A 46,461-nucleotide genomic window follows, 5' to 3' on the forward strand; every position below is an offset into this window, starting at 1 on the left:
GGCCATGCGCCACAGGGACTGCCCGTCGTTCAGGGTTGGTTTACGGAAGCTTGCTTCGATCCTCGGTCTGGTCTGGGTTTCTGCTAGTTCTTCAACCATCCCCTCAAACGTAACGAGATCAGAGCCGTTATCAACCTGACTTTTCTCGACTTGACAAGAATTGCAACGTTTTCACCGCGCATGCCGCCCCGGCCCCCTTCCGCCGCATCCCTTGTGCCAGTTGCCCTTCGGCGGAACAACGACGGCGGTGCCCGGGCGCGTTCTCATCGTTACCATTTCGTGACATTTGCCATGTGACGGCCGGCCAAAACTGTGGCACCAGCCGCCCAGAAGCGCGCAGAAGGCCGTTATCCGCGCCTCGGCACGAGACCGCGGCCGGGCTAGCTCCACGCCGTGCGGGAAGCCCCGGAGGCCCTCGGCGCACCGACTGGAGGCCCCCGACCCGGTCATTCGAGCAGGCTGCGGGCATTGAGGCGCCGGGGAAGAAGCCCCGTCGTGCCGTTGTCCATGTTTTGGAGCGCCTGTAGGTATAAGCGCAGGTCAGGCGCTTGTGGATAGCCAAGACATGGACAGATTGGCCTGAACGTGGACAGGTTTGCGTGACCGTGGGCCGCTGAGTCAGCCTGGAGCCCGTAAGCCGGGACGCCATGAAAAAAGCGGCTCCGACCGGCAACCAACCAGTCGAAGCCGCTTTCGCGGTGGGCCCTGCGGGGATCGAACCCGCGACCCGCGGATTAAAAGTCCGATGCTCTACCAACTGAGCTAAAGGCCCGCCAGCCGGTCCGCTCTGCTCCAGGTAGAACCCAGGCGAGGTCGGATTTGGCCGGTTCCCAGTTTATCGCACCCACCACCGCGCACCCGAATCCACCGCGCGTGTCCGCCTTGCTGGCTCCCCCGGAACGTCCCGAGGTCGGGCGGCGACACCTCTCTGTACCGGCGTTGGAGGCGGGAGTAAGGTCGAGGCATGAGCCCGAACAACGGAAACAATGTCCCCCGGCCGCATAAGCCGAAGCCTTTTGCCCCGTTGGATTTTGAGGACTTCGCCGGCGGCGCCGACCCGGCACGTGTCTCCGAGGCCGCCCACCTCGCGGCCCAGGCCTTGGTGCACCGCGGGCGCGGCTCCGATGATCCCGAAGTGACCGAGAGGCTGGTCAAGCTGGCAGATCAACAGGGGCTCGAGGCCATTGCCGAAATGTGGTCCGAAAGTCCTGCCCGCTCCCTGCCCGGCGCGCTCTGGCGGCTCTACGCCCTGCGCGCCGCGGCCCAAGCCCACCCGGACAAGCTGGCAGCCTATTTCAAGGCCGGGACGGCATCGGCAGAAGTGTCCAAGGTCATCGCCGGCGTGGCTGAACCGCCCGGCGCCGACGAGGTCCGCACCATGGCCGACACTATCCTCTCCGGTGCCTTCGATGGTGATTTCGACGTGGCCCTTGACCGGTCGGCGGCCTTTTGCCGGATCGTCGCGCTGGGCCAGACCCATCACGCCGACTCTGCCGAGTCCGCCAACGAGAACCATGCCACCAAGCTGACGCTCAATTCGCACCGGCTCGTGAAGACCGCAGAGGATCTGGAAGCGGCCGCGGTCGCCTGGCGGCGCGGCGAGCTCGACTAGCTGCCGTCGCTGGCACCTCACGGCCTGACCGCCGTCGCTGGCGGCGCGGCGGCTCAACTGGTGCCGGTGCGGCATCTCGGGCCCTACCGCCGACGGCCCGACCGCCGTCGCCCTGGCGCCCGCAGCGTTGCCGCGGGACCAGCAGGATCGTCCGGAGAGGCCCCGCCCGGAACGACGCGCGCGTGTACCACAGATATCTTCTGCTGACACGTTTTTCCACGGTTTCTCGGGGCTGTTGACATCCGCTGTGAGGCGTAGAAAACTGAAGGTGGTGTCGAACTGTGGCAGCCCCGGGCTCCAACTCTTAGCCGCCTCGAGCGGCCTTCCGCCGAGAGGCGCTCCCAGTTCGGCACCATTAATTTTTGTTCGCGAAGAGGCGCTAATCTAGGCACGGCGGATGCTTCCCTTCCGCCGTACGGACCAGTGAGAAAACCGCCGGTGACATGAAGCTAAGCCTCTTCCCCCAGGACACCAAGAGCCTCGAACTGCTCGCCCAGACAGCAGCCGAGCTGATGGCGGGAGTCAAGACCCTCTCGGAGATTCTCGGGGCGCCTGCGGACGACTACGACAAGCTCTCCGAAGAACTGCACGACCGCGACGCCAACGTCTCCCGGCTGCGCTTCGCGCTGCTGACCACGCTGCGTACCAGCTTCGTCAATCCGCTCCCCCGCGAGGACATGTTCCAGCTTTCGCTGCATTTGGTGCACACCTTTGAACACCTCGACGGCGCCGCGGAACTGATCGCGCTCAACCGGGTCAAGCGCCTGTCTGCCCGGGCCTCTGAGCAGCTGGAGGTCATCGGGCGGATGTCGGAGATGACCCGGGACGCCATGCCGCGGCTGAACTCTCTGGAGGACCTCGACGAGTACTGCATCGAGATGGTCCGGCTGGCCAAACGGGCCGAACGCACCCACCGGGTGTGGGTCTCGGAGCTTTTGTCGGAACACAAGGGCGCCACGCTCGCCCGGCACCGCGACGTGGCCGACCAGCTGATAGCCGCCACCAAGACACTGCGCCAGGCTTCCCACCACGTAGGCCAGATCCTGGTCAAGGAATCGTAGGTGGAGCTGTTCCTCTTGGTGCTGGTGGTCGCTTTCGCCGGCTGTTTTGCCTTCATCAACGGCTTCCATGATGTCTCCAACGCCGTGGCCACCTCGGTGCGCACCCGCGCGCTCACCCCGGGTGTCGCCGTCGTGCTCGCGTCCGTCTGCAACCTGGCCGGTGCGCTGATCTCCAGCACCCTGGCCCTGGTGATCAGTACCGGATGGATCGGCCTCCCCGAAGGCCGCTCCGGGCTGGGCATCCTGTTGGCCGGGCTGCTGAGCGCCTGCGCCTGGGGAGTGTTCACGTGGTGGCAGCGGATGCCGTCGTCGTCCACGCATGCGCTGCTCGGCGGCCTGATCGGGGCGGGGGCGGCGTCCACCCTGTTGGGCGGCGAGAACATCAGCGCCACGGAAAACCCGATCTGGGGCCAGCTGATCCTGCCGCTGTTGCTCTCACCCTTGGTGGCGTTCGTGCTCTCCTACCTGGCGATCGTCCCGCTGACGTGGCTGGCCCGGTACCGGACACCGCGCGAGGTCGGCCGGACCACCAGGCTGGCCCAGGCGGTCTTTGCCGGTACCTTCTCGCTGGGCCACGGCCTGCAGGACGGGCAGCGCACCATGGCCGTGGTGCTGCTGGGACTGGCCGCGGCCGGCTATGCCTCCGGCGACCGGATGCCGCTGTGGGTGCAGCTGTTCGCGGCGGTTCTGCTGGCCGTGGGCGCGCTCTTCGGCGGCTGGCGGATCTCGCACACGCTCGGGTCGCGGCTGGTGCGGATTGATCCCCTGCACGGCGCCACCGCGCAAGGCGTCAGCTCCGCCATGCTGTTCGTCGGGGCCATCGGGCTGCACATGCCGCTCTCCAGCACGCACACCATGACGGCGGCCATCCTGGGCGCCGGGTCCACGCAGCGGATGCACGCGGTGCGCTGGCGGGTGGCCAGCCGCGTGCTGGCCACCTGGGTGCTGACCCTGCTGGCAACCTCGCTCGTCGGGGCCATCTTGCTGCTGGCCCTGGATCCGATGCTCTAGCCCGGGCCGGCGGCCTTCTTAAACACCGACGGCGATGCCTCCCGCCCGCAGGGGGTGGCACCGCCGTCGTCCTGGCTGCGGGACGGGTTACCCGAAGCGGCCGGAGACGTAGTCTTCCGTGGCCTTCTGCGTGGGGTTGCTGAAGATGGTCGGGGTATCGCCGTATTCGATCAGCTTGCCCGGCTTGCCGGTGCCGGCGATGTTGAAGAACGCCGTCTTGTCCGACACGCGCGCCGCCTGCTGCATGTTGTGGGTCACGATGACCACGGTGTACTCCGTCTTGAGTTCCTCGATCAGGTCCTCGATGGCCAGCGTGGAGATGGGGTCCAGCGCCGAGCAGGGCTCGTCCATCAGGATCACCTGCGGGGACACCGCGATGGCGCGGGCGATGCACAGGCGCTGCTGCTGGCCGCCGGAGAGGCCGGAGCCGGGCTTGTTCAGCCGGTCCTTGACCTCGTTCCACAGGTTGGCACCGGTCAGCGACTTCTCCACCAGCGCGTCCGCGTCCGACTTGGAAATGCGCTTGTCGTTCAGCTTGACCCCGGCCAGCACGTTGTCGCGGATGGACATGGTGGGGAACGGGTTGGGGCGCTGGAAGACCATGCCGATCTGGCTGCGCACGGTCACCGGGTCCACGCCCTGGCCGTAGAGGTTGTCCCCGTCGAGCAGGACTTCGCCCTCCACCCGGGCGCCGGGCAGCACTTCGTGCATCCGGTTGAGCGTGCGCAGGAAGGTGGACTTGCCGCAGCCGGAGGGGCCGATGAAAGCTGTCACGGACTTGGCGTCGATGTTGATGTTGACGCCTTCCACCGCCCGGAAGTTGCCGTAGTAGACGTTCAGGTCCTTGACGTCAATGCGTTTGGACATGGGGGTTCCTTCTCTTTGGTTCTGGCTCAGCGGCCGGTCTTGGGGGCGAAGATGCGGGCGATCAGCCGGGCAATCAGGTTCAGCAGCATCACGAAGACGATCAGGATCAGCGCAGCGGCCCAGGCACGCTGCACGCTGGGGTCCACGTTGGTGGGCGAGGTCGGGTTCATCAGCTGCCGGTAAATAAACGTGGGCAGGGTGGTCATCCAGCCGCCGAACACGTTCCAGTTGATGCTGTTCACGAAGCCCGCGGTGACCAAAAGCGGGGCTGTCTCGCCGATGATGCGGGCGATGGCCAAGGTGACGCCGGAGGCGATGCCGGAAATCGCCGTCGGCACCACTACCTTCAGGATGGTGCGCCATTTGCGCACGCCCAGCGCGTAGGACGCTTCGCGGAGCTCATTCGGGACGATCTTGAGCATTTCCTCGGTGGAGCGGACCACCACCGGGATCATCAGCACGGAGAGGGCGACGGCGGCCACGAAGCCGGTGCGGGTGCTCGGGCCGAAAATCAGCCCGAACAGCGCGGCAGCGAACAGGCCCGCCACGATCGACGGGATGCCGGTCATGACGTCCACGAAGAAGGTGATTCCGCGCGAGAGCGGGCCGCCCTTGCTGTATTCGACCAGATAGACCGCTGTGAGCAGGCCGATCGGCACCGAAATGATGGTGGCCCAGAGGGTGATCAGCAGGGTGCCGACGATGCCGTGGTAGGCGCCGCCGAGCACGTCGGTGCCGTTGGCGGTCGTCTCGTTGTCGATCATGCCGGTCATGCCGTTCATCGACGTGAAGACCAGGTTGTAGTTCAGCCCGGCGACGCCGTTCTGCAGCACGGTCCAGATCACCGAGATCAGCGGCACGACCGCGATGATGAATGCCGCGAAGACCAGGTTGGTCGCAAACCGGTCCTTGGCTTTGCGCGCCCCCTCCACCGAGAGCGTCACCACGTAGCCGGCAATCACGAAGATCACCGCTGAGAACAAGGCCCAGGAGACCACGCCGAAACCGATCAGCGACGAGAGTGCGGCGCCCAGGATGAGCGAGCCGCCGGCAACGGCCCAGATGGCCCAGCCGGGCATCTGGTTCTTGGTGAGCGTATTGCGCTTGGCCGGGGCGGGGGTTTCAGTGAGCAGTTTGGACATCAGTTGGCTCCCGAGAATTCCTTGTGCCGGCTGATGATCCAGCGGGCGATCATGTTCACGGCCAGGGTAATGACGAACAGCACCAGGCCGGCGGCGATCAGTTCGGACAACCGGAGCCCGTACGCCTCTGGGAAGTTCAGGGCAATCTCGGCGGCGATCGTCTGGTTGCCCGACTTGATCAGGCTGGCGATGAGCCCGCCGCCGGAGAGCACCATGGCCACCGCCATCGTCTCACCGAGCGCGCGTCCCAGGCCCAGCATCACCGCGCTGACAATTCCGGGCCGGGCGAACGGGAAGACAGCCATCTTGATCATTTCCCACCGGGTGGCCCCCATGGCCAGGGCCGCTTCCTCATGGAGCTTGGGGGCCTGCAGGAAGATCTCGCGGCTGAGCGATGTGATGATCGGCAAAATCATCACGGACAGCACGATTCCGGCCGTCAGCATGGTCTTGCCGGTCTGGCTGGCGGGGCCTTCGAAGATCGGGATCCAGCCGGCGTTTTCCGCCAGCCAGGTGTAGGGACCGACCAGCGCGGGTGCCAGCACCGTCATGCCCCAGGCTCCGTAAACCACCGAGGGGATGGCGGCCAGGAGGTCCACCACATAGCCGAGGCCCTGGGAGAGCCGCCGCGGTGCGTAGTGGGAGATGAAGAGCGCGACGCCCACGCCCACCGGGGTCGCCAGCAGCAGGGCAATCGCCGCGGCGATCAGCGTACCGATGACGATGGGCCAGATGTAGCCCCAGAAGCCGTTTCCGCCGGAAATTTCGGCGGGGTCTGCCCCGAACGTCGGCAGGGCCTGCCACAGCAGGAACGCCGCCACGCAGAACAGCACGAAGAGGATCAGGCACCCCGCGGCAAGCGCGAGGCCGGAAAAGACCTTGTCGCCGGCGCGGCCCGGGCCGGTCTCGGTCAATGTTTGGGACACTTCATAACCCTTCGGGTTCTGTACTTCGTCTAGCTGTTCTGCCAGTCTTGCGGCTTCGTTCCGTCGGGGCAATCTCACCCCGGCCGGAACACGGCTGCGCCCCGCGCGTCAAACTGCGACGGCGCGGGGCCAACCGGACTTCGTGAGGGCTACGACTTCACCGAGATGGAGTCGATAGCCGTCTTGGCCTGCTCGCGCAGGGTCTCGGAGATCGGCGCGTTGCCGGCCGAGTCCTGCGCGGCCTGCTGTCCTTCTTCGCTGATCACGTAGTTGCCGAAGGCCTTCACCAGGTCCACGGTGTTCTGATCAGCATATGTCGAGCAGTAGATGTGGTAGGAAACCAGCACGATCGGGTAGGCGCCGGATTCGGTGGTGTCGCGCTCGAGGTCCAAAGACATGTCCACGTCGCCGCGGCCCTCAACCGGGGTGGCAGCCTCCACGGCCTTGGAAGCGGCCTCCGGGCTCAGTTCGACGTATTCCTCGCCGACCTTGACCTTCACGGTGCCCAGACCACCGACGGCCGAAGCGTCGGCGTAGGTGATGGCCCCGTTGGTCGCGGTGGTGGCGGAAACCACACCGGAGGTACCCTGTGCGTTCTCGGCCTGGAGCTTGGCCGGCCACTCGCCGGAGACTTCATCGGTCCAGACGTCGCCGGCTGCGGCAGCCAGGTACTCCACGAAGTTCTCGGTGGTGCCGGACTCGTCGGAGCGGTGGACCACGGTGATGGGGGTGTCGGGCAGCTCCACGCCCTCGTTCTGCGAAGCGATGGCTTCGTCGTTCCACTTGGCGATTTCACCGCGGAAGACCTTGGCGATGGTCTCGGCGTCCATGTTGATGTTGTCCACGCCTTCAAGGTTGAAGGCAACGGCGATCGGGGAGACGTAGCCGGGGATGTGCATGGCGCCGTCGGGGCCGCAGACCTCCTTGGCCTGCTCCCATTCTTCCTCGTCCATGTAGGCGTCCGAGCCGGCGAACTGTACGCCGCCGGCCAGGAAGGCGTCGCGGCCGGCACCCGAGCCGTCCGGCGAGTACTGCACGCTGGCCTCGGGGTTCTGCGCGCCGAAGCCGGCAATCCAGGCCTGCATGGCGGAATCCTGCGAGGAAGCGCCCGCGCCGGAGAGCGTGCCCGAGACGGTTGCTGCCGTCTCGGTGCTGCCGGCAGCGGCCTGGCTGCCGGTGGCGTTGTCGGAGCCACAGGCGGTCAGCGCCAGCGTTGCAACGGAGAGGACGGCGGCCGCGCGGCCAATGCGATGTGCCTTCACGTGTATGGTCCCTTTCAGGGTGAGAACGGATCAGGACGACCGGACGTATTTCCGCCCTGGCGTCGTGCTCCTTCGAGGCTATGGGCGCCACGTAAAGAATGTGCACGGTGAAAGTGAACGCAAGGTGAACAAGACCGGACAATTCGCTAACCGGCCGCGTGAGGGTCTTGCCTTTGTGAGCGCACTCATACTATGGACCGCCGCCGTGCCGGGGGGCCGGACTGGCCCCGCCTAGACTGGGAGTATGAGCGCAGGCACCCGGTTGGCACAGGCCCGGTCGTTCCTGCGCAAACGCGGGCGGGCCGGCTTCAGCCGCAGCAAGTCTTCGGTCATGCCAGCGGTGCGGATCACCTTCTGCGCGGTAGCCGCTTATGCGGTGGCCGAGCAGGTCCTGGGCCACGAAGGCCCGCTGTTCGCCGCCACCTCGGCCATCATTGCGCTCGGCTTCTCCAACGGACCCCGGGTGCGCAAAGTGCTCGAAGTCGCCATCGGCTGCACGCTGGGCATAGCGGTGGGCGATCTGCTGCTGCACTTCCTCGGGCCGGGCATCTGGCAGGCGGCCCTGGTGCTGCTGGTTTCCATCCTCTTGGCCAGGTTCCTGGACAGCGGCACCATCTTCACCACCCAGATGGCGCTGCAGTCCGTGCTGGTGGTGCTGCTGCCCGCCCCGGACGGGGGGCCGTTCACCCGCAGCCTCGACGCCGTCATCGGCGGCTCCTTCGCGATGATCGTGACCATGTTGATTCCCGGCGATCCGCGCTCCGAACCGCGTTCCAAGCTGCAGACGCTGCTGGATGAGCTCGCCTCCGTACTGCGCGAGTGTTCCGTTGCCCTCGCCCACAGCGACTCCACCAAGGCCTGGCACGCCCTGGTCCGGGCGCGGGCCAGCCAAAACCTGATCGACGACGTCCGCGGCAGCTTCAGCTCGGCCCGCGAAGTCGCCCGGATCTCACCGGCCCACCGGCGCCACCGGGACGAAGTGGGGGACCTGCAGGATGCTGCGGAAATGGCGGATTTGGCCATGCGCAACAGCCGGGTCTTCTCTCGGCGCCTGACGTCCGTGATCAACCATGCAGCCATGTCCGATGAGGCCATCGCATGCTTTTCCGAGGTGCTTCAGGAGACCGCCGACGCCGTCGAGATTCTCGCTGCCGGGCTTTCCGACCGGGACCCGGGCGCCCGCGAACGCCGGCTCTCCGGAGCCCGAAACGATTTGGCCGAGATTGCCACGCGGCTGCACCCGAAGACCCTCGGCGTTGTCACCATGGAGGGCGAGGGCCTGATCCTGGTCTTCCGGCCGCTCATGGTTGACCTGCTCAAGGCCGCCGGGCTCAGCCGGGACGACGCCACGTCCTACCTTCCCAGACTCTGATTGTCCGCCGCCCCGGTTACTGTGGGTCCATGAGCACCAAGACCCGGTCCAAAGCCCCTGCCTACCGCTGCGCCGAGTGCGGCTGGAGCACGGCTAAGTGGGTGGGCCGGTGCGGCGAGTGCCAGGCGTGGGGAACGGTTGAAGAGGCCACCCAGGTGGTGGCGCGCACCACGGCCGCGGCCGCCGTCTCCCGGCCCGCGGAACGAATCGCCGACGTCGATGCCACCACCGCGGCGTTCCGGGCCACCGGTGTGGGCGAACTCGACCGGGTGCTCGGCGGCGGGCTGGTCCCGGGCGCGGTCATCCTGCTGGCCGGCGAGCCGGGCATCGGCAAGTCCACCCTGCTGCTGGATGTTGCCGCGCGGGTGGCCCGGCTGGACCGCGACGTGTTGTACGTCACCGGCGAAGAGTCGGCGGCCCAGGTGAAGTTGCGGGCCGAGCGGATTTCCGCGGTGGCGGACAACCTTTACCTGACCGCCGAGACAGACCTCGGCATAGCGCTGGGGCATGTGGAGCAGCTGGAGCCGGCGCTGCTGATCGTCGACTCGGTCCAGACGCTCAGCAGCAGCGCGGTGGAGGGCGCCGCCGGCGGGGTGACGCAGGTGCGTGAGGTCGCGGCCTCGCTGATCAACGCCGCCAAGCGCAAGGGCATGACCACCATCCTGGTGGGGCACGTGACCAAGGACGGCTCGATCGCCGGGCCGCGCCTGCTGGAGCATCTCGTGGACGTGGTTTGCCAGTTCGACGGCGACCGACATTCGCGCCTGCGGCTGGTGCGAGCGGTCAAGAACCGCTACGGTCCGACCGACGAGGTGGGTTGCTTCGACCTGACCGAGGGCGGCATCGAAGGACTGACCGACCCGAGCGGCCTGTTCGTGTCCCGGACCAAGGACCCGGTCTCCGGCACCTGCATCACCGTGACGCTGGAGGGCCGGCGGCCGCTGGTGGCCGAGGTGCAGGCGTTGCTGGCCGAGACCTCCAACGCGCAGCCGCGACGTGCCACGAGCGGGCTGGATTCTTCGCGTGTGGCGATGATGATGGCCGTGCTGCAGCGCCGCGCCTCGATGTCGCTGCACAAGGACGACAGCTACGTGGCGACGGTGGGCGGGGTCCGGCTCAGCGAACCCGCCACGGATCTGGCCACCGTGCTGGCCATCGCCTCGGCCAAAACCAATCAGCCGCTCCCGGCGCAGTTAATCGCCTTCGGTGAAGTGGGCCTGGCCGGCGAAGTGCGGCCGGTGCCGGGAATCGGGCGGCGAATCCAAGAGGCCGAACGGCTCGGGTTCACGCACGCGATCGTGCCGGCTTCTCCCGACGGCGCAGGCCAGGTGCCGGCTGGCTTCACCGTCAAGGAAGTACATACCGTCTCCGAAGCGCTGTCCACGCTGTTCCGCTAAGCGCCCGGAGGGGAATAGCCCTGGTCCGGCCTTATCATGGAGCCTGGGGCCGTCCGGACGACGGCCTCGTCCCCATGCCCGCCGGCCCTAAGGAAACTCCCCCATGGTCAAGAGCCCCGAGGACGCCCTTAAGGCGACCCTGGCCCGTGTAGCTCCGGGAACCCAGCTGCGCGACGGGTTGGAACGGATTCTCCGCGGGCGCACCGGCGCCCTCATCGTGCTCGGATACGACCAGCAGGTGGAAAACATCAGCAGCGGCGGCTTCGATATCGGGATTGATTTCTCCCCCACCCGGCTGCGCGAACTGGCGAAGATGGACGGTGCCATCGTCTGCGACAAGGACGCCGCGAACATCGTCAAGGCTGCCGTGCAGCTGGTCCCGGACCCGTCGATTCCCACACAGGAGTCCGGCACCCGCCACCGCACCGCCGAACGGGTCGCCATCCAGACCGGGCTGCCGGTCATTTCGGTCAGCCAGTCGATGCAGATCATCGCGTTGTATGTGGAAGGCATCCGACACGTGCTGGAGGGCTCCGAACCGGTGCTCGCCCGCGCCAACCAGGCGCTGGCGACGCTGGAGCGCTACCGCGCCCGGCTGGACCAGGTCACCAGCTCCTTGTCCGCGCTGGAAATCGAAGCCATGGTCACCGTGCGGGACGTAGCGGTGACCCTGCAGCGGCAGGAAATGGTCCGCCGCATCTCCGACGAAATCTCCCAGTACGTACTGGAACTCGGCGTGGACGGGCGCCTGCTCTCGCTCCAGCTGGACGAACTGACCTCCGGGCTCGGTCCGGACAGCGAGATGATCCTGCGCGACTACGCGGACATCAAGGGTGGCATCGACGTCGACGCCGCCCTCCAGACGCTGCGCGGTTTCACCTCGAACGATTTGATCGACTTGGGCCGCGTCGCCAGCGTGATCGGCATCCAGGTGGGGCAGGATTCCCTCGACGCCGTGGTTCAGCCGCGCGGTTACCGGCTGCTGGCCGCAGTCAAATCGGTGCCGCGGGCGGTAGCGGACCGGTTGGTCGATCACTTCGGCGGCCTCCAGTCGCTGATGGCGGCCAACATCGATGACCTGATGGCCGTGGACGGCATCGGCGAACAGCGGGCCCGCGTGATCCGTGAAGGCCTCTCCCGCATCGCCGAGACCAGCCTCCTGGACCGGTTCCTCTGATTTTCCCGGCGCGCGCTAGCGCAGTTCGAACACGGTCTTGTCGCTGGATTTCTTGTCCAGCTTCGTGACCAGGACGTAGGTGCCCGGCTGCGGGTTGGCTTCCACCGGGGTGCACCCCGGGGCCGTCCGGTTCCGTTCCCAGACGAAACGCGCCTGTTCGGCCTTGCCCGGCTCAAGCGTCATCATCAGCGGCTCGGGGTCCACCTGGCAGTCTTTCGAGGAGAAGATCCGGTCCTCTCCGCTGGTGACCAGGAATTCCATGGCGTCAGTGCCGACGTTGACTTCGCACGGCACCTTGCCCTCGTTGGCCACCTCCAGGATCAGGGTGGGGTTCTCCCCGCTCCCGTAGGCCGCGGCGTCCGTTTCGGCCCGAACGACGACGTCGGAGTCCTCGCAGCCTGCCGTGCCCGGGGATGCGGGGCTGGCGGGTGCGGGGCTGGCGGCCGCCGGTCCCGGTGCCTCTGCCGCTGCTTCCGGCTCTCCCCGGCCCAGCAGGCCGGCGACCCACATCCCGGCCGCCAGCAGGGCCGCCAGCACGATCACGGCCAGGGCCAGCACCACCAAACGGCGGCGGCGGTAAACGGCGGGGCTGGGCCGCCGGACGGGAGCCCGCCCGCGGGTGCCGGATGTGCCGTTGCCTGCCATGCCTTAAGGCTAAAGACAGCACCGGCCCGCGCCGTCACCACCACGCCGGGCAGTACAGTATTGGTTGGTCACATCGTAGGAGTTCCATGCCCCGCCCCGCCGCCGCACCGGCATCTTCCACCGCACCGGCTGACGCCGAACTGCTGCATTCGCGTATCCGGACCTGGTTCGCGTCCAGCGCGCGGGACCTGCCCTGGCGCCGCCCGGACTGCAGCCCTTGGGGCATCCTCGTCAGCGAATTCATGCTGCAGCAGACCCCCGTGGTCCGGGTGCTGCCCGTCTGGGAGCAGTGGATGCGCCGCTGGCCGCGCCCGGCCGACCTCGCCGCCGATCCGGCCGGGGAAGCGGTCCGGGCCTGGGGCAGGCTGGGGTATCCACGCCGTGCGCTGCGCCTGCATGCCGCAGCTGCTGCCATCGTGGACCGGCACGGCGGCCGCGTGCCGGATGACCATGCCAGCCTGCTGCAGCTCCCCGGCGTCGGAACCTACACCGCAGCCGCCGTCGCTTCCTTCGCCTTCGGGCTGCCGGAAACGGTAGTGGACACCAATATCCGCCGCGTGCATGCCCGGCTGGTTACCGGATCCGCGCTGCCGGCGCCGTCGCTGAATGCCGCCGAAATGCGCACGGCGCAGGAGCTGATGCCGGTCCACGGCGTCAAGGAGTGGAATGCCGGCGTCATGGAACTCGGCGCGCTTATCTGTACGGCGAGATCGCCGCGGTGCGATGCCTGCCCGGTGGTGGATCGCTGCGCCTGGGTCAAGGCCGGCCGGCCCGAGGCCCACTACGTGCCCAAAGGGCAGGCCTGGGCGGGCACCGACCGGCAGGTGCGCGGCGCCATGATGGCCGTGTTGCGCGAGGCCGAGGACTCGGTTCCGCGCGAGGTCCTGCTCGGCAGCGTCGAACTGGCCGATCTGCCTGCGGCCTACCGGACGCCGCTCGCGGCACTGCGCGCGCTGCCTGCCGGCGACGAACAGTTGGGCCGCGCCCTGGACGGGCTGATCGCGGACGGCTTGGCCGTCACCGCGGGCAGCGGCATCGCCCTGCCCGGATAGGAAACCGGTTCCGGCCGGTCCCGCGGGCGCCGTCGCAACTGCGCGGCTGCTGCTTGTTCCCGCCTACTCGTCCCCGCCGTCGCTGTGCTGCTCCTGCTGGTCGACGACGTCGCCAGCCTTGTCCTTGAGGCCGTCCAGCTTGTCTCCCTGCAGTTTGGCGGAGCCGTCCTGCTGCTCTGCGTTGTCGCCGCCGAGGATTTCTTCCACACCCATGGTCATCCTAACCGTCGCGCCGGCGCGGGGGCCGGCTGTTTTCTCGCCAACGCCTCCAACCCTAGGCGGCAGGAGCGGAACGTGTCGACGGACTGCTGATCAAAGTTTGCGGATCATCCGGGTGTTGCCCAAGGTATTGGGCTTGACCCGGGCCAGGTCGAGGAACTCTGCCACGCCTTCGTCCGTGGAACGCAGCAATTCGGAATACACCTCCGGGTCCACCACCGACTGGTCGGCCATCACCTCGAAACCGTGCCGGGTGAAGAAGTCCACCTCGAAGGTGAGGCAGAACACGCGGCTGACGCCCAGGTCCTTGGCAGCGGCTATCAGCTCGTCGAGCAGGGCCCGGCCCACTCCCCTGCCGCGCCAGTGCACTGCAGTGGCCAGCGTGCGCACCTCGGCGATGTCCTCCCACATGACGTGCACGGCGCCGCAGCCCACGATTTCACCAGCCGGCGTCTCCGCGACCCGGAACTCCTGGATGCCTTCGAAGTACGCCACCGCCTCCTTCTCCAGCAGCACCCGTTTGTCGGCCAACGGCTTGACCAGCCGGCGAATCTGGACGACATCGGAGGTGCGGGCGGGGCGGATACTGAAGGCGTCGGTCACCCAGTCAGTCTAAAGCCCCAGCTCGGCCGGCAGTTCGCTCTCCTGGTCCAGCACGTGCCGGGCGAGGAAGTTGCAGACCACCGAATACCAGATCCGGGCATGCTGCGGTGAGAGCACCCAGTGGTTCTCGTCCGGGAAGTACAGGAACCGGTGCGGGGTCTTCCCGTCCGCTCCGGCGGCCAGCTGCGAGCGCGACAACAGTTCGTACCAGAGCCGCAGCCCCTCGCCGATCGGCACCCGGTAGTCCTTGTCGCCGTGCACCACCAGCATGGGTGTGTTGATGTTCTGCACGTGCAGGTGCGGGGAGTTTTCCAGCGCCATCTCCGGCGTCATCTCCCGCTCCCAGTAGGGGGAAACATCCGTCGTCGGCCCGAACTGGTCCAGCGCCCAGAGGCTGGCGTGGGTCACGATGGCCCGGAAACGGTCGGTGTGCCCGGCGATCCAGTTGGCCATGTAGCCGCCGAAGGAACCGCCCATGGCGGCCGTCCGCGTCCCGTCGATGTCCTCCCGCTGCACGGCGGCGTCGGTGATGGCCATCAGGTCCTCATAGGGTGCCCGGCCCCACTGCCCCCAGCCCCGCCGGATGAAGTCGTCCCCGTAGCCGGTGGACAGGGCCGGGTCCGGCAGCAGGACCGCGTAACCCTGCGCCACCAGCAGCCAGGGGCACCAGCGCCAGCTCCACGCATTCCACGAGCCGAGCGGGCCGCCGTGCACCCACAGCACCAGCGGGGCCGGCTTCTGCGCGGATGCGTCACCGGGCAGGGCCAGCCAGGCACGCACCGGGATGTGCGCGCCCCCGGCGCCCACCGTCGTCGTGATCTCTTCCAGCCTCCCGCCCAGCTCCGGGCGGGGCGCGGGCGAGGGCAGGACAGTGGCCTCGCCGGAGGACACGTCGATGCGCACCGGCTCGGGCGGAAACAGGTAGGAGCTGCGCAGGGCGTAGGCGAACTGCCCGTCCGGGCTGACCACGACGTCGGTGTAGGCCGCGTCGTCGTGCGTCACCTGGCGCACGGCACCCGTCGCGACCTCGATGCTGAACACCGGGGTGCGGCCGCCGTCATCGGCGGTGACCAACAGCGCCGACCCGTCGGGCAGCCAGGCTGCGGGGCTGGGCCAGCGGTCCCAGTCGGCAGCCAGCGGACGCAACTCACCGCCGGCCAGCGGGAGCAGTCCCAGCGTGACGGACGGAATGGTCCCGGGCCCGGAGACGGACTCGCAGGCCACCACCACGGTGCGGTTGTCGGGGCTGACCGGGCCCGGCGCGTAGTCGGTGTCCGGGCTCTCCAGCAGGATCCGCTGCCCGCCGGTGGCTGTGTCGACGGCGGCGAGCACGCTCCGGGCGTCGCCCCGCGCCAGCGGCCGGCGGACATTGACCACCAGGGTGGCGCCGTCCGGGCTCAGCTCGGCGGCGGTTTCCAGCAAGGCGGTTCCCGCCCAGCCGGTGATGTTGCGCAGCCGGCCTTTCGGCTCGTCGTCCACGGTGAAGGTTCGGGCTGCCTCCTCCGCGTTGCCCTCGAGCACGAAGTGCCGTTTTTGCCCCGGCCCCAGATCGTGGTCCCAGAAGCGCACCGGGTACCCGGAATGCAGGATCGCCGAGACTTTCTTGTCTTTCCGGGCGGCGCGGCGGTTCGCGTCGTCCTCTTCGTCGGCGGCCCCGCCCAGGACCTGGGCGTCGACCACCACGGTGTCAGCGTCCCGCGCGCAGCGCACCGCTGCGACTCCGCCGGGGCGGGACAGAACCATGCGGCCTTCGCCTCCGGCGGCCGGCAAGCGCCACAGGGCCGGGACCGGTTCCTCAGCCGAGTCCTCGGGATCGGGCCGGGCGGACGTGAAGTAGAGGTCGCCGTTGCGCGCAAAAGCCGCCCCGGACTCGCCCTTGGAGCTGCGGGTAATCCGGCGCGCCGGGCGCTCACCGCGCGGATCGACCTCCCAGAGGGCGGAAACGTATTCGGTGGAGGCAGGGTTCAGCACGCTGACGCAGGTGACCAGCCGGTTGCCGTCCGGGCTGAGAGCCAGGGACCCCAGCCGCGGCATCGCGATAAAGCGGTCCAGGTCGTGGAACGGGGTGGCGGCGGCCTGCTGGGTGGGCAGCTCCGGCCGCATTTCGGAAGTGACTGCTTCAGAACGCATGGATTCAGTAAACACTACTTGTGTTCCCGATCACAGGAGACGGGCGCAATTCGCGGCTTTGCTACGCGAGGCGGCCGTGTGCGGTTAAACGGGAGAACCCCGGCCGAAGCCGGGGTTCTCCCTGCGCAGTGCAGTGCAAGCTACTGGGACAGTGCCGGGGTGTCCGGGACTCCCTCGATTGCCTTGGGTGCTCCGGTGCTGCTGAAGACGAACGTCGCCGCGTCGTCTTCGCCCTCGACATCCACGTGGATGGTCTCGCCCGGGTGGAACTCGCCGAAGAGGATCTTCTCGGAGAGCTGGTCCTCGATCTCCCGCTGGATGGTCCGGCGCAGCGGCCGGGCACCCATCGTGGGATCGTAGCCGCGGGTGGCCAGCAGCACCTTGGCCGCGTCGGTCAGGTCGATCTTGAGGTTCTTTTCGGCGAGCCGCTTCCGCAGGCGCTCGACAAACAGATCCACGATCTGGACGATCTCCTCCTCGCTCAGCTGCGGGAAGACCACGGTGTCGTCAACGCGGTTGAGGAACTCGGGCCGGAAGTGCTGCTTGAGCTCATCCTGGACCCGGGCCCGCATCCGCTCGTACCCGGTCTTGGTATCCGTGCCGGACTGGAAACCGGTCATGACGCCCTTGGAGATGTCGCGCGTGCCAAGGTTGGTGGTCATGATGATCACCGTGTTCTTGAAGTCCACGACGCGACCCTGGCTGTCCGTCAGGCGGCCGTCCTCGAGGATCTGCAGCAGCGAGTTGAACAGGTCGGCGTGTGCCTTCTCCACCTCGTCGAAGAGCACCACGGAGAACGGGCGGCGGCGGACCTTTTCGGTCAGCTGCCCGCCTTCCTCGTAGCCCACGTAACCCGGAGGGGCACCGAACAGGCGCGAGACCGTGTGCTTCTCCGAGTACTCGGACATATCCAGGGTGATCAGCGCGTCTTCCTCGCCGAAGAGGAATTCCGCCAGGGCCTTGGCGAGCTCGGTCTTGCCGACGCCGGTGGGGCCGGCGAAGATGAACGAGCCGGAGGGACGGTTGGGGTCCTTCAGGCCGGCACGGGTACGGCGGATCGCCTGCGAGATGGCCTTGATCGCCTCGTCCTGGCCGATCACGCGCTTGTGCAGCTCGGCCTCCATGTGTATAAGGCGGCTGGACTCTTCCTCGGTCAGCTTGAACACGGGAATGCCGGTGGAGTTGGCCAGCACTTCTGCCACCAGGTCTTCGTCCACCTCGGCAATCTCGTCCAGGTCGCCGGACTTCCAGGCGCGTTCCTTCTCGGCCCGCTCGTCCTGCAGCCTGCCTTCCTGGTCCCGCAGCGTGGCAGCACCTTCGAAGTCCTGGGCATCGATGGCCGATTCCTTTTGCTTCTTCAGCTCGGCAATGCGCTCGTCGATGTCCTTGAGCTCCGGCGGTGCGGTCATCCGGCGGATGCGCAGCCGTGCCCCGGCCTCGTCGATCAGGTCGATTGCCTTGTCCGGGAGGAAGCGGTCGGAGATGTACCGGTGGGCCAGGTGCGCGGCGGCATCCAGGGCACCGTCGGTGATGGACACACGGTGGTGCGCCTCGTAGCGGTCCCGCAGTCCCTTGAGGATCAGCACGGCGTGCTCCACGGACGGCTCTTCCACCTGGATCGGCTGGAACCGTCGCTCCAGCGCGGCGTCCTTCTCGATGTGCTTGCGGTACTCGTCCAGGGTGGTGGCACCGATGGTCTGAAGTTCGCCACGTGCCAGCATCGGCTTCAGGATGGAGGCTGCGTCGATCGCGCCCTCGGCGGCACCCGCACCCACCAGGGTGTGGATCTCGTCGATGAACAGGATGATGTCGCCACGGGTCCGGATTTCCTTCAGGACCTTCTTCAGCCGCTCCTCGAAGTCACCGCGGTAGCGTGAACCGGCCACCAGGGATCCCAGGTCCAGCGTGTAGAGCTGCTTGTCCTTGATGGTCTCCGGCACGTCGCCACGGACAATTGCCTGGGCCAGGCCCTCCACGACGGCGGTCTTGCCGACGCCGGGCTCGCCGATCAACACCGGGTTGTTCTTGGTGCGGCGGGAGAGGACCTGCATGACGCGTTCCATCTCGTGCTCGCGCCCGATCACCGGGTCGAGCTTGGATTCACGCGCAGCCTGTGTGAGGTTCCGGCCGAACTGGTCCAGCACCACCGATCCGGCAGGAGTGCCCTCCTGCTGCTGGCCGGCGGTGACCGGCTCCTTGCCCTGGTAGCCGGAGAGCAGCTGGATGACCTGCTGGCGCACGCGGTTGAGGTCGGCGCCGAGCTTGACGAGCACCTGGGTGGCCACGCCTTCGCCTTCGCGGATCAGGCCCAGCAGGATGTGCTCGGTACCGATGTAGTTGTGGCCAAGCTGGAGTGCCTCGCGCAGCGACAGCTCCAACACCTTCTTGGCGCGCGGCGTGAACGGAATGTGGCCGCTCGGAGCCTGCTGGCCCTGGCCGATGATCTCCTGGACCTGCTCACGAACGCCATTCAGCGAGACGCCGAGGAACTCCAGTGCTTTGGCGGCAACGCCCTCACCCTCGTGGATCAATCCGAGGAGGATGTGTTCGGTGCCGATGTAGTTGTGGTTGAGCATGCGGGCTTCTTCTTGAGCCAGCACGACAACGCGACGGGCACGGTCGGTAAATCTCTCAAACATCTCGCACACTCCTAGCTACTGCGTACTTTGATGCTACGTGCCCGGATGGCCGTTGTGCGGCCTGTTCGCCCTAGGGGTAATGCCCCCCACAGGACGGCAAACGGGGCGGACAGTTGCCTGTCCGCCCCGCCGATCGATCTGCCCGTGTGGAACGGGCCGCCCGTTATCCCCCGTGGGCGGCCTTGTAGGCCTCGATGATTTCAGATTGCACACGTCCGCGATCGCTAACGTTGTAACCGTTCTCCCGTGCCCACGCGCGGATCGCCGAGGCGTCCTGGTTGCGTGCGCCGCCGGACGGCTTGGAGGCTTTGGAGCCCCGGGCAGGAATCTTCCGGCCGGCAGAAATGTACGGCTTGAGCGCGTCGCGAAGCGCCTCGGCATGCGATGAAGAAAGATCAATTTCGTAGCTGCTGGAATCAAGGCTGAACCGGACCGTTTCCTCGGCCGAGCCACCATCCAGATCATCAACCAGAATGATTTTTACTTCTTGCGCCACAGAAGGCTCCTTTGGGTGGGTGTATCAATTTGTCCGGTATAATCCGAACCATACTTATTATGTCCTACACTCCATTTGAAGGCAATACAGCCTGATTCGGTCGGCCCGCAATCCGGCATGATACATATCGGATTAGACCATGGTGGAAATCACTGCACCTGGCGCGGGAATGTGATTAAAGGAAAAACCCCGGACAATTGATGATTGTCCGGGGCCTGCCCTTATTCTTCGCCGCCTTCGGACGCGCGCCTTTCGGCTTCACGCTCGGCCTCCGCCAACGCTTCGCGTTCTTTCCGGTCGGCGTTGAATATGGCTTTCATCACGAAATAGAACAAAAGCCCGACACCGAGCGACGGTGCAAGTACCCACAGATATTCCATGCTCAGCCCAGCTCCGGCTTCAGCAGCGGGAACAGAATCGTTTCGCGGATTCCCACCTGGGTGAAAAGCATCACCAATCGGTCAATGCCGAGTCCGATTCCGCCCATCGGCGGCGCGCCGTATTCGAGGGCACGCAGGAAGTCTTCGTCCAACTGCATCGCTTCCTCGTCTCCCGCCGCTGCCATTCGCGACTGCTCGGTCAGGCGTTCGCGCTGAATCACCGGATCAATCAGCTCCGAGAATGCGGTACCCCGTTCCATTCCGCCGATAATCAGGTCCCACGCCTCGATCAACTCAGGATTGTCCCGGTGGTTGCGTGCGAGCGGCTGCGCGGCCGGCGGGTAATCGTAAACGAAGGTCGGCTGCAGCAGCGTCGGCTCGACGATTTCGCCGAACAGCTCGACGACGGTCTTCTGGGTATCCCACTTCGGGTCGATCTTCACGCCATGCTGTTCGGCTATTTCGCGCAGCACCTCGCCGCCGGTCTGCGGGGTGATTTCCCGTCCCACCGCTTCGGACAAGCCGGGATAGACACCCAGCCAGCGCCATTCCCCGTTCAGGTCGATGGTGCCCTGCGGGGTTTCAATCACCCGGGTGCCTATGGTGTCGGCCACATTCAGGATCATTTCCTTCATGCGCTCGCCCATGACGAACTGGTCGGCATACGCCTCGTAGCTTTCCAGCGTGGTGAATTCGGGGCTGTGAGTGGAGTCGACGCCTTCATTGCGGAATATCCGGCCGATCTCGAAGACCCGGTCAATGCCGCCGACCACCGCGCGCTTGAGGTAAAGCTCCGTGGCAATGCGCAGGGTCATGTCCTGGTCGAAGGCATTCAGGTGTGTCTCGAAGGGACGGGCCGTCGCGCCTCCGTGGACCAGTTGCAGCATGGGGGTCTCCACTTCCACGTAGCCGTGGGAGTGGAGGGTCTCCCGGATGGAGCGGATGACGGCAGCACGGGTGTAAACCATCCGGCGTGCTTCGTCGCGCACCATGAGGTCCACGTAGCGCTGCCGCACACGGGTTTCTTCATTGAGGCCGGCATGCAGCACGGGCAGCGGACGCAGCGCCTTGGAGGCCATCTGCCAGGTATCGGCCATCACCGACAGTTCACCGCGCTTGGAGCTGATGACTTCGCCGCGGATGAACACATGGTCGCCCAGGTCCACCAGCGCCTTCCAGTCGGCGAGCGCTTCCTCGCCGATGTTCGCCAGGCTCAACATCGCCTGCAGGCGTACCCCGCTGCCTTCCTGCAGGGTCGCGAAGCAGAGCTTGCCGGTGTTGCGGATGAAGACCACGCGCCCGGACACTCCAACGACGTCGCCGGTGGTCTCGTCTGCCTCGAGGTGGCCGTACTTTTCGCGCACCTCGGCCAGCGTGTGGGTCCGGTCCACGCCCACCGGGTAGGCCTCGACGCCGCGCTCCAAAAGTTTGGCGCGCTTGGCCATGCGCACATGCATCTGCTCGGAGGCGTCGGCAGCCTCGGCTGCGGGATGTGGGGTGGGGGAATTATCGCGGGTCACGGTAGTTAAGGGTACCGGTACCGGGGCCGGGCCAGCCAAACGTCCCGGGGCTTCGTCCCGGGGCTTCAGTAGCCGAGCTGCGCGTTGTCGATCAGCCGCACCGGACCGACCTTCGCGGCCACCAGCGCCAGGGCCTCGCCGGTGAACGGCGTTTCCCTGCAGTTGAAGGCCAGCGGCTCCAGCGTCCGTGGATCCACCACTTCCAGATAGTCCAGCTGGATGAGCGGCACCGACCCGATCATGGCCAACGCGCCGTCCACGTCCAGCGGTTCGTGCCGGTCAGCCTGTCTGCGCAGGTAGGCCAGGCTGCGGGAAAGCACCAGCGCCGCTTCCCGCTCGGCCTCGTTCAGGAAACGGTTGCGGCTGGAGAGTGCCAGCCCGTCGTCGTCGCGCACCGTCGGCACACCCACAATTTCCACCGGGAAGTTCAGGTCGGCCACCATGCGCTTGACCAGGACGAGCTGCTGCGCGTCCTTCTGGCCGAAGTAGGCGCGGTAATCGGCCGCTCCGGCCGCCGCGGGCAGACCGTAGTGGAGCAGCTTGGCCACCACGGTAAGGGCGCCGTCGAAGTGGCCCGGGCGGGAGGCGCCCTCGAACTTCGCACCGAGCGCACCGGCGGAGATCCTGACCAGCGGCTCGCCGTCCGGGTAGACCTCTTCCAGGGCGGGAGCAAACACCACGTCTGCCCCGCACGCCGCCAGCAGGTCCAGGTCGGCCTCCAGCGTGCGCGGGTAACGGTCCAGGTCCTCCTGCTCGCCGAATTGGAGCGGATTCACGAACACGGAAACCACGACGACGTCGCACGCCTGCCGCGCGGCGCACACCAGCGCGGCGTGGCCGGCGTGCAGCGCTCCCATGGTCGGCACCAGTCCCAGCGACGGCCGCCCGGCGGCCCCGGCTCCCGCCAGCAGGCCGGCCGTGACTTCCTCCAGTTCGGCGTGGGTTTTCACAAGGCGGGGGCGGGTGGTCACGGGTTCTCCTCCGGACGGGACTGGGCCAGGATGTCCAAAATCTCGGTTGCGCGGATCTCTTTCAACAAGCCCCGCCGGAGGGCGCGCTGGGCCGTTGCGCGGGCCAGTTCCTCGTAGGCCAGGCGGATGTCGGTGCCGCCCGAATCCACTTCGCGGCGCAGCAGCGCTTCGTGGTGGCTGCGGACGGTGCCGGCGTCGCCGCGGGCCACCGGCCCGGTCAGCGCCGCTTCCCCGGAGGCCAGCGCATTCTCCAGGGAAGCCCGCATCAGCGCACTGAGCACGCGGTCAGGTTGCTCCACGCCGGCTTCCGCCAGCAGTTGCGCCGATTGGGCTGCGATGGTCACCAAGTGGTTCGAGGCGTGCGCCAAGGCAGCGTGGTAGAGCGTACGGTCCTTCTCGGCGATGACCACCGGCTCGCCGCCCATCTCCACGACCAGCGCCTGGGCGATCGGCAGCACCGTGGCCTCGGCCGTCACCCCGAAGCTGCAGTCGTTGAGCCGGGCGAGATCCAGGCTCATGCCCGTGAACGTCATGGCCGGGTGGATAGCCAGCGGGATGGCGCCCTTCGCCCGTGCCGGCGCAAGCACGGCGGTGCCGTAGCGTCCGGAGGTATGCACCACGAGCTGGCCCGGCTGCCAGACCCCGGCCGCGGCCAAGCCGTCCACCAGCTCCGGCAGGGCATCGTCCGGTACCGCCAGCAGCACCAGTTCGGCCCGTTCCACGATCTCCGGGATCTGCAGCACCGGAACGCCGGGCAGCAGGTTCGCGGCCCGTTCCCGGCTGTCCTCGGACACCGCGGACACCCCGACGACGGCGTGCCCCACTCCGCGCAGCGCGGCACCAAGGACGGCACCGACCTTGCCGGCGCCGATCACGCCGATGCCCAACCGCCCGGGTCTACTCCTGCCCGCCATCGCGGACCTCCCTCTCCCGCTGTGGTTCGTCCTGCTGCGCCGGCCCGCGGTCGCCGTCCTGGCGCCCTTCGGCCGCCTCCGGTATGGGACCGGACCCGGCCCCCCGGGCTTCCAGCCAGCGCTCCGGCACGCTGCGCCGCCTGGCCGCGGCGGCCCGGACCGACTGCTCGTCGAAGAGCCGGCGGGCGGTGTCGGCGTCAACCTGGTAAATCACCGGCGTGACCGGCCCTGCGGTCGTGTGCAGGCGCAGGTCCGCGACGCGCAGGCGGCGGGCCAGCGGGCCCTGGTGCAGCGCGATGGACTGGGTCCGCTCGTGCGGGACCACCGAGAGGCTGCGCCAGAACCGGCCGCTGCGGGCCAGCAAGGCGGTCCCGGTGACGGCGAAGCCGTTGCGCCGCCAGGTCAGCCAGGACAGCCAGCGCACCCGCCGCGGCGAGGTGACGAATCCGCCGTCGGAGGCACCGGCGTCGTCCGGGTCACTGGCCGCGATCCCGTCCAGGCCCGCCCCGAAGACGGTGAATGGGTCCTCGGTGCCCGGGTCCGGGAGCACCAGGGCCAGCATATGCATGACTTCCTGCTGCGTGCCCACCGGCAGCAACGCGGTGCGGGCGCCCGCGTTCTCCGCGCTGAGGCCGTAGCCGGCCACGTTCACGCGCATCCGGTACCAGCCCTTGAAGCGCCACAGCGGCGACTGCATGATTTCCACTGCCTGCACGCGGCCGGGCGGGACGGTCTGCGCCCGGGTCTCCAGCAGGCCGTAGCGGAGCCGGATGCCGTCCGGGGAGATGGCTGCGCGGAAGTTGTAGCCGGTGCTGAAGGTGGACCAGTAGCCCGCCACCACGGCGAACGCCGCGGGGACCAGGAAGGCCGGGCCGAACGCGGCGTCGAACACAAAGGTCGAGAGCCCGGCCGCGATGAGCATGATGAGCAGGAACACCGTGGTTCCGGAAAGCAGCGCGGCGCCGAGGATACGGCCGCCCGGGATGGCCAGGATCTGCTGTTCGGGGGCCTCGGCCACGGCTTCCTGCGGGTGGCCGGGATCGCTGCGCAAGCCGGCGGCCCGGGCCAGGATGGTGGCGCGCAGCTGCTGCGCCGACGCCAGCGGCAGGTAGGCCAGCCGCACGGCCGATTCGCCGGCGTCGGCCACTTCGAACTTGAGCTCGGCCAGGCCGAAGATCCGAGCCAGCAGCGGTTGGATGACGTCGATCGCCTGCACCCGGTCCAGCCGCGCCTGGCGGTGCTGGCGGAACAGGACGCCGGAGTTTACGCGGACATGGTCATCGGTGACCTGGTACCGGGTGAACCACCAGGACAGGAAAAACCCGCCCACCAGCAGCACGGCGACCACCACCATGATCAGCACCGTCCAGACGGCGCGGCCTCCGCTCAGGCCCCAGAACTCGTCGCCGCGGAACATGGCTTCGAACCAGTCCCGGCCGAAGAAGTAGGCGATCGCCGCCAGCGCTATCCAGCCGCGGACCAGCGGCGAGATGGGGTGCACCCGGTGCCAGGTGCCGGCGGCGTCCGGTGCCAAGGGCACCCCGTGGGAGGCCGGCACTACTTCCCCGGGCGCATCCGGCCCCTGCCCGGGCAGCGGGGCCTGCCCGTTGCTGCCGGGAACGGTCATAGCCCGGCCAGCCTTGCCTGCCCGCGGTCGGAGAGTTGTTCGCGCAGCCGGGCTCCTTCTGCCGCCGGTACTCCCGGAATGCCGGCGTTGGTCTGCGGGCTGGCGGTGTGCAGCTTCACCGAGCACAGGCCGAAGGCCCGCTCGAGCGGTCCCACGCCAACATCCACGTACTGCATCCGGCCGTAGGGAACCACCATGACGCGCTGGAAAAACAGTCCGCGCCTGATCAGCAGGTCCTCGTCGCGTTCGGCATATCCGATGGCCCTGACTTGGCGAGGAATCAAGAGTCCGGCCCAGACGCAGAGCGCGAGCGTGCCCAGGCTCAGCAGCCAGCCGAGCCACGCCGGGAATCCGGGCCAGAGGCCGGTCAGCACGAGGACGAGCGGGGTGGAGAGCAGGGCAACGGCAACCACCGTGAAAACGGCCCAGCTGACCAGCCTCACGGTGACGTACTTGGGCGAGACCCGGATCCAGCTGATGCCGGCCGGATCGATCGCTTCGCTAGGCATACTCCCCCTCGCCTTGGGCCTCGGTACCGTTGTCCTTGGCCGCTTCGGTGTCCTCGGGCGGAAGCTTGCAGAAGCGCTCCACCACCAGCCCGATCACCACCATGACCAGGCCACCGCCCATCATAGCCAGCACGGCCGGGAGCGCCCCGAGGCCCGGCCGGTACAGCAGCAGCATGAGCTGGTCCACCATGATGCCGGTGTGCCACCCGAAGATCAGGGAGCCGGCATAGGCGCAGGCCTGCGCCAGCACGAGCGTGCGGGCCGCGAGTACCGGATTCAGCTCCTTGTCCCGTTTGCCGTTGCGCCAGCGGCGCACCTTGAGGCCGAGCACCAGGGTGAAAACGGCGATGGCGGCCATCGTCGCCAGCGAGGAGAGGTGCAGGACGGGCACCGGCAGCCCGCCGCGCGCGGCGACCAGGTTCCCCAGCCATCCCAGCACGGCTGTGACGACGGCGATGGTCGCCAGCCAGCGGTATCTGATGGTCCTCACGAAGCCCGCACCCTGCCGGACACTATTGACCGGCTTCGAACGGCTCGGATTCGTAGGGTTCCACGCCGTCCAGGTCGCCGGCCGCCTTCGCCAGTTCGCCGACCGGGACGCCGTTGAGCGTGGCGTTCGAGTCCATCCAGGCCCAGGGCGCCAGCACGAAGGCGCGTTCGTGCGCCCGCGGGTGCGGGATGATCAGGTCCTCGTCGTTGAGCGTCAGGTCGCCGTAGGTGATGATGTCCACGTCCAGCGTGCGCGGCCCCCACCGCACTTCGCGGGTGCGGTGGTGCTTGTTTTCCACGGCCTGGCAGTGGGCCAGCAGCTGGTGCGGATCCAGGTCGGTCTCCACCTCAAGCACCATGTTCAGGTAATCCGGCTGGTCCTCGGGACCGCCCACCGCCTTGGTCTGCACCACTGCGGAAACCTCGCGCAGCCGCACGTGGGGGGTGTCCACCAGATCCGCCACCGCGTGCGAAAGAGTGTCACTGCGTGCGCCGAGGTTGCTGCCCAGCGCCAGTACGGCGCGGACGCTCATGGCTGCTCCCGGTAGATGCTGACCGTGACATCGGAAAACTCCACCTGGATGGGTGCCTCCGGCTTGTGCACCGTGACCTCGACCGCCGCCACGGCGAACGTGCGCAGCACGTGGTCCGCTATCCGTTCGGCCAGTGTTTCGATCAGCTGCAGCGCCTCGCCGGTGATGATCGCTTCCACCTTGTCGGCGAGCTCGGCGTAGTTTGCGGTCTTCGCCAGGTCGTCACCGGCCGCAGCGGCCCGGATATCGGTGTGCAGGACCACGTCGACAATGAAGGGCTGGCCGTCGCGGCGCTCGTGCTCCAGCACGCCGTGGTAGCCCACGGCCTTGATGCCGGAAACCTTGATGAGGTCCGGCCGTGCCGGAGGTGCTGGCGTCACGTCGCGCCCTACTTGGTCCAGGCGGCGGCGACTTTGACCGCGTCCAGCGAGGCGCCGGCGTCGTGCACGCGCACGCCCCACGCGCCGTTGGCAGCGGCCAGCGCGGAGACCGCCAGCGTGGCCTCGTCGCGTTCCTTGGGTGCGGCTGCCTTGCCGGCGGTGGTCAGCAGGGAGCCGAGGAACCGCTTGCGGGAGGCGCCGACCAGCACCTTGTGCCCCAGTTGCGCGATCCGGTCCGTGGCGCGCAGCAGCTCCCAGTTGTGTTCGGCGTTCTTGGAAAAGCCCAGTCCCGGGTCAAGGATGATCTGCTCCGGCGCTACGCCGGCGGCGAGGAACTTGTCGCGCAGTTCGGTCAGCTCGGCGAGGACCTCTGACACCACGTCCTGGTAGTCCGCCTTGGGATCGACCTCCCGGGCATCCCCGCGCCGGTGCATCAGGATGTAGGGGACCTTCCGCTCGGCCACCAGGGCCGGCATGTGCGGGTCGTGGGTCATGCCGGAGACGTCGTTGACGATGGCCGCCCCCGCGTCCAGCGCCTTGGCCGCCGTGTCCACGTGCATGGTATCCACGCTGATCAGTGCGCCGGCCTTGACCAGTGCCTCGATGACCGGGAGGATGCGCTTCTGCTCTTCTTCGGGAGTGATCGAATCGGCGTTGGGGCGGGTGGATTCACCGCCGACGTCGATGATGTCGGCGCCGCCGTACAGCAGCTTGAGCCCGTAGGCGATCGCCGCTTCCTTGTTGGCGTGGTCGCCGCCGTCGCTGAACGAATCCGGGGTGACGTTCAGGATGGCCATGACGACGGCGCGGTCGGTGGGGAGGTCCGCGAACTTCTTCGGCTCACGCGCCTTGCGCAGCACGGGCAGTGGCGACGTGGCCGGTCCGGTTCCGGGGACTGCGGCGAGTGAATCCATCTAGGTGTACCGTCTCTTCTCTTCGCTAACGTCCGATGATCAGGCTCATGGCCTCGGCTCGGGTGGCCGGCTCGCGCAATTGGCCGCGCACGGCCGAGGTGACTGTCTTCGCCCCCGGCTTGCGGACACCGCGCATCGACATGCACATGTGTTCGCATTCGACGACGACGATCGCGCCCTTGGGCTCCAGGTACTTGACCATGGCCTCGACGATCTGCGTGGTGAGGCGTTCCTGCACCTGCGGTCGCCGGGCGTAGATCTCCACCAGGCGGGCGAGCTTGCTCAACCCAGTCACCTTACCGTCATGGGACGGAATGTAGCCAATGTGGGCGGTGCCATGGAACGGAACCAGATGGTGCTCGCAGGTCGAATAGAACGGGATGTCCTTGACCAGCACCATTTCCTCATGGTTGATGTCGAACGTGGTGCCGAGGATGTCCGCCGGGTCCTGATGCAGTCCGGCAAACACCTCCGCGTACGAACGGGCGACACGCTGCGGGGTGTCCCGCAGGCCTTCGCGGTCGGGATCTTCCCCGACGGCGATCAGGATCTCGCGCACCGCTTTCTCGATCCTGGGCAGGTCGATCAGCGGGTCAAAATCCAGCTCGGCGACAACGTCATCGTATTCGGTCACGTATGTGATCCTAGCTGCTGGCGCCGGGTACGCCGCTTCGGCCGTCATCCCCGGGCAGGTCCCCGCCGGCCGGGTTCGGGTCCACGATCACGGCCGCATGGCTTCCTTCCTGCTGCTGGCCGTTGGCGGCAGCTTCCCGCTCGCGCCGCGACACCACCGGCGGGATGTTGTGGACCGGACGGGTCTCCTTGGACAACCACACGTCGCGCAGCTCGCGGCGGCGCAGGTCGTGGAAGATCTCGGCGATCTCACGCTGGTTCAGCGTCTCGCGTTCCAGCAGGGCCAGGGCCAGCCGGTCCAGCACGTCGCGGTTCTCGGTCAGGATGGCGTAGGCCTCGTCGTGGGCGTCGTCGATCAGCCGGCGCACTTCCTCGTCCACCACGAAGGCGACGTGGTCGGAGTAGTTGCGCTCATGCGACATGTCGCGGCCCAGGAACGGTTCGCCGCCGCCCTGGCCCAGCTTCACGGCACCCACGCGTTCGCTCATGCCGTACTGGGTGACCATCTGGCGGGCGGTGCCGGTGGCCTTCTCGATGTCGTTGGACGCGCCGGTGGACGGATCGTGGAAGACGATCTCCTCGGCCACCCGGCCGCCCATGGCGTACGCGAGCTGGTCCAGCAGTTCGTTGCGAGTCACCGAGTACTTGTCGTCCTCCGGGACCACCATGGTGTAGCCCAGCGCGCGGCCGCGGGGCAGGATGGTGACCTTGGTGACCGGCGCGGAGTAGCGCAGCGCGGCCGCGACCAAGGCGTGCCCGCCTTCGTGGTAGGCGGTGATCTTGCGCTCGTGCTCCTTCATCACGCGGGAGCGCTTTTGCGGCCCGGCCATCACGCGGTCGATGGCTTCGTCCAGCGCCCGGTCGTCGATCAGCTGGGCGTTGGACCGCGCGGTCAGCAGAGCGGCTTCGTTGAGCACGTTGGCCAGGTCGGCGCCGGTGAATCCGGGCGCACGCTTGGCCAGGGAACGCAGGTCCACACCCGGCGCCATGGGCTTGCCGGCGGCGTGCACCTGCAGGATCTGGTGGCGGCCCTCCAGGTCGGGGGCCTCGACGGCGATCTGCCGGTCGAAGCGGCCCGGGCGCAGCAACGCCGGGTCCAGCACGTCGGGGCGGTTGGTGGCGGCGATGAGGATGACGTTGGTCTTGACGTCGAATCCGTCCATCTCGACCAGCAGCTGGTTCAGCGTCTGTTCGCGCTCGTCGTTGCCGCCGCCCACGCCGGCCCCACGGTGACGGCCGACCGCGTCGATTTCGTCCACGAAGATGATGGCCGGCGAATTGGTCTTGGCCTGTTCGAACAGGTCCCGGACGCGGGAGGCGCCGACGCCGACGAACATCTCCACGAAGTCGGAGCCGGAGATCGAGAAGAACGGCACGCCGGCTTCGCCGGCCACGGCGCGGGCGAGCAGGGTCTTGCCGGTACCGGGCGGACCATAGAGCAGCACGCCCTTGGGGATCTTGGCCCCGACGGCCTGGAATTTGGCCGGTTCGGAGAGAAACTCCTTGATCTCGTGCAGTTCCTCCACGGCCTCGTCCACGCCCGCGACGTCGGCGAAGGTCACCTGGGGCATGTCCTTGGTGATCATCTTCGCCTTGGACTTGCCGAACTGCATGACCTTGGAACCGCCGCCCTGCATGCGCGTGAGCAGGAACCAGAAGATCAGGCCGATGATCAGGATGGGCAGGATCAGGCTGATGAAGCTCATGAACCAGTTGTTCTCCACCGGCTGGTCGGTGAAGGTGTCCACGTCGGAGGCGTTGATCGCGTCCACGATGTCCGGGCCACGGTCGCGGCTGTAGAAGAAGGTGATCGACTTGCCCTTGTTGGCGTCGTCGATGACCAGGTCTTCGCGCAGGGTGAGGTCGACGCTCTGGGCGCCGTCGTTTATTCGGGCTTGTTCCGCCTTGTTGTCCTGCAGCAGTTCAAGTCCCACGCTGGTGTCGACCCGTGAAGACTGCGGACCGGCTAAATTGGGCACGGCGATCAGGAGGATGACCAGGACCAGGACAATCCAGATGATCGGTCCCTTGAAAAGGTTCTTCAATTTCATGCGACTTGGGGGCTTGCGCCCGTCCCTCCTGCTTGTCCGCGCGTGATGGCAGCCCGTGGGCTACTACAGCTATACACCGTCCGTCTTCCTTCACGCTCGACGGAGGGCATTAGTTCCCTCTCGGCGTAGCCTAACCCGCGGCGGGCGGTGCGGCGATTATTCGTAGATGTGCGGCGCCAGGGTGCCGATGAAGTCCAGGTTGCGGTAGCGCTCGGCGTAGTCCAGCCCGTAGCCCACCACGAATTCGTTTGGGATCTCGTAGCCGACGTACTTGACGTCGATTTCCACCTTGGCGGCATCGGGCTTGCGCAGCAGGGTGCAGATTTCCACGCTGGCCGGACCGCGCGAAATCAAGTTGGTCTTGAGCCAGGACAGGGTGAGCCCGGAGTCGATGATGTCCTCCACGATGAGCACGTGCTTGCCCATCAAATCCGTCTCGAGGTCCTTCAGGATCCGCACGACGCCGGAGGACTGGGTGCCGGAGCCGTAGGAGGAGACGGCCATCCAGTCCATCTTGACGTGGCTGTGCAGTGCCCGGGCCAGGTCCGCCATGACCATCACCGCGCCCTTGAGGACGCCGACGATCAACAGGTCGCGCCCTTCATAGTCCTTGTCGATTTGGGCAGCCAGCTCGGCGACGCGCTGCTGGATCTGCTCCTTGGTGTAGAGGACGTGCTTGAGGTCTGCCTGGACGTCGTTGGAATCCACCACATGCTCCCGGGTCTAGCGGTCTGTCTGGCCGGGGCTGCGGCCAGTTGTTCTCAACACAAGATTGCCATAGCCGGTGCCATCTTGGTGAACCGCATTGGCAGCAGTCCGGCGGTAGACACTGACGAATCCGGCCAACTGCACCGGGCCGGCCGAACCTTGGCGCCGCAGCAGCGATTCGGCCGCCAGCAGCCGTTCGTAGCTGGGGTTTTCGCCGCCCAGTTCCGCGGCGGCCAGGGCGATCACGCGGTGCTTCATGGCGGCAGGGAGTTGTTCCATGCCTTCCCGCGGCAGCTCCAGCCCGTCCGGCGTCGCCACCCGAAGCCGGCGGTATTCCTCGGCTGCCTGCGCCTGCAGGTAGTCGGCGTCGGAGGCAAGGATCTGTGCCGACCGCCACAGCGCCTCGGCGACGCCGGGGCCCATTTCGTCCTCCAGGAACGGCATCACCCGGGTACGGATGCGCGAGCGCATGTAGTGTGGATCGCTGTTCGCGGGGTCGTGCCAGGGCTGCAGGCCGGCAACCGCGCAGACCTCCTCGGTGTCTTCCCGGCGCAGCGACAGGAACGGGCGCAGATACAAGCCCCGTTTCACCGGCATGCCGGCCAGCGACCGCGTGCCCGAACCGCGGCCCAGGCCCAGCAGCACCTGCTCGGCCTGGTCGTCCAGCGTGTGCCCCAGCAGCACTGCGGCGGCCCCGAGTTCCGCCGCCGCGGCATCGAGCGCCGCGTAGCGTGCCGTCCGGGCGGCTGCTTCCGGCCCCATGCCGGCCGATTCCACGGCCACCCGGCGGACCTGGACCGGAGCAAGTCCCAGCGATTCGAGCTGCAGCCGGGCTCCGTCGGCCACCTCCGCGCTGCCCTGTTGCAGGCCATGGTCGACGACGACGGCCCCCACCCGGTAAGGACGGACGCCGTTGCGCGCCGGCCGGTTGAAGAATTCCGCGGCGACGGCCAGGGCCAGCGAATCCGGTCCCCCGCTGCAGGCCACCAACAACAGCTGCGGTTCGGCGGTCTCCGCTGTCGCTGCCGGCGGCCCGAACTGTTCCAGCGCCTGCCGCAGCTGGTGCCGGGCGTCCGCCACACGCGGATGCAACTTGGGCTTGCGCCGGTCCGCGGCAACACCGCTCATGGGCGGCTGAGGTCCATCCGGCTGATCCACAGATCGGGGTGATGGATCTCCTCTTCGGTGGGCAGGTTCTCGGGACGCTCCCACACGGTGTTGAAACCCTCCATGCCGATCTGCCGGGTCACTGCGCGGACGAACTTGGCGCCGTCGGAGTACTGCCGGGCCTTGGCATCGAGCCCCATGAGTTTGCGGACCCAGTTCTCCAGCGCCCCGCGGCTCTTGCCGCGCGCGTTGAAACGCTGGCGGATGGTCTTTACCGTCGGGACAAGCGAGGAGTCAACCGCGTCCATCACGACGTTGGCGTGGCCCTCCAGCAGGCTCATCACGGCGGTCAGGTGGGAGAAAACGGCCTTCTCTTCCGGGCCTTGGATGAGGTCGAGGAGGGAGCCCTTCAGCGACGAACCCGGCCCTCCGCCGTCGTCCTTTCCGCTGTCCTTGGCCGCGGCGACGGCGGCCTTGACGGTCTGCTGCAGCCGCTCGCCCAGCGTGTCCGCTTTTTCCACCAGCGAGGACGAGAGCCCGCCGATCTGCTCCATCATGTGGTCCCGCAGCCAGGGAGCCGCGGCGAACTGCACCCGGTGGGTCTGCTCGTGCAGGCACACCCACAGGCGGAAGTCGGAGGGCACCACATTCAGTTCGCGCTCCACGGTGACGATGTTAGGCGCCACCAGCATCAGCCGCCCGGCTGCCGGGCCGCCGGGCAACAGGGAGCAGAACGGGTCGTACTGGCCCAACACCTTGCTGGAGAGGAAGGACAGGATGGCGCCCATCTGGGTGCCGGTGAGCACGCTGCCCACTGCCGTGGTGGCGTTCTTGAGCTGATCCGGTCGCTTCTCGGCGAGCGTGGTGATGGCCGGGGCCAGCATGACTTCGAAACTGCGGGCGTTTGCCTTGGACCAGGCGGCACGGTCGACGATCAGGACGTCGGAGTCGTGAAGGTCGCGGGCAGCCTCCAACCCCGTGATGCGGTGCACGTGGTCCACCGATTCTTCGGCCAGACGGCGCATTTCCGCCACCGCGGCGCGCATTTCCGCGGCCTTCATCCGGGGGCCGGCCGGGGTCAGCGTGGCTGCCGTGGACGCGGCCAGTTCCCAGTTGACCAGCCGAGGGACGGGGCCCGGGGTGGCGCCGGAATCACTGGGGGTCGGTGCGCTACTGTCCATGCGTCCCATCAGATCACATCAGCAGCGAGCGGGTCACTACCGGCGGGCATCGATTGGAAGCATCCCGGCGGCTGCGGCCCGGCGGCCCGGGCTCAGCGGCAGCACTTCAGCAGCGCGCGGTTTCCCTGCTGCGGCTCAGCGGCAGCCGCAGCCGGCCAGCACGGTCGCCGCCCGGTCGGCGGCCACGCGGGCGGCGTCGGTCGAACCTTCCAGGCCGTTGGCCACGAAGGCGAAAACCAGCAGGCGTCCGTCGGCGCTGGCCACGTAGCCGCTGAGCGACGTCACGGTGTTCAACGTGCCGGTCTTGGCCCGGACCAGTCCGGCGCCGGCGGGGTTGTTTTCCAGGTAGCGCCCGGACAAGGTGCCGGTCAGGCCGGCGACCGGCAGGGAACCGATGCCGGCCCGCAGGTCCGCATCCTCGGAGGTAGCCATCAGCCTGACCGCCGCGGCCAGCTGCGCAGGACTGACCCGGTTCTCCATCGACAGCCCGCTGGCATCGGCGAGCACCATGCCCGCCACCGGAATGCCCAGCCGCTGCACTGCCTCGCGGACGGCTTCGGTTCCGCCGCCGAAGGAGCCGGGCTTCCCTGCCGCCACGGCGGTGTTGCGCGCAAGGACCTCGGCCACATAATTGTCCGAGTGCTGCATCATGTAGGCCACTTGGTCGGCCACCGGGGCGGATTCCGCCTCCGCCAGCACGGCAGCGTCCGCCGGCGCCGCTTCGCGTGCCACCGCGCCCCTCACGGTGAGCTCCTGCCCGGCCACGGCCTGGGCCAGCGCGTCGCGGAACGCTGCCCCCGCCAGGGCGGCGGCGTCGGCCACCAGGTCGCCGCCGCCGTCGGCCTGTTCCCGCCCGGCGTAGAGGGCGAGCGGGTACACCGCGGCGATTTCGCCGTTCTTCACGTCGCCCGGGTCCCAGGCGGCGCTGAGGGCGGCCCCGGAGTAGAGGGAGTCGTCCACCGCCACCGAAAGTTCACCGGTGTACCCGTCGGCGGCGAGTTGTTCGGCCGTTTCGGCTGCCAGCGTTGCCAGCCCGGCTTCGCCCCATACCGCGCCTGGGTTGGATTCCCCGGCGCCCAGCAAGGCATCGCCGCCGCCGACCAGGTACACCACGCCCGGTTCGCCGCCGCGCTTGACCGAAGTAGTGAACCGGCGGTCGGCACCGATGGTATCCAGGGCGGCGACGGCGGTGAGCAGCTTCAGGTTGGACGCCGGAACCAGCGGCTCGGCGGCGGCCTGGTCGTACAGGACGTCACCCGTGGCCGCATCGGTGACGATCCCGGTGAAGCCGCCGGCGCCGTCGAACGCCAAGGCCCCGTCCAGGGCGGGCCCCAGCACGGCCGGATCCGGCACCGGTGCCCCGCCGGCCGGTTCGGCCGCCGGCGGGACCGCCAGTTCGGTGGGCGGCAGCTGCGCGGCCGGGGTGCTGATGACCGGCTCCGGCTCCGGCCATTCGATGGCCTGGGCGAGGTTGAATGCGGCGGGGACAGCCAGCACGGCGAATACCACTGCCAGCAGCCCGGAGGTGAGCACGCGGAAGCCACGCCCCATGCTGCCCCTCCTGAGGATCTTGAAGTGTTGCGAACGCCCAGCTCCAACCCCGATGCCGGCACGGAAGGGCAAGACCTATATCGTTAAGCGTAGTCTGGCGCCGGGTCACGGTTGTGCATCGGCGGCGCCGAAGCGAAAATTCTGAACGCCTCCAAGGAGCGAAGCCATGCAGCATGACGTCACCATCGAGATCCCCAAGGGTTCGCGGGTCAAGTACGAGATCGATCATGAGACCCACCGCCTCCGCCTGGACCGGGTGCTGTTCACTTCCATGCAGTACCCCACCCACTACGGCTTTTTCGAGGAAACGCTGGGCGAAGACGGCGATCCGCTGGACGCGATGGTCATGCTGCAGGACTATGACCTGCTGCCGGGTGTCGTGGTCGAATCCCGCCCGATTGCCGTCTTCAACATGACCGACGACGGCGGCGGCGACGCCAAGGTGCTGTGCGTTCCGGCCGACAAGCGCTTCGACCACATCCAGGAGCTTTCCGACGTGCCGGAGTTCCTGGTCAAGGAAATCGAGCACTTCTTCACCCGCTACAAGGACCTGGAGCCGGGCAAGTGGGTCAAGGCCGAGGGCTGGGCGGACCGGGCCGCCGCCGAGGCGGAACTGGAAGCCTCCATCCGGCGCTTCGCAGACCAGGGTTAAGGCCCCGGCGCGGCGGTCCGCAGGGCGGGCACGCCGGGCCGGAACTGAACCTCGCCGGAAACCGGCGGGAACAACGGCTGCGGCCCGGACCCTCCCAGGTCCGGGCCGCTTTTGCATGCACCGGAGCTACCGGCGGCAGGACACACCAGCCAACCGGAATCGGTTGTTCCTGCCCGGACGGGCGCAATACTGGTGCCATGTACGTGCTCACCATCAACCAGCGCGATTCCCGCGAGGTGGGCGACCTGGTGCCCGAATTGATCAGGTCGCTGCGCCACCTGCCCGCGGCGATCCCCTTCCAGCGGTCCGTCGGCGACGAAGCGATCGGCGCGGTCGAGCAGCCGTCCACGGCCATCGACGCCGCCCTGATCGCGCTGCGCAGCCGGCGCTGGCATGTGGGAATCGGAGTGGGTGGACTGCGGCCGCCGCTTCCGCAGGACGTCAAGGACGCCGAGGGGCTGGGCCTGGTCTACGCACGCCGCGCGGTGAACCGTGCACAGAAAACCGGCGAGCGCGTTCCGCTGGCCGTGTCCGGCCCCGATGCGGAGGCCGCGGCGGAAGCAGAAGCCGTGCTGCGGCTCATCGGCCGGCTTGTCGCCACCCGCACCGACGCGGAGTGGAAGGTGCTGGACCTGATGACGGCGGGGGCGCGCGGCCAGCAGAAGTACATTGCCGAAGAACTGGGCATCACCAGCCAGGCCGTGAGCAAGGCGGTGGTCCGCTCGCACTGGGTGGAGGAGTGGGCCTGCCGCCCGGCAGCCGCCCGGCTGCTAAACCTTGTCCACGGACCCGCCGCCCTGCCCGCCGTCGCGCCGCCCGGCTGACTCGCCCCGTTCGTTACGGTAACAACGGCCGCGGCGCCTAGACTCCTAGGGAGACGGCGCCCGCCTCCGTCAGTGGTACAACGACAAGAGGAGTGTTCATATGGTTCCGGAGATCAACATCTGGGCGGTCATCGTGGCTACCCTTTCGACCCTGATCGTCGGATCTGTCTGGTACATGCCGAAGGTCTTCGGCAACTACTGGATGAGGGCCGCCAACGTCAGCCCCGGTGAAGGCAAAGACGCCGTACGCCCGATCATCATCACGGTGGTCGTCAGCCTGATCAGCGCGTGGGTGCTGGCGGGTTCGGCGGCCATTGCGCAGGATTTCTACGGCGGCAACTTCCTGTGGAACACGGTGCTGACCGCCATCATCCTCTGGGCCGGCTTCACCGCCGCCCGCTTCGCAACGCACGATGCCTTCGAAGGCCGGCCCGTTGGGCTGACCGTGCTGAACATCGTGCACGAACTCGTGACCTTCCTGGTCATGGCACTGGTCATCGGCCTCTTCGGCATCAGCGGAGCCTGAGGACCGCCGCCGGACCGCCAGGCAGCCGTCGGGAACCGGTGTGCCCGGGTGGTGCAACCCGGGAATCTCCTCAGTCCAGCAGGCTGCGCAGCACGGCTGCCGCCCCGTCTTCCTCCACGGTTCCCGTGACCTCGCGGGCGGCGGCCACGACCTCCTCGGGCGCCTGTCCCATGGCTACGCCGCGGGCGGCCCAGTCCAGCATTTCGATGTCGTTGCGGCCGTCGCCCATCGCGACGGTATGCGACGGCTCGACGTCCAGCTTCCGGCGCAGGGATTCCAGCGCACTGGCTTTGGTCACGCCGTTGGCCGCGATGTCCAGCCACGCGGTCCAGCCCACCGAGTACGTCACTCCCTTGAGCCCTGCGGTGTCGATGGCCTCCTTGAACTCCTCGGGAGTGTTTTCGGCGCTGGAAACCACCACGCGCACGGCCGTGGAGTCCAGCAGCGTCTCAAAGTCGACGCCCATGGCCTCGATCCCAAAGCTGGCGTCCTGGAAGCGCTCCGTGGCCAGGAAATTGCCCTCTTCGTCCTCGAGCGCAAACTTGGCAGTCGGCAGCTTGGACCGCATCACCCGCAAGGCCGGTCCGGGGTTGAACGTCACCCGGTCGATCACCTCGTAGCCGTCCTCCAGCGAGGTATCGATCCGGAGGGTGACACCGCCGTTGGAGCAAACGGCATACCCCTTGGTGACGCCGATCAGCTCGATGATCGGCAGCGTTGCGTTCAGGGACCGCCCGGTGGAGACGACCACCTCATGGCCGGCGTCGACGACGGCGCGCGCCGCTTCGCGCACGGCATCGCTCATGTGACCGTCGTGGTTGACCAACGTGCCGTCCACGTCCAGCGCCACCAGCTTGCGGGACCCGTTTTCCACGAAGTTGTGGCGCCTGGCCGCGTTCTTCTTATCGTTTGTCATATCTTCTGTAGCAATCCGCTGGTCCTCGGTGCCAGCGTTAGCCTTATCAGCTGTAGTTGTCATGTCCCTAGTCAAACATGGGCGGCATACACCCGGGTAGGAAATTTTCTACTGGCGAATGAAGTGCCGGTGAACGCCCTCCGGCCCCAACGGCACCCACATGCCGGCCGGCGGCGCGGAACGGCGCGCTAGGAGAGCACCGGCAGGACCTCCATGCCGCCCAGGTAGGGCCTCAGTGCGGCAGGTACGTTCACGGAGCCGTCAGCGTTCTGGTGGTGCTCGAGGATGGCAACGATCCAGCGCGTGGTGGCCAGGGTTCCGTTCAGGGTGGCCACTGCCCTCGTGCCCTTCTTTTCGCCGTCCGCCGACGCCTGGCGTTCGCGGATGTTCAACCGGCGGGCCTGGAAGGTGGTGCAGTTGGAGGTGGACGTCAACTCCCGGTAGGCCTGCTGGGTGGGCACCCAGGCCTCGCAGTCGAACTTGCGGGCCGCGCTCATGCCGAGGTCTCCCGCGGCGGTGTCGATCACCCGGTAGGGCAGTTCCACCTTTGCCAGCATTTCTTCTTCCCAGGCGAGCAGGCGGGCGTGTTCCTCGGCGGCCTCCTCAACCTGGCAGTAGATGAACATTTCCAGTTTGTTGAACTGGTGCACGCGGATGATGCCCCGGGTGTCCTTGCCGGCGGCGCCGGCCTCGCGCCGGTAGCAGGAGCTCCAGCCGGCGTACCGCGTCGGTCCGCCGGACAGGTCCAGGATTTCGTCGGCGTGGTAGCCCGCGAGTGCCACCTCCGAAGTGCCCGTCAGGTACAGGTTGTCCCGCTCCAGGCGGTAGATCTCGTCGTCGTGCTCCACATCGAAGCCGGTCCCCTGCATGGTTTCGGGCCGGACCAGGGTGGGGGTGATCATGGGGATGAAGCCGTTGGACACGGCCTGGTCCAGCGCCATGTTCATCAGGGCAATCTCCAGCCGGGCACCCACGCCCTTCAGGAAGTAGAAGCGGGAGCCCGAGACCTTGGCCCCGCGTTCCATGTCGATGGCGCCGATCAGCTCTCCGATGGCCAGGTGGTCCTTCGGCTCGAACCCGTCACGGGCGAAGTCCCGGGGCTCGCCGACTGTCTTGACCACGGTGAAGTCATCCTCGCCGCCGGCCGGAACACCGTCTTCGATCCGGTTGGGAATGCTGCGCAGCAGCGCTTCCTGCTGGTTCCGGGCGGCGTCGGACGCGGCCTGGGCTTCCTTGACCGATGCTGCCAACTCCTTCACCTGCGCCAGGAGCTCTGCCTTCTCCTCGCCCTTGGCCTGGGCCACCTTCTTGCCGAAGAGATTCTGTTCGGCGCGCAGCCCCTCGTAGCGGTTGATCGCTTCCCGGCGGGCGGTGTCGGCGGCGATCACGGCGTCGACCACCGACTCGTCAGTGCCCCGGGCGCGCTGGGAGGCACGGAAAATCTCTGGATTGGCGCGGAGTTCGTTTACATCGATCACCTGCTAAGGGTACCGAAAAAGGCTTTCCGGCCTCGATCCGCGGCCTCCGCCGCCGATCGGGGCCTCCAATGTGCCAAACCGGCGGGGCTGGATAGTCTATGACCAACATGACTGCCGAATGGATGCCCGCCCTCATCATCGTTCCGGCGGTGGCCGCCCTGGTGGCGGGATGGCCGGGCCTCCGCCGCATGTTCGGGTCCCGCCCGAAAGCGGTGCCTGCCGCTCCTGTCCCGTCCCCGGACCTGCCGGACCAGCGCGTGGTATTCATCCTGAACCCGGTCAAGAACGCGGCCGCCGAGGCGCGACGGGAGGTGGAAGCAGCCTGCGCAGCGGCCGGTTGGAGCCCGCCCCTGGTGCTGGAAACCACGCCCGAGGACCCGGGGCACGGGCAAGCCAAGCGGGCCTTCGCAGAGCGTGCCGACGTGGTGATCGCCGGCGGCGGAGACGGCACGATCCGGGTGGTTGCCTCGGAGTTGGCCGGCACCCAGGTGCCGATGGGCGTGCTGCCGCTGGGCACCGGGAACCTGCTGGCCCGCAACCTGGGTCTCGAGCCGAGTGCCCTGCGGGCCAACATCCATGTGGCCCTGCACGGGGTCATCCGCAAGATCGACACCGCCGACATCACCTTGGAGAACGAGGCAACCGGCGAACGGTCGCAGGACAGCTTCCTGGTGATCGCCGGCATCGGCGTGGATGCGGACGTCTTGGCCGACACCCGTGACGACCTGAAACGCCGGTTCGGCTGGATGGCCTATTCGGAGGCCGGCGTCCGCCACCTTGCCGGCCAGCGGGAGCGCGTCATGGTCAGCATCGACGATGGGCCGGCCCAACCCCGTCGGGTCCGCAGCATCCTGCTGGCCAACTGCGGGAAGCTGCCGGCGGGCATCGATTTCATCCCCACCGCGGAGATCGACGACGGCGAACTGGACATCGTGGTGCTCAGTCCGCGCAGCGCGATCGGCTGGTTGTGGATTGCCGCAAAGACCCTGGTGCGGCACAGCGCGCCGATTCCGGTGATCGAGTACCACCGTGGACGGAAGGTCCGCATCACCGCGCACGAGCCGATGGGAAGCCAGCTCGACGGCGATCCGTCCGGGCCGGTCACGTCGCTGACCGTTCAGGTCAGGCCGCGGTCGCTAGCGGTGCGCACCGAGTCGGTCCCCTCCGCCGGCAGCGACCGGGCGGCGGCCTGGAACCGGCGGCCGCCCGGGGCGCTGCAGCGTTGACGTATGGTCAGCGTTTACGTGTCGTCGCCACCGGCGTTGAGCGGGTCGTCGCTGGCGTCGGCCCGGTCCGTGTTGTGTAGTTCCTCGCCCGGAACGTCGATGGGCTGTTCGTCTGCTTCGAGCACCGGAACATCTGCATCCGGCTGCTGCAGGTCTTCGTCCCGGGGAATCGGGAATTCGCCGGCCGCCTGCTGGTCGATCAGCTGCTGCTCCTCGGCGAAGCGCAGGTCATTGCCCTGGTCCCCGAGGTCGCCCGCGCGGTTTTCGCTCGGGGTCTGGTTGAGTGCCTCCACCGGGGTCGGCTCCCCGTCCTGGTACTGGTCCCTGTCGTTCTGCTGCGTCATGGTGCTCCGATCTTTGGTCGCAGGTGCGATTTTCCTCAGCATACTGACCATAACCGCGGGCCGACAGCCCGGCGAGGCCGTCAACGGGCCAACAGCAGGTCCTGCACCCATAGGTCGGCCTTCCGGAAGGCCTCGTCCTGGTTGCGGCGCGGAACCGTCAGTCCGCGCCGGTCGGCGCGCGGGTAGGAGCCCAAAAACCGGATGCCCGGGCTGAGCCGGTGCAGCCCGCGGACGGCGTCGGCCACCCGCTCCTCGGCCAAGTGGCCTTCGGCGTCGAGGCTGAAGAAATAATCCCCCAAAAACTGGCCGGTAGGGCGGGACTCAATCCGGCTCAGGTTCACGCCCCGGCTGGAGAACTGTTCCAGGATTGCCCCCAGCGCCCCCGGATGATCCTGCGGCAGCGGGACCACCAGCGTGGTCTTGTCGGCGCCGGTCGGCGCGGGCAGGGCACCGGGCCGGCTCACCAGAATGAACCGGGTGACGGCGTCCGGAATGTCGCCGATATCCTCGGCAAGCACCTGCAGGCCGCGCTGCCGGGCCACGAGCGGCGAGCAGATCGCCGCATCGTAGCCGGCCGCAGGCTCCAGCAGTCCCACCGCTGCCGCGGCCGTCGAGGAGGCGGGAAGGTATTCCGCCTGAGGAATGTTCGCTGAGGACCAGGTGCGGCATTGCGCCCAGGCATGCGGATGGGTGGACACCACCGCGACGTCCCCCCCTCGATGCCGGGCCGGACGGCCAGCACAAACCGGATGGGGACCAGTTCCTCCCCGATGATCCGCAGCGGCTCGCCGCCCGCGATGGCATCCAGCGTGGCGCTGACGCCACCCTCGACCGAGTTTTCGATCGGAACCATGGCCGCGCCGGCTTCGCCCGCGCGAACGGCGTCCACGGCGGCCTCGACACTCGCGGACGGAATCCGGCGCGCGTCAGCCGCCCCGGGAACCTGGAGGAGGGCAGCTTCGGTGAACGTTCCCTCCGGCCCCAGGAAGGTATAGACGCCTGCCATTACTGGACCCGGGGCTCCTGCCCGTTCTCCGAGACGATCGGCTTGCCGGCGTCCAGCCAGGCACCCATCCCGCCGTCGACGTTCACTGCGGAGTATCCGTTGCCGATCAGCCATTCGGTGGCCCGGAAGGACCGACCGCCGCTGCGGCACACCACATGCAGGTCCACGTCGGGGTCCAGCTCCTCCAGGCGCAGGGGCAGCTCGTTAAGCGGAATGTGCACGGCGCCTGCAATATGTCCGGCTTCCCATTCGTAGTCTTCGCGCACGTCCAGAATGGTGGCGTCGCCGCCGACGCTGTTGACATCCACGTTCTCTACATCGCTCATGGCAACCTCCGTTATCCGCGGCAGGCCGTTCCGCCGCTGGTCAATTCCTGCTCCGGGCGTACCCGCGATTTGCCCCCTTTCCAAGCCTATAGTGGGATCGTCCGCCGCACCTTAATGAGACAGGGGCACCCATGGCCGCAGACCAGCCGACCATCCTCGCGACTTCCGGCGGAATCAAGGCCGGCGTTCGCAGCCGGATCGCGTTCCACCACCTGGTGCACTACGCCGTCGAACTGGCGGGGCCCACCGGGCGGGCACCCCGGCTGGTCCACCTGGGCACCGCCGGGGGCGACCAGCGCTGGTTCCAAGCCGAGCTGGACGAGGCGGCCAGGGGGGCCGGCTACGGCCTGAGCCATCTGAACCTGTTCACCATGCCCAATGTGCCGGACATCGAGGAGCATCTGCTGGGCCAGGACGTGGTGTGGGTAGGCGGCGGCTCGGTGGCAAACCTGCTGGCCGTCTGGCGGGTCCACGGGCTGGAGGATATTTTCAGACGGGTCTGGCAGGCCGGCGTGGTCCTGGCCGGGGTCTCCGCCGGCTCCATCTGCTGGTTCCGCGGCGGCACCACCGACTCCTTCGGCCCCGAGCTGCGGCCGGTCACGAACGGGCTGGCACTGCTGCCCTACGACAACGGCGTCCATTACGACTCGGAACCGCAGCGCCGGCCGCTGGTGCACCGGCTCGTGGCGGACGGCATCTTGGGCGAAACGCATTGCACCGACGACGGCGTCGGGCTGGTCTACCGCGGCACAAAACTGGCTGAGGCGGTCAGCGAGACCGACGGGAAACTGGCCTACCGCGTGACAGCCCAGGCCGGCGACGGGCCCGATGCCGTCGCGGTGGAGGAACCCATCGAAGCCAGGTTCCTCGGCTGACCGGGCGGGCGGGAACAGCGGGGCGGCAGCCACCGGCGGACACTGGCAGGGCGAGACACCGGCGCGCCGATGGGTGGCGGGGATTAGCCCCCACCGCCGGGCAGGGCTACGCTTACGGGCGATGACTGCTTTGCATGACTTGACGGCTGTCGCCCAGCGCGACGCCGTGGCCCGCGGCGAACTGTCCGCCCGCGAACTGACGGAGCATTACCTCCAACGCATCGACGCCCTGAATCCAAGGCTCGGCGCCTTCATCACCGTCACGGCCGACCAGGCGCTCAAACAGGCACGCGCCGCGGACGACCACCAGGCACGCGGCGGGCCTTTGGGCCGGCTGCACGGCCTGCCGGTGGCTTTCAAGGACCTCACGGATGTGGCCGGCGTTCCGACCACGCACGGCAGCGCGGCTATGGAGCACCGGCCGGCATTGGCCAACCACCCCTTGGTGGACGTACTCGAATCCGCCGGCGTCATCAGCCTGGGCAAGACGCAGGTCCCCGAGTTCGGCCTGACCTCCTACAGCGAGAACCGTGTGGCGCCGCCGGCCCGCAACCCGCTGGACCCCGCGCTGAGTCCGGGCGGTTCTTCCGGCGGAAGCGCCGCTGCCGTGGCCGCCGGCATGCTTCCCTTCGCCCCCGGCTCCGACGGCGGCGGCTCGATCCGTATCCCGGCGGCCGCCACCGGGCTGGTGGGGTTGAAACCGGGACGCGGCCGGCTCCCGGCCGGCACCACCGGAGACGACGCCGGCCGGCTGGTGGTGGCCGGGCCCCTGGCCCGCACGGCGGCGGATGCCGGGCTGCTGATGGACGCCATGGCGGACGAGCCGCGGGCCCGCGCGGCCTTCCCGGGGGAACCCGGCTTCCTGGCTGCCGCGCTACGCGCCGAAGGGCGTTTCCGGATCGGCGTCAGCACCGACTCTCCGTTCGAGTCCGCCTATCCCCTGTCGCTGGAGCCGGAGGCACGGGAGGCGTTGGACACGGCGGTGGAGCTGCTGCTGGGGCTGGGCCACGCGCTCGAGGAATCGGAGATCCGCTATGACAACCGCTACCCGGAGGCGTTTGCCACGGTGTGGACCTCCGGACTGAACCGGCTGGAGCTGCCGTCCGGCCGCGAACCGCAGCTCATGCCGCTCACCCGCGCCTTCCGGCGCCGGGCCCTGAAGCGCAGGCCGGAGGCGTTGCCGGAAGCCTTGGCCTCGCTGGCGCGTTTCCAGGACGACACCCGGGCACAGTTCGGCCGGTACGACCTGGTTCTGACGCCGGCGCTGGCCCAGACCCCCCGGCCGGTGGGCTGGTACACCTCCAACAGCGCGGACGTTGACTACATGCGGCAGTGCCAGTACTCGCCGTACACCTCGCTGGTCAACGTGTGCGGGCTGCCCGCCATCGCGGTGCCCGTCAGCACCACCGAGGAGGGCCTGTCCATGGGCGTCCAGCTGATCGGCAAGCCCGGCTCGGAGGCGGTGCTGCTGGCCGCCGCTGCTCAACTGGAGACCGCGCAATGAATCCTTGAACCCCCGCCTGACCTGCTGATATGCATTAACACGCAGCCCCGTCCCGGGCGCAGAATATGACAATACATGTAGCGGACTGTCACAATAGAACACCGTGAGCAATACCGTGCAGTCCGGGAACCCGCAGCCGGAAACAACAAAACAGTCCACTCAGACCGGCAAAACCTTCTTCGGGCATCCACGGATGCTGGCGAATCTTTTCTCCGTAGAACTCTGGGAGCGTTTCTCCTTCTACGGCATGCAGGGCATCCTGCTTTACTACATGTACTACTCGGTCGCCGAGGGCGGCCTCGGGATCGACGAAGGCATTGCCACCGGCCTGGTGGGCGCCTACGGCGGCGGCGTGTACCTCTCCTCGATCCTCGGCGCATGGGTGGCCGACCGCATCCTGGGTTCCGAGAAGGTCCTCTTCTACACCGGCATCATGGTCATGCTGGGCCACATCGCGCTGGCCCTGATCCCGGGCGGCGTGGGGCTGGCCATCGGCCTGATCCTGGTGGCCATCGGCTCCGGCGGCCTCAAGGCCACCGCCAGCTCGCTGGTCGGCTCGCTCTACAGCCTGAAGGACGACCGCCGCGACGCCGGCTTCTCCATCTTCTACATGGGCGTGAACATCGGCGGCCTCTTCGGCCCGCTGCTCACCGGCCTGGCCCAGGTGCAGCTCGGTTTCCACTACGGCTTCGGCCTGGCAGCGCTGGGCATGGCAATCGGCCTCACCCAGTACGCCCTGACCCGCAAGAACCTGCCCGAGGCCGCGCACCATGTGGCCAACCCGCTGCCGCGCGGCAACTACGGCAAGGTCGCCGCCGTGGCCGTGGCCGCCGTCGTCGTCATGGTGCTGCTGGTGGCCTTCGGCTTTGTGACCGCCTCAAACCTGGCCCCGATCATGGCCTGGCTGGCGATCATCGCCGCCGTGGCGTACTTCGTGGTGATCCTCTCCAGCAAGCAGGTCGACGCCGTGGAGCGCAAGCGCGTCTACGCCTTCATCCCGCTGTTCATCGCCTCCGCCGCGTTCTGGGCGCTGTTCCAGCAGCAGTTCACCGTGGTGGCCCTGTACGCGGACAAGCAGCTGGACCGCACGCTGGGCGGCTGGGAGATGCCGGCCAGCTGGGTGCAGTCCATCAACCCGGTGTTCATCATCATCTTCGCCGGCATCTTCGCTGCCCTGTGGACCAAGCTCGGCCCCAAGCAGCCCAGCTCGCCGCTGAAGTTCGCCCTGGGCCTGGTCGTGATGGGCCTGGCGTTCCTGGCGTTCATCCCGCTCACCGGCGGCGGCGCCAACTCCACCCCGCTGCTGGCCATGGTCGGCATCCTGTTCCTGTTCACCATGGCGGAGCTGTTCCTCTCCCCGACCGGCTCCTCGGTCTCCACCAAGCTGGCGCCGAAGGCCTTCCAGACCCAGATGGTGGCACTGTTCCTGCTCTCCATCTCGCTGGGCACCACGCTGGCGGGCATCCTGGCCGGCTACTACGACCCGGCCAACGAAGCCCCGTACTTCGGCTTCATCGGCGTGACAGCGATCATCCTCGGCGCCGGCCTGGCTGCGGCCGTGCCGTCCCTGAAGAAGCTGATGGGCGGCATCCGCTAGGACCGGCCTCCATAACGACGGCGATGCCCGGGCGGGGATTCAATCCCGCCCGGGGCTCGCCGGCGGGTTGGGGGGTTTGGGCGGGTCTACAGGCCGCGGGGGCTGGCG

45 protein-coding genes, 1 tRNA gene and 1 pseudogene (1 of these 47 only partly in view) are annotated in these 46,461 nt (G+C 67.8%); 14 read left to right on the forward strand and 33 right to left on the reverse strand.

Annotated elements, in window-relative coordinates; all coding sequences use genetic code 11:
• Positions 1-99, reverse strand: the beginning of a protein-coding gene (ectA, locus tag AC5RV3_RS11945; RefSeq protein WP_494122311.1) for a diaminobutyrate acetyltransferase. It extends 411 nt beyond the left edge of the window; the window shows 99 of its 510 coding nt (coding positions 1-99); the start codon lies at positions 97-99; its stop codon lies off the left edge, out of view.
• A 600-nt stretch (positions 100-699) separates the two neighbouring features.
• Positions 700-772, reverse strand: a tRNA-Lys gene (locus AC5RV3_RS11950).
• Between the two features lie 192 nt (positions 773-964).
• On the opposite strand from AC5RV3_RS11950, the gene AC5RV3_RS11955 reads away from it, so the two are divergent.
• The 3 genes from AC5RV3_RS11955 to AC5RV3_RS11965 all read left to right on the forward strand — a co-directional run bounded on the left by AC5RV3_RS11955 (position 965) and on the right by AC5RV3_RS11965 (position 3,684).
• A complete protein-coding gene (locus AC5RV3_RS11955) occupies positions 965-1,612 on the forward strand; it encodes a hypothetical protein (RefSeq protein ID WP_494122312.1) in 648 nt (215 codons plus the stop codon).
• A gap of 443 nt (positions 1,613-2,055) precedes the next feature.
• The gene (locus tag AC5RV3_RS11960) at positions 2,056-2,673 is read left to right on the forward strand and encodes a nuclease PIN (RefSeq protein WP_494111014.1); all 618 of its coding nucleotides are present in this window, start codon (positions 2,056-2,058) and stop codon (positions 2,671-2,673) included.
• On the forward strand, positions 2,674-3,684 hold the full coding sequence (locus AC5RV3_RS11965) for an inorganic phosphate transporter (protein ID WP_494111013.1): 1,011 nt from the start codon (positions 2,674-2,676) through the stop codon (positions 3,682-3,684). It begins immediately after the preceding gene.
• 87 nt (positions 3,685-3,771) lie between these two features.
• Here AC5RV3_RS11965 and pstB read toward each other — a convergent pair whose 3' ends face one another.
• The 4 genes from pstB to pstS form a co-directional block, all read right to left on the reverse strand.
• A complete protein-coding gene (pstB, locus tag AC5RV3_RS11970) occupies positions 3,772-4,551 on the reverse strand; it encodes a phosphate ABC transporter ATP-binding protein PstB (protein ID WP_494111012.1) in 780 nt (259 codons plus the stop codon).
• A 26-nt stretch (positions 4,552-4,577) separates the two neighbouring features.
• The gene (pstA, locus tag AC5RV3_RS11975) at positions 4,578-5,693 is read right to left on the reverse strand and encodes a phosphate ABC transporter permease PstA (RefSeq protein WP_494122313.1); all 1,116 of its coding nucleotides are present in this window, start codon (positions 5,691-5,693) and stop codon (positions 4,578-4,580) included.
• Positions 5,693-6,619 carry a phosphate ABC transporter permease subunit PstC gene (gene pstC / locus AC5RV3_RS11980; protein ID WP_494122314.1) on the reverse strand — a complete coding sequence of 309 codons (927 nt, stop codon included), beginning with the start codon at positions 6,617-6,619 and terminating at the stop codon, positions 5,693-5,695. The genes pstA and pstC overlap by 1 nt, the downstream gene beginning before the upstream one ends.
• A 149-nt stretch (positions 6,620-6,768) precedes the next feature.
• Complete coding sequence (gene pstS, locus AC5RV3_RS11985; RefSeq protein ID WP_494122315.1) at positions 6,769-7,881, reverse strand: phosphate ABC transporter substrate-binding protein PstS; 1,113 nt, start codon at positions 7,879-7,881, stop codon at positions 6,769-6,771.
• Between the two features lie 244 nt (positions 7,882-8,125).
• Here pstS and AC5RV3_RS11990 point away from each other — a divergent pair, with 244 nt between their 5' ends.
• The 3 genes from AC5RV3_RS11990 to disA all read left to right on the forward strand — a co-directional run bounded on the left by AC5RV3_RS11990 (position 8,126) and on the right by disA (position 11,827).
• Positions 8,126-9,253, forward strand: coding sequence for an FUSC family protein (locus AC5RV3_RS11990; RefSeq protein ID WP_494122316.1), 1,128 nt, complete (start codon positions 8,126-8,128; stop codon positions 9,251-9,253).
• 29 nt (positions 9,254-9,282) lie between these two features.
• A complete protein-coding gene (gene radA / locus AC5RV3_RS11995; RefSeq protein WP_493988479.1) occupies positions 9,283-10,650 on the forward strand; it encodes a DNA repair protein RadA in 1,368 nt (455 codons plus the stop codon).
• 103 nt (positions 10,651-10,753) lie between these two features.
• Positions 10,754-11,827: a DNA integrity scanning diadenylate cyclase DisA gene (gene disA, locus AC5RV3_RS12000; protein WP_494111007.1), complete on the forward strand. Its 1,074-nt coding sequence runs from the start codon at positions 10,754-10,756 to the stop codon at positions 11,825-11,827.
• A 15-nt stretch (positions 11,828-11,842) separates the two neighbouring features.
• Here the strand turns inward: disA and AC5RV3_RS12005 are convergent, their stop codons facing one another.
• The gene (locus AC5RV3_RS12005) at positions 11,843-12,472 is read right to left on the reverse strand and encodes a hypothetical protein (protein ID WP_494122317.1); all 630 of its coding nucleotides are present in this window, start codon (positions 12,470-12,472) and stop codon (positions 11,843-11,845) included.
• A gap of 86 nt (positions 12,473-12,558) precedes the next feature.
• Here AC5RV3_RS12005 and AC5RV3_RS12010 point away from each other — a divergent pair, with 86 nt between their 5' ends.
• Entirely contained in the window at positions 12,559-13,524 is a 966-nt protein-coding gene (locus AC5RV3_RS12010) for an HhH-GPD family protein (protein ID WP_494122318.1), read from the forward strand.
• Positions 13,525-13,587: 63 nt separating this feature from the next.
• Here AC5RV3_RS12010 and AC5RV3_RS12015 read toward each other — a convergent pair whose 3' ends face one another.
• From AC5RV3_RS12015 to dacB, 21 genes are all read right to left on the reverse strand, one after another.
• Positions 13,588-13,737: a hypothetical protein gene (locus AC5RV3_RS12015; RefSeq protein ID WP_494111004.1), complete on the reverse strand. Its 150-nt coding sequence runs from the start codon at positions 13,735-13,737 to the stop codon at positions 13,588-13,590.
• Between the two features lie 99 nt (positions 13,738-13,836).
• On the reverse strand, positions 13,837-14,346 hold the full coding sequence (locus AC5RV3_RS12020) for an amino-acid N-acetyltransferase (RefSeq protein WP_494122319.1): 510 nt from the start codon (positions 14,344-14,346) through the stop codon (positions 13,837-13,839).
• A 9-nt stretch (positions 14,347-14,355) separates the two neighbouring features.
• Complete coding sequence (locus tag AC5RV3_RS12025) at positions 14,356-16,449, reverse strand: S9 family peptidase (RefSeq protein ID WP_494122350.1); 2,094 nt, start codon at positions 16,447-16,449, stop codon at positions 14,356-14,358.
• Between the two features lie 167 nt (positions 16,450-16,616).
• The gene (locus AC5RV3_RS12030; RefSeq protein ID WP_494122320.1) at positions 16,617-19,115 is read right to left on the reverse strand and encodes an ATP-dependent Clp protease ATP-binding subunit; all 2,499 of its coding nucleotides are present in this window, start codon (positions 19,113-19,115) and stop codon (positions 16,617-16,619) included.
• Between the two features lie 163 nt (positions 19,116-19,278).
• Positions 19,279-19,611: a histone-like nucleoid-structuring protein Lsr2 gene (locus AC5RV3_RS12035; RefSeq protein ID WP_494111002.1), complete on the reverse strand. Its 333-nt coding sequence runs from the start codon at positions 19,609-19,611 to the stop codon at positions 19,279-19,281.
• 221 nt (positions 19,612-19,832) lie between these two features.
• A complete protein-coding gene (locus AC5RV3_RS12040) occupies positions 19,833-19,991 on the reverse strand; it encodes a hypothetical protein (protein WP_494111001.1) in 159 nt (52 codons plus the stop codon).
• Positions 19,992-19,993: 2 nt separating this feature from the next.
• Positions 19,994-21,511, reverse strand: coding sequence for a lysine--tRNA ligase (lysS, locus tag AC5RV3_RS12045; protein ID WP_494122321.1), 1,518 nt, complete (start codon positions 21,509-21,511; stop codon positions 19,994-19,996).
• Between the two features lie 65 nt (positions 21,512-21,576).
• Positions 21,577-22,482, reverse strand: coding sequence for a pantoate--beta-alanine ligase (gene panC, locus AC5RV3_RS12050; protein ID WP_494122322.1), 906 nt, complete (start codon positions 22,480-22,482; stop codon positions 21,577-21,579).
• A complete protein-coding gene (locus tag AC5RV3_RS12055) occupies positions 22,479-23,396 on the reverse strand; it encodes a Rossmann-like and DUF2520 domain-containing protein (RefSeq protein ID WP_494122323.1) in 918 nt (305 codons plus the stop codon). Before AC5RV3_RS12055 ends, panC begins: the two co-directional genes overlap by 4 nt.
• The gene (locus AC5RV3_RS12060) at positions 23,380-25,023 is read right to left on the reverse strand and encodes a PH domain-containing protein (protein WP_494122324.1); all 1,644 of its coding nucleotides are present in this window, start codon (positions 25,021-25,023) and stop codon (positions 23,380-23,382) included. The genes AC5RV3_RS12055 and AC5RV3_RS12060 overlap by 17 nt, the downstream gene beginning before the upstream one ends.
• The gene (locus AC5RV3_RS12065) at positions 25,020-25,532 is read right to left on the reverse strand and encodes a PH domain-containing protein (protein ID WP_494110996.1); all 513 of its coding nucleotides are present in this window, start codon (positions 25,530-25,532) and stop codon (positions 25,020-25,022) included. Before AC5RV3_RS12065 ends, AC5RV3_RS12060 begins: the two co-directional genes overlap by 4 nt.
• A complete protein-coding gene (locus AC5RV3_RS12070) occupies positions 25,525-26,022 on the reverse strand; it encodes a DUF3180 domain-containing protein (RefSeq protein WP_493988467.1) in 498 nt (165 codons plus the stop codon). Before AC5RV3_RS12070 ends, AC5RV3_RS12065 begins: the two co-directional genes overlap by 8 nt.
• A 22-nt stretch (positions 26,023-26,044) precedes the next feature.
• Complete coding sequence (folK, locus tag AC5RV3_RS12075) at positions 26,045-26,554, reverse strand: 2-amino-4-hydroxy-6-hydroxymethyldihydropteridine diphosphokinase (RefSeq protein WP_493978311.1); 510 nt, start codon at positions 26,552-26,554, stop codon at positions 26,045-26,047.
• The gene (gene folB, locus AC5RV3_RS12080; RefSeq protein ID WP_494110994.1) at positions 26,551-26,934 is read right to left on the reverse strand and encodes a dihydroneopterin aldolase; all 384 of its coding nucleotides are present in this window, start codon (positions 26,932-26,934) and stop codon (positions 26,551-26,553) included. The genes folK and folB overlap by 4 nt, the downstream gene beginning before the upstream one ends.
• A gap of 8 nt (positions 26,935-26,942) precedes the next feature.
• Positions 26,943-27,848, reverse strand: a complete 906-nt coding sequence (gene folP / locus AC5RV3_RS12085) for a dihydropteroate synthase (protein ID WP_494110993.1) — start codon at positions 27,846-27,848, stop codon at positions 26,943-26,945.
• 25 nt (positions 27,849-27,873) lie between these two features.
• Positions 27,874-28,434, reverse strand: a complete 561-nt coding sequence (gene folE, locus AC5RV3_RS12090) for a GTP cyclohydrolase I FolE (RefSeq protein ID WP_493978378.1) — start codon at positions 28,432-28,434, stop codon at positions 27,874-27,876.
• Between the two features lie 58 nt (positions 28,435-28,492).
• On the reverse strand, positions 28,493-30,532 hold the full coding sequence (ftsH, locus tag AC5RV3_RS12095; protein WP_494122325.1) for an ATP-dependent zinc metalloprotease FtsH: 2,040 nt from the start codon (positions 30,530-30,532) through the stop codon (positions 28,493-28,495).
• A gap of 156 nt (positions 30,533-30,688) precedes the next feature.
• Positions 30,689-31,240 carry a hypoxanthine phosphoribosyltransferase gene (gene hpt / locus AC5RV3_RS12100; RefSeq protein WP_353916673.1) on the reverse strand — a complete coding sequence of 184 codons (552 nt, stop codon included), beginning with the start codon at positions 31,238-31,240 and terminating at the stop codon, positions 30,689-30,691.
• 15 nt (positions 31,241-31,255) lie between these two features.
• The gene (tilS, locus tag AC5RV3_RS12105) at positions 31,256-32,368 is read right to left on the reverse strand and encodes a tRNA lysidine(34) synthetase TilS (protein ID WP_494122326.1); all 1,113 of its coding nucleotides are present in this window, start codon (positions 32,366-32,368) and stop codon (positions 31,256-31,258) included.
• On the reverse strand, positions 32,365-33,528 hold the full coding sequence (locus AC5RV3_RS12110; RefSeq protein WP_494122327.1) for a zinc-dependent metalloprotease: 1,164 nt from the start codon (positions 33,526-33,528) through the stop codon (positions 32,365-32,367). The genes tilS and AC5RV3_RS12110 overlap by 4 nt, the downstream gene beginning before the upstream one ends.
• 135 nt (positions 33,529-33,663) lie before the next feature.
• Positions 33,664-35,079 carry a D-alanyl-D-alanine carboxypeptidase/D-alanyl-D-alanine endopeptidase gene (gene dacB / locus AC5RV3_RS12115; RefSeq protein ID WP_494122328.1) on the reverse strand — a complete coding sequence of 472 codons (1,416 nt, stop codon included), beginning with the start codon at positions 35,077-35,079 and terminating at the stop codon, positions 33,664-33,666.
• Between the two features lie 166 nt (positions 35,080-35,245).
• On the opposite strand from dacB, the gene AC5RV3_RS12120 reads away from it, so the two are divergent.
• The 3 genes from AC5RV3_RS12120 (at position 35,246) to AC5RV3_RS12130 (ending at position 37,081) form a co-directional block, all read left to right on the forward strand.
• Positions 35,246-35,731: an inorganic diphosphatase gene (locus tag AC5RV3_RS12120; protein ID WP_493988459.1), complete on the forward strand. Its 486-nt coding sequence runs from the start codon at positions 35,246-35,248 to the stop codon at positions 35,729-35,731.
• A gap of 197 nt (positions 35,732-35,928) precedes the next feature.
• Positions 35,929-36,555, forward strand: coding sequence for a hypothetical protein (locus AC5RV3_RS12125; RefSeq protein ID WP_494122329.1), 627 nt, complete (start codon positions 35,929-35,931; stop codon positions 36,553-36,555).
• A gap of 100 nt (positions 36,556-36,655) precedes the next feature.
• Positions 36,656-37,081 carry a DUF1761 domain-containing protein gene (locus AC5RV3_RS12130; RefSeq protein WP_494122330.1) on the forward strand — a complete coding sequence of 142 codons (426 nt, stop codon included), beginning with the start codon at positions 36,656-36,658 and terminating at the stop codon, positions 37,079-37,081.
• A gap of 70 nt (positions 37,082-37,151) precedes the next feature.
• Here AC5RV3_RS12130 and AC5RV3_RS12135 read toward each other — a convergent pair whose 3' ends face one another.
• Both AC5RV3_RS12135 and serS read right to left on the reverse strand, forming a co-directional pair.
• Entirely contained in the window at positions 37,152-38,060 is a 909-nt protein-coding gene (locus tag AC5RV3_RS12135) for an HAD family hydrolase (RefSeq protein ID WP_494122331.1), read from the reverse strand.
• Positions 38,061-38,185: 125 nt separating this feature from the next.
• Positions 38,186-39,475 carry a serine--tRNA ligase gene (gene serS, locus AC5RV3_RS12140; protein WP_494110985.1) on the reverse strand — a complete coding sequence of 430 codons (1,290 nt, stop codon included), beginning with the start codon at positions 39,473-39,475 and terminating at the stop codon, positions 38,186-38,188.
• Positions 39,476-39,573: 98 nt separating this feature from the next.
• Here serS and AC5RV3_RS12145 point away from each other — a divergent pair, with 98 nt between their 5' ends.
• Positions 39,574-40,701, forward strand: a complete 1,128-nt coding sequence (locus tag AC5RV3_RS12145; RefSeq protein WP_494122332.1) for a diacylglycerol/lipid kinase family protein — start codon at positions 39,574-39,576, stop codon at positions 40,699-40,701.
• Positions 40,702-40,715: 14 nt separating this feature from the next.
• Here the strand turns inward: AC5RV3_RS12145 and AC5RV3_RS12150 are convergent, their stop codons facing one another.
• The 3 genes and pseudogenes from AC5RV3_RS12150 to AC5RV3_RS12160 all read right to left on the reverse strand — a co-directional run bounded on the left by AC5RV3_RS12150 (position 40,716) and on the right by AC5RV3_RS12160 (position 42,377).
• A complete protein-coding gene (locus tag AC5RV3_RS12150) occupies positions 40,716-41,045 on the reverse strand; it encodes a hypothetical protein (protein ID WP_494110983.1) in 330 nt (109 codons plus the stop codon).
• A gap of 80 nt (positions 41,046-41,125) precedes the next feature.
• Positions 41,126-42,051: pseudogene (pheA, locus tag AC5RV3_RS12155) on the reverse strand (prephenate dehydratase).
• Complete coding sequence (locus tag AC5RV3_RS12160; RefSeq protein ID WP_494110981.1) at positions 42,051-42,377, reverse strand: rhodanese-like domain-containing protein; 327 nt, start codon at positions 42,375-42,377, stop codon at positions 42,051-42,053. Before AC5RV3_RS12160 ends, pheA begins: the two are co-directional and overlap by 1 nt.
• Before the next feature lie 131 nt (positions 42,378-42,508).
• On the opposite strand from AC5RV3_RS12160, the gene AC5RV3_RS12165 reads away from it, so the two are divergent.
• The 3 genes from AC5RV3_RS12165 (at position 42,509) to AC5RV3_RS12175 (ending at position 46,353) form a co-directional block, all read left to right on the forward strand.
• The gene (locus AC5RV3_RS12165; protein WP_494122333.1) at positions 42,509-43,252 is read left to right on the forward strand and encodes a Type 1 glutamine amidotransferase-like domain-containing protein; all 744 of its coding nucleotides are present in this window, start codon (positions 42,509-42,511) and stop codon (positions 43,250-43,252) included.
• A 121-nt stretch (positions 43,253-43,373) separates the two neighbouring features.
• Positions 43,374-44,756 carry an amidase gene (locus AC5RV3_RS12170; RefSeq protein ID WP_494122334.1) on the forward strand — a complete coding sequence of 461 codons (1,383 nt, stop codon included), beginning with the start codon at positions 43,374-43,376 and terminating at the stop codon, positions 44,754-44,756.
• Positions 44,757-44,859: 103 nt separating this feature from the next.
• On the forward strand, positions 44,860-46,353 hold the full coding sequence (locus AC5RV3_RS12175) for a peptide MFS transporter (protein ID WP_494122335.1): 1,494 nt from the start codon (positions 44,860-44,862) through the stop codon (positions 46,351-46,353).
• Positions 46,354-46,461 lie beyond the last annotated feature (108 nt).

This window comes from Arthrobacter sp. Y3221114 (genome assembly GCF_059092625.1).

What these genes read in the sequence shown, in the direction of transcription:
- AC5RV3_RS12160 (WP_494110981.1), bottom strand. Translation starts at nt 42,377, where the DNA reads ATGAGCGATGTAGAGAACGTGGATGTCAACAGCGTCGGCGGCGACGCC.
- AC5RV3_RS12120 (WP_493988459.1), top strand. Translation starts at nt 35,246, where the DNA reads ATGCAGCATGACGTCACCATCGAGATCCCCAAGGGTTCGCGGGTCAAG.
- AC5RV3_RS12170 (WP_494122334.1), top strand. Translation starts at nt 43,374, where the DNA reads ATGACTGCTTTGCATGACTTGACGGCTGTCGCCCAGCGCGACGCCGTG.
- AC5RV3_RS12150 (WP_494110983.1), bottom strand. Translation starts at nt 41,045, where the DNA reads ATGACGCAGCAGAACGACAGGGACCAGTACCAGGACGGGGAGCCGACC.
- AC5RV3_RS12065 (WP_494110996.1), bottom strand. Translation starts at nt 25,532, where the DNA reads ATGCCTAGCGAAGCGATCGATCCGGCCGGCATCAGCTGGATCCGGGTC.
- tilS (WP_494122326.1), bottom strand. Translation starts at nt 32,368, where the DNA reads ATGAGCGGTGTTGCCGCGGACCGGCGCAAGCCCAAGTTGCATCCGCGT.
- dacB (WP_494122328.1), bottom strand. Translation starts at nt 35,079, where the DNA reads ATGGGGCGTGGCTTCCGCGTGCTCACCTCCGGGCTGCTGGCAGTGGTA.
- AC5RV3_RS12110 (WP_494122327.1), bottom strand. Translation starts at nt 33,528, where the DNA reads ATGGACAGTAGCGCACCGACCCCCAGTGATTCCGGCGCCACCCCGGGC.
- AC5RV3_RS12015 (WP_494111004.1), bottom strand. Translation starts at nt 13,737, where the DNA reads ATGGGTGTGGAAGAAATCCTCGGCGGCGACAACGCAGAGCAGCAGGAC.
- AC5RV3_RS12060 (WP_494122324.1), bottom strand. Translation starts at nt 25,023, where the DNA reads ATGACCGTTCCCGGCAGCAACGGGCAGGCCCCGCTGCCCGGGCAGGGG.
- AC5RV3_RS12135 (WP_494122331.1), bottom strand. Translation starts at nt 38,060, where the DNA reads ATGACAACTACAGCTGATAAGGCTAACGCTGGCACCGAGGACCAGCGG.
- AC5RV3_RS12005 (WP_494122317.1), bottom strand. Translation starts at nt 12,472, where the DNA reads ATGGCAGGCAACGGCACATCCGGCACCCGCGGGCGGGCTCCCGTCCGG.
- AC5RV3_RS12025 (WP_494122350.1), bottom strand. Translation starts at nt 16,449, where the DNA reads ATGCGGCCGGAGCTGCCCACCCAGCAGGCCGCCGCCACCCCGTTCCAC.
- pstB (WP_494111012.1), bottom strand. Translation starts at nt 4,551, where the DNA reads ATGTCCAAACGCATTGACGTCAAGGACCTGAACGTCTACTACGGCAAC.
- AC5RV3_RS12055 (WP_494122323.1), bottom strand. Translation starts at nt 23,396, where the DNA reads ATGGCGGGCAGGAGTAGACCCGGGCGGTTGGGCATCGGCGTGATCGGC.
- AC5RV3_RS11960 (WP_494111014.1), top strand. Translation starts at nt 2,056, where the DNA reads ATGAAGCTAAGCCTCTTCCCCCAGGACACCAAGAGCCTCGAACTGCTC.
- folK (WP_493978311.1), bottom strand. Translation starts at nt 26,554, where the DNA reads ATGAGCGTCCGCGCCGTACTGGCGCTGGGCAGCAACCTCGGCGCACGC.
- AC5RV3_RS11955 (WP_494122312.1), top strand. Translation starts at nt 965, where the DNA reads ATGAGCCCGAACAACGGAAACAATGTCCCCCGGCCGCATAAGCCGAAG.
- folP (WP_494110993.1), bottom strand. Translation starts at nt 27,848, where the DNA reads ATGGATTCACTCGCCGCAGTCCCCGGAACCGGACCGGCCACGTCGCCA.
- AC5RV3_RS12040 (WP_494111001.1), bottom strand. Translation starts at nt 19,991, where the DNA reads ATGGAATATCTGTGGGTACTTGCACCGTCGCTCGGTGTCGGGCTTTTG.
- AC5RV3_RS12125 (WP_494122329.1), top strand. Translation starts at nt 35,929, where the DNA reads ATGTACGTGCTCACCATCAACCAGCGCGATTCCCGCGAGGTGGGCGAC.
- AC5RV3_RS12165 (WP_494122333.1), top strand. Translation starts at nt 42,509, where the DNA reads ATGGCCGCAGACCAGCCGACCATCCTCGCGACTTCCGGCGGAATCAAG.
- AC5RV3_RS12130 (WP_494122330.1), top strand. Translation starts at nt 36,656, where the DNA reads ATGGTTCCGGAGATCAACATCTGGGCGGTCATCGTGGCTACCCTTTCG.
- radA (WP_493988479.1), top strand. Translation starts at nt 9,283, where the DNA reads ATGAGCACCAAGACCCGGTCCAAAGCCCCTGCCTACCGCTGCGCCGAG.
- disA (WP_494111007.1), top strand. Translation starts at nt 10,754, where the DNA reads ATGGTCAAGAGCCCCGAGGACGCCCTTAAGGCGACCCTGGCCCGTGTA.
- AC5RV3_RS11990 (WP_494122316.1), top strand. Translation starts at nt 8,126, where the DNA reads ATGAGCGCAGGCACCCGGTTGGCACAGGCCCGGTCGTTCCTGCGCAAA.
- AC5RV3_RS12010 (WP_494122318.1), top strand. Translation starts at nt 12,559, where the DNA reads ATGCCCCGCCCCGCCGCCGCACCGGCATCTTCCACCGCACCGGCTGAC.
- AC5RV3_RS12030 (WP_494122320.1), bottom strand. Translation starts at nt 19,115, where the DNA reads ATGTTTGAGAGATTTACCGACCGTGCCCGTCGCGTTGTCGTGCTGGCT.
- pstA (WP_494122313.1), bottom strand. Translation starts at nt 5,693, where the DNA reads ATGTCCAAACTGCTCACTGAAACCCCCGCCCCGGCCAAGCGCAATACG.
- AC5RV3_RS12145 (WP_494122332.1), top strand. Translation starts at nt 39,574, where the DNA reads ATGACCAACATGACTGCCGAATGGATGCCCGCCCTCATCATCGTTCCG.
- ftsH (WP_494122325.1), bottom strand. Translation starts at nt 30,532, where the DNA reads ATGAAATTGAAGAACCTTTTCAAGGGACCGATCATCTGGATTGTCCTG.